This is a genomic window from Hyella patelloides LEGE 07179 (assembly GCF_900659865.1).
In the GTDB taxonomy this organism is placed as follows: Bacteria; Cyanobacteriota; Cyanobacteriia; order Cyanobacteriales; family Xenococcaceae; genus Hyella; species Hyella patelloides.
The window spans coordinates 1-57671 of record NZ_LR213772.1 but is presented as its reverse complement, the minus strand read 5'-3'; the positions used below and the strand labels follow the sequence as shown (position 1 = coordinate 57671).

49 protein-coding genes (1 of these 49 running past the window's edge) are annotated in these 57671 nt (G+C 37.4%); 27 read left to right on the top strand and 22 right to left on the bottom strand.

What is annotated here, in order from left to right; all coding sequences use genetic code 11:
* On the top strand, window positions 1-890 hold the end of the coding sequence (bchD, locus tag H1P_RS02055; protein ID WP_144863643.1) for a magnesium chelatase ATPase subunit D. The gene continues 1141 nt to the left of window position 1, outside the view; 890 of the gene's 2031 nt are visible here — the last part of the coding sequence; its start codon lies off the left edge, out of view; its stop codon occupies window positions 888-890.
* A 154-nt stretch (window positions 891-1044) separates the two neighbouring features.
* Here bchD and H1P_RS02050 read toward each other — a convergent pair whose 3' ends face one another.
* Both H1P_RS02050 and leuB read right to left on the bottom strand, forming a co-directional pair.
* Window positions 1045-1644: a Uma2 family endonuclease gene (locus tag H1P_RS02050; RefSeq protein WP_246141432.1), complete on the bottom strand. Its 600-nt coding sequence runs from the start codon at window positions 1642-1644 to the stop codon at window positions 1045-1047.
* Window positions 1645-1854: 210 nt separating this feature from the next.
* On the bottom strand, window positions 1855-2940 hold the full coding sequence (gene leuB, locus H1P_RS02045; RefSeq protein WP_144863641.1) for a 3-isopropylmalate dehydrogenase: 1086 nt from the start codon (window positions 2938-2940) through the stop codon (window positions 1855-1857).
* A 262-nt stretch (window positions 2941-3202) separates the two neighbouring features.
* On the opposite strand from leuB, the gene H1P_RS02040 reads away from it, so the two are divergent.
* Entirely contained in the window at window positions 3203-4087 is an 885-nt protein-coding gene (locus H1P_RS02040) for a YihY/virulence factor BrkB family protein (protein WP_186375796.1), read from the top strand.
* Between the two features lie 232 nt (window positions 4088-4319).
* Window positions 4320-5504, top strand: a complete 1185-nt coding sequence (locus H1P_RS02035; RefSeq protein WP_144863639.1) for an RNA-guided endonuclease InsQ/TnpB family protein — start codon at window positions 4320-4322, stop codon at window positions 5502-5504.
* Window positions 5505-5760: 256 nt separating this feature from the next.
* On the opposite strand, the gene H1P_RS02030 is transcribed toward H1P_RS02035, so the two are convergent.
* Together H1P_RS02030 and H1P_RS02025 are read right to left on the bottom strand one after the other, a co-directional pair.
* Window positions 5761-9186: a beta strand repeat-containing protein gene (locus H1P_RS02030; protein ID WP_144863636.1), complete on the bottom strand. Its 3426-nt coding sequence runs from the start codon at window positions 9184-9186 to the stop codon at window positions 5761-5763.
* A gap of 42 nt (window positions 9187-9228) precedes the next feature.
* A complete protein-coding gene (locus H1P_RS02025; protein ID WP_144863634.1) occupies window positions 9229-10287 on the bottom strand; it encodes a TIGR03032 family protein in 1059 nt (352 codons plus the stop codon).
* A 402-nt stretch (window positions 10288-10689) separates the two neighbouring features.
* Here H1P_RS02025 and H1P_RS02020 point away from each other — a divergent pair, with 402 nt between their 5' ends.
* The 3 genes from H1P_RS02020 (at window position 10690) to H1P_RS02010 (ending at window position 13938) form a co-directional block, all read left to right on the top strand.
* The gene (locus H1P_RS02020) at window positions 10690-11229 is read left to right on the top strand and encodes a Dps family protein (RefSeq protein WP_144863632.1); all 540 of its coding nucleotides are present in this window, start codon (window positions 10690-10692) and stop codon (window positions 11227-11229) included.
* Window positions 11230-11485: 256 nt separating this feature from the next.
* Window positions 11486-12253 carry a ChaB family protein gene (locus H1P_RS02015; protein ID WP_144863631.1) on the top strand — a complete coding sequence of 256 codons (768 nt, stop codon included), beginning with the start codon at window positions 11486-11488 and terminating at the stop codon, window positions 12251-12253.
* A 179-nt stretch (window positions 12254-12432) separates the two neighbouring features.
* The gene (locus H1P_RS02010) at window positions 12433-13938 is read left to right on the top strand and encodes a cryptochrome/photolyase family protein (RefSeq protein WP_144863629.1); all 1506 of its coding nucleotides are present in this window, start codon (window positions 12433-12435) and stop codon (window positions 13936-13938) included.
* Window positions 13939-14035: 97 nt separating this feature from the next.
* Here H1P_RS02010 and H1P_RS02005 read toward each other — a convergent pair whose 3' ends face one another.
* A complete protein-coding gene (locus tag H1P_RS02005) occupies window positions 14036-15550 on the bottom strand; it encodes a two-partner secretion domain-containing protein (RefSeq protein ID WP_144863627.1) in 1515 nt (504 codons plus the stop codon).
* Window positions 15551-16187: 637 nt separating this feature from the next.
* Here H1P_RS02005 and purB point away from each other — a divergent pair.
* Entirely contained in the window at window positions 16188-17483 is a 1296-nt protein-coding gene (gene purB / locus H1P_RS02000) for an adenylosuccinate lyase (RefSeq protein WP_144863625.1), read from the top strand.
* A gap of 140 nt (window positions 17484-17623) precedes the next feature.
* Here purB and H1P_RS01995 read toward each other — a convergent pair whose 3' ends face one another.
* Complete coding sequence (locus tag H1P_RS01995) at window positions 17624-18124, bottom strand: dual specificity protein phosphatase family protein (RefSeq protein WP_144863623.1); 501 nt, start codon at window positions 18122-18124, stop codon at window positions 17624-17626.
* A 636-nt stretch (window positions 18125-18760) separates the two neighbouring features.
* Between H1P_RS01995 and H1P_RS01990 the strand changes: the two genes are divergently transcribed.
* Complete coding sequence (locus H1P_RS01990; protein WP_144863621.1) at window positions 18761-19456, top strand: cistern family PEP-CTERM protein; 696 nt, start codon at window positions 18761-18763, stop codon at window positions 19454-19456.
* Between the two features lie 348 nt (window positions 19457-19804).
* Here H1P_RS01990 and H1P_RS01985 read toward each other — a convergent pair whose 3' ends face one another.
* The gene (locus H1P_RS01985) at window positions 19805-20830 is read right to left on the bottom strand and encodes a PstS family phosphate ABC transporter substrate-binding protein (RefSeq protein WP_144863619.1); all 1026 of its coding nucleotides are present in this window, start codon (window positions 20828-20830) and stop codon (window positions 19805-19807) included.
* A gap of 220 nt (window positions 20831-21050) precedes the next feature.
* On the bottom strand, window positions 21051-21911 hold the full coding sequence (gene map / locus H1P_RS01980) for a type I methionyl aminopeptidase (RefSeq protein ID WP_144863617.1): 861 nt from the start codon (window positions 21909-21911) through the stop codon (window positions 21051-21053).
* Window positions 21912-22396: 485 nt separating this feature from the next.
* Between map and H1P_RS01975 the strand changes: the two genes are divergently transcribed.
* The 3 genes from H1P_RS01975 to H1P_RS01965 all read left to right on the top strand — a co-directional run bounded on the left by H1P_RS01975 (window position 22397) and on the right by H1P_RS01965 (window position 25877).
* Window positions 22397-22936 (top strand): GIY-YIG nuclease family protein, encoded by a 540-nt coding sequence (locus H1P_RS01975; protein ID WP_144863615.1) that lies wholly within the window; start codon window positions 22397-22399, stop codon window positions 22934-22936.
* A gap of 92 nt (window positions 22937-23028) precedes the next feature.
* Window positions 23029-24771 (top strand): serine/threonine-protein kinase, encoded by a 1743-nt coding sequence (locus H1P_RS01970; RefSeq protein WP_246141429.1) that lies wholly within the window; start codon window positions 23029-23031, stop codon window positions 24769-24771.
* 464 nt (window positions 24772-25235) lie between these two features.
* Complete coding sequence (locus H1P_RS01965) at window positions 25236-25877, top strand: PFE-CTERM domain-containing protein (RefSeq protein WP_144863613.1); 642 nt, start codon at window positions 25236-25238, stop codon at window positions 25875-25877.
* A gap of 269 nt (window positions 25878-26146) precedes the next feature.
* Here H1P_RS01965 and H1P_RS01960 read toward each other — a convergent pair whose 3' ends face one another.
* Both H1P_RS01960 and H1P_RS01955 read right to left on the bottom strand, forming a co-directional pair.
* Complete coding sequence (locus H1P_RS01960) at window positions 26147-26395, bottom strand: hypothetical protein (protein WP_144863611.1); 249 nt, start codon at window positions 26393-26395, stop codon at window positions 26147-26149.
* Between the two features lie 26 nt (window positions 26396-26421).
* On the bottom strand, window positions 26422-26649 hold the full coding sequence (locus H1P_RS01955; protein WP_144863609.1) for a hypothetical protein: 228 nt from the start codon (window positions 26647-26649) through the stop codon (window positions 26422-26424).
* Window positions 26650-26938: 289 nt separating this feature from the next.
* On the opposite strand from H1P_RS01955, the gene H1P_RS01950 reads away from it, so the two are divergent.
* Window positions 26939-28243 carry a matrixin family metalloprotease gene (locus H1P_RS01950; protein WP_144863607.1) on the top strand — a complete coding sequence of 435 codons (1305 nt, stop codon included), beginning with the start codon at window positions 26939-26941 and terminating at the stop codon, window positions 28241-28243.
* A 187-nt stretch (window positions 28244-28430) separates the two neighbouring features.
* Here H1P_RS01950 and mtnA read toward each other — a convergent pair whose 3' ends face one another.
* Window positions 28431-29492: an S-methyl-5-thioribose-1-phosphate isomerase gene (mtnA, locus tag H1P_RS01945; protein ID WP_144863605.1), complete on the bottom strand. Its 1062-nt coding sequence runs from the start codon at window positions 29490-29492 to the stop codon at window positions 28431-28433.
* 161 nt (window positions 29493-29653) lie between these two features.
* Between mtnA and H1P_RS01940 the strand changes: the two genes are divergently transcribed.
* Window positions 29654-30316, top strand: a complete 663-nt coding sequence (locus H1P_RS01940; protein WP_144863603.1) for a HEAT repeat domain-containing protein — start codon at window positions 29654-29656, stop codon at window positions 30314-30316.
* A 93-nt stretch (window positions 30317-30409) separates the two neighbouring features.
* On the opposite strand, the gene H1P_RS01935 is transcribed toward H1P_RS01940, so the two are convergent.
* From H1P_RS01935 to H1P_RS01925, 3 genes are all read right to left on the bottom strand, one after another.
* On the bottom strand, window positions 30410-30628 hold the full coding sequence (locus H1P_RS01935) for a hypothetical protein (protein WP_144863601.1): 219 nt from the start codon (window positions 30626-30628) through the stop codon (window positions 30410-30412).
* A gap of 109 nt (window positions 30629-30737) precedes the next feature.
* Window positions 30738-31028: an RNA recognition motif domain-containing protein gene (locus tag H1P_RS01930; RefSeq protein ID WP_144863599.1), complete on the bottom strand. Its 291-nt coding sequence runs from the start codon at window positions 31026-31028 to the stop codon at window positions 30738-30740.
* 234 nt (window positions 31029-31262) lie between these two features.
* Entirely contained in the window at window positions 31263-32789 is a 1527-nt protein-coding gene (locus H1P_RS01925) for a helicase C-terminal domain-containing protein (protein WP_246141428.1), read from the bottom strand.
* A 290-nt stretch (window positions 32790-33079) separates the two neighbouring features.
* On the opposite strand from H1P_RS01925, the gene H1P_RS01920 reads away from it, so the two are divergent.
* The 5 genes from H1P_RS01920 to H1P_RS01905 all read left to right on the top strand — a co-directional run bounded on the left by H1P_RS01920 (window position 33080) and on the right by H1P_RS01905 (window position 39159).
* Window positions 33080-33376, top strand: a complete 297-nt coding sequence (locus tag H1P_RS01920) for a CU044_2847 family protein (RefSeq protein ID WP_144863596.1) — start codon at window positions 33080-33082, stop codon at window positions 33374-33376.
* A gap of 15 nt (window positions 33377-33391) precedes the next feature.
* Window positions 33392-34660, top strand: coding sequence for a S1 family peptidase (locus H1P_RS01915; RefSeq protein ID WP_144863594.1), 1269 nt, complete (start codon window positions 33392-33394; stop codon window positions 34658-34660).
* The gene (locus H1P_RS37190; RefSeq protein WP_222426897.1) at window positions 34653-35087 is read left to right on the top strand and encodes a hypothetical protein; all 435 of its coding nucleotides are present in this window, start codon (window positions 34653-34655) and stop codon (window positions 35085-35087) included. The genes H1P_RS01915 and H1P_RS37190 overlap by 8 nt, the downstream gene beginning before the upstream one ends.
* Window positions 35033-37159 carry an AAA family ATPase gene (locus tag H1P_RS01910; protein WP_246141427.1) on the top strand — a complete coding sequence of 709 codons (2127 nt, stop codon included), beginning with the start codon at window positions 35033-35035 and terminating at the stop codon, window positions 37157-37159. The genes H1P_RS37190 and H1P_RS01910 overlap by 55 nt, the downstream gene beginning before the upstream one ends.
* 467 nt (window positions 37160-37626) lie before the next feature.
* On the top strand, window positions 37627-39159 hold the full coding sequence (locus H1P_RS01905) for a bifunctional pantoate--beta-alanine ligase/(d)CMP kinase (RefSeq protein WP_144863592.1): 1533 nt from the start codon (window positions 37627-37629) through the stop codon (window positions 39157-39159).
* A gap of 90 nt (window positions 39160-39249) precedes the next feature.
* Here the strand turns inward: H1P_RS01905 and H1P_RS01900 are convergent, their stop codons facing one another.
* From H1P_RS01900 to H1P_RS01890, 3 genes are all read right to left on the bottom strand, one after another.
* Window positions 39250-40692, bottom strand: coding sequence for a phosphoglucomutase/phosphomannomutase family protein (locus tag H1P_RS01900; protein ID WP_144863590.1), 1443 nt, complete (start codon window positions 40690-40692; stop codon window positions 39250-39252).
* A gap of 324 nt (window positions 40693-41016) precedes the next feature.
* On the bottom strand, window positions 41017-41334 hold the full coding sequence (locus H1P_RS01895; RefSeq protein ID WP_144863588.1) for a hypothetical protein: 318 nt from the start codon (window positions 41332-41334) through the stop codon (window positions 41017-41019).
* Window positions 41335-41389: 55 nt separating this feature from the next.
* Window positions 41390-41650, bottom strand: a complete 261-nt coding sequence (locus H1P_RS01890; protein WP_246141426.1) for a hypothetical protein — start codon at window positions 41648-41650, stop codon at window positions 41390-41392.
* Window positions 41651-41912: 262 nt separating this feature from the next.
* Here H1P_RS01890 and H1P_RS01885 point away from each other — a divergent pair, with 262 nt between their 5' ends.
* A complete protein-coding gene (locus tag H1P_RS01885) occupies window positions 41913-43166 on the top strand; it encodes a hypothetical protein (RefSeq protein WP_144863586.1) in 1254 nt (417 codons plus the stop codon).
* A 318-nt stretch (window positions 43167-43484) separates the two neighbouring features.
* Here H1P_RS01885 and psaJ read toward each other — a convergent pair whose 3' ends face one another.
* Window positions 43485-43607 (bottom strand): photosystem I reaction center subunit IX, encoded by a 123-nt coding sequence (gene psaJ / locus H1P_RS01880; protein WP_144863584.1) that lies wholly within the window; start codon window positions 43605-43607, stop codon window positions 43485-43487.
* A gap of 39 nt (window positions 43608-43646) precedes the next feature.
* The gene (locus tag H1P_RS01875) at window positions 43647-44144 is read right to left on the bottom strand and encodes a Photosystem I reaction center subunit III (RefSeq protein ID WP_144863582.1); all 498 of its coding nucleotides are present in this window, start codon (window positions 44142-44144) and stop codon (window positions 43647-43649) included.
* Between the two features lie 247 nt (window positions 44145-44391).
* Here H1P_RS01875 and tsaD point away from each other — a divergent pair, with 247 nt between their 5' ends.
* The 5 genes from tsaD (at window position 44392) to H1P_RS01850 (ending at window position 49317) form a co-directional block, all read left to right on the top strand.
* On the top strand, window positions 44392-45429 hold the full coding sequence (tsaD, locus tag H1P_RS01870) for a tRNA (adenosine(37)-N6)-threonylcarbamoyltransferase complex transferase subunit TsaD (RefSeq protein WP_144863580.1): 1038 nt from the start codon (window positions 44392-44394) through the stop codon (window positions 45427-45429).
* A 262-nt stretch (window positions 45430-45691) separates the two neighbouring features.
* Window positions 45692-46366: a hypothetical protein gene (locus H1P_RS01865; protein WP_144863578.1), complete on the top strand. Its 675-nt coding sequence runs from the start codon at window positions 45692-45694 to the stop codon at window positions 46364-46366.
* 104 nt (window positions 46367-46470) lie between these two features.
* Window positions 46471-47181: a bifunctional demethylmenaquinone methyltransferase/2-methoxy-6-polyprenyl-1,4-benzoquinol methylase UbiE gene (gene ubiE, locus H1P_RS01860; protein WP_144863664.1), complete on the top strand. Its 711-nt coding sequence runs from the start codon at window positions 46471-46473 to the stop codon at window positions 47179-47181.
* A gap of 328 nt (window positions 47182-47509) precedes the next feature.
* The gene (locus H1P_RS01855) at window positions 47510-48748 is read left to right on the top strand and encodes a DUF445 domain-containing protein (protein WP_425461519.1); all 1239 of its coding nucleotides are present in this window, start codon (window positions 47510-47512) and stop codon (window positions 48746-48748) included.
* Window positions 48749-48978: 230 nt separating this feature from the next.
* Window positions 48979-49317 carry a hypothetical protein gene (locus tag H1P_RS01850; protein ID WP_144863574.1) on the top strand — a complete coding sequence of 113 codons (339 nt, stop codon included), beginning with the start codon at window positions 48979-48981 and terminating at the stop codon, window positions 49315-49317.
* 61 nt (window positions 49318-49378) lie between these two features.
* Here the strand turns inward: H1P_RS01850 and H1P_RS01845 are convergent, their stop codons facing one another.
* Window positions 49379-50071, bottom strand: coding sequence for an MBL fold metallo-hydrolase (locus H1P_RS01845; RefSeq protein ID WP_144863572.1), 693 nt, complete (start codon window positions 50069-50071; stop codon window positions 49379-49381).
* 238 nt (window positions 50072-50309) lie between these two features.
* Between H1P_RS01845 and H1P_RS01840 the strand changes: the two genes are divergently transcribed.
* Both H1P_RS01840 and H1P_RS01835 read left to right on the top strand, forming a co-directional pair.
* Entirely contained in the window at window positions 50310-51782 is a 1473-nt protein-coding gene (locus tag H1P_RS01840) for a site-2 protease family protein (RefSeq protein WP_144863570.1), read from the top strand.
* Window positions 51783-52239: 457 nt separating this feature from the next.
* Window positions 52240-54132: a bifunctional serine/threonine-protein kinase/formylglycine-generating enzyme family protein gene (locus H1P_RS01835; RefSeq protein WP_144863568.1), complete on the top strand. Its 1893-nt coding sequence runs from the start codon at window positions 52240-52242 to the stop codon at window positions 54130-54132.
* Between the two features lie 10 nt (window positions 54133-54142).
* Here H1P_RS01835 and H1P_RS35635 read toward each other — a convergent pair whose 3' ends face one another.
* Together H1P_RS35635 and H1P_RS01830 are read right to left on the bottom strand one after the other, a co-directional pair.
* Entirely contained in the window at window positions 54143-54295 is a 153-nt protein-coding gene (locus H1P_RS35635; RefSeq protein ID WP_186375794.1) for a hypothetical protein, read from the bottom strand.
* 116 nt (window positions 54296-54411) lie between these two features.
* Window positions 54412-54798 (bottom strand): DUF4346 domain-containing protein, encoded by a 387-nt coding sequence (locus H1P_RS01830; RefSeq protein WP_144863567.1) that lies wholly within the window; start codon window positions 54796-54798, stop codon window positions 54412-54414.
* Between the two features lie 210 nt (window positions 54799-55008).
* On the opposite strand from H1P_RS01830, the gene H1P_RS01825 reads away from it, so the two are divergent.
* Window positions 55009-57537 (top strand): sigma 54-interacting transcriptional regulator, encoded by a 2529-nt coding sequence (locus H1P_RS01825; RefSeq protein WP_144863565.1) that lies wholly within the window; start codon window positions 55009-55011, stop codon window positions 57535-57537.
* Window positions 57538-57671 lie beyond the last annotated feature (134 nt).

Here is a 57671-nt window from a genome sequence, read left to right as displayed (position 1 = left end):
CCGATGAATTTGTGTTTGACATCGAAGGAGTAGTACTCGATCCTGAAGTACTTACTTTTGCTCAAACTATGCAGCGTCAGGGTAAATCGGGGGCGCGTAACTTGATTTTTTCTGAAGATCGCGGACGCTATATCAAACCCATGATACCTAAAGGGAAAGTTAAACGGATTGCCGTAGATGCTACCCTGCGTAGTGCAGCACCATATCAAAAAGCGAGAAGGAAACGCAATCCAGATCGCAAAGTAATCGTCGAACAAAGCGATTTACGTTCTAAACGCATGGCGCGGAAAGCTGGTTCACTGATTATTTTTGTCGTAGATGCTTCTGGTTCAATGGCTCTCAATAGAATGCAGTCAGCTAAAGGTGCAGTAATGCAACTTCTATCAGAAGCCTATGAAAACCGCGATCAAATCTCTCTAATACCCTTCCGTGGAGAAAGAGCAGATGTGCTGTTACCTCCCACTCGTTCAATTACAATGGCGCGGGGTAGATTAGAAACCTTACCCTGTGGTGGTGGTTCTCCCCTCTCTCATGGTTTAACCCAAGCTGTCAATGTGGGTATCAATGCACAGATGTCAGGAGATATTGGACAAGTAGTAATTGTGGCAATCACTGATGGTAGAGGTAATATACCCTTATCTCGTTCCCTTGGTGAACCGACCGAAGAAGACGCACCAAAACCCAATATAAAAGAGGAATTATTAGATATTGCGGGAAAAATTCGTGCTATGGGCATGAAATTGCTGTTAATTGATACAGAAAGCCGTTTTGTGACTACTGGCTTCGGTAAAGAGCTAGCCAAACAAGCAGGAGGTACATACTACCACTTACCAAAAGCTAACGATAGAGCGATCGCAGATATGGCAAGAGGTGCAATTTCTAATCTTTAATTTAATGAGGTGGGGTAATGCCCACTTTTCATTTTTATTTCAGATCAATTCCCAATTGGTTAGCAACAGCGATCGCTTAATAACTATTGATAAAATAAACAGGGAAAACCAATAATATTTTAATGGTAAGTGTTATGACGAGATAGGTCGATTACTAATTTAATTGCCGATAAAAATCTTCTTCAATGGTCAGGGGTGTTTCTGTTAATCCTCTGTTAATAAAGGCAATCAAAAAACTAGAAGACAGCTTGGGCATTGCCATACTGTTTTTTATTTCTACATATTCTGAATCGACCCAACGGTAAAACGTAATTTCGTTATTTTTCCACAACCAAACTTCTTGCACTCCCAAATACTTATACTTTTCTAAATCTGCAATTCCACCACTGGTATATGTAACCTCTACCGCCAGATCGGGAAGAGATTTATCTGTCTCAAAAGCAAAACTGTGGTCGGGTTCTTTACCAGCCAGAGGAGGATTTTTAAGAGTAGTCGAACCCATTGGAAAATAGACCAAATTATATTTACGGCAATAGGTTTTAATTAAACCATTAATAATTTCCGCTATCCTCTCATGACTTCTACTGGGAGACACGATTGTGATTACTCCATTCAAATAAGATGCTCTATAATCGATATCTGTTTCAACCAATCGTTCGTAATCAGACCAACTCATGTTACTCAAACTCAATATCTGATCCGACTGACTTGCGCGATCTCTATCCAGAGGAAGGTTTAATAAATCTGTAAACACGATTAGTAAAGATTAGAAATTCAACTAACTAATAAAATTATAAAGGAGCGGAGCTTCCGAGCTATAAGCTTGCTTGCCAATCAAACAGGGTAGACGACCCTACTCGATTATAGACAACGCAAAGGATTGGAGTTTTGAACTCAGTAGCTTTTATCTTCTTAAAGCTCCATTGTGCAACAACGCCCATTACTAGCGTAAATTTCCTAATTTTTAATTTTCTAAAACTTGGAGTAATGCTTCACCCATGCCTTGACAACCTACCGCAGTCATTCCTTCAGACATGATATCTCCTGTACGATAGCCAGCATCTAGCACCCTAGTTACAGCTTGTTCGATTTTGGTTGCGGCGGATGACTCATTTAAACCGTAGCGTAACATCATTGCAGCACTTAAAACCTGTGCCAAGGGATTGGCTTTATCCTGTCCTGCAATATCTGGTGCTGAACCATGTACGGGTTCGTAGACTCCAGGGCCATCAGCACTTAAACTGGCGGAGGGTAACATCCCAATACTACCTGTTAACATGGCTGCTGCATCAGAAAGGATATCTCCAAACAGATTGCCCGTAACGATAGTATCAAATTGCTTGGGAGCGCGGACTAGCTGCATTGCTGCATTATCGACATAAAGATGGCTCAATTCTACATTAGGATAATCTGCTGCCATTGCCATAACACGATCGCGCCACATTTGGGAAACATCTAACACATTGGCTTTATCTACAGAGCATAGTTTACCACGGCGTTTTTGAGCAGTTTCAAAACCAAGTTTCACAATGCGATTAATTTCTGCTTCTGTATATGCCATAGTATTAACACCCCGTTTTTCTCCTGTTTCGGTGGCAAAAATACCTTTGGGTTGACCAAAATAGATTCCCCCTGTTAACTCTCTAACTACCATAATATCTACGCCTTCTACTACTTCTCTTTTGAGGGTAGAAGCGTCTATTAACTGAGGAAGAATGGTTGCAGGGCGTAAATTAGCAAATAGTCCTAAACCTGCTCTCAAGCCTAAAAGTCCTGTTTCGGGACGTTGTTTTCTGGGTAAATTATCCCATTTATAACCACCAATAGCAGCTAGCAAAATCGCATCACTTTGACTACAGGTATCGAGAGTTTCTTGGGGTAAGGGTTCGCCAGTATCATCAATTGCAGACCCACCAATTAAAGCTGTGTTAAACTCGAAGCCAATATCGCATTGTTTCCCTACTGAATTGAGGACATCTACCGCTACTGCAATGATTTCAGGGCCGATGCCATCACCAGGAAGCAAGGTAACACGATATTGTTTGGTCATGATGATTATATGGAGAAAAGAGAAGTAATTCTAAACAGCTTTACTAATTTATCATAGTGAGTTCCCAAATATCTCTCCTATTTATAGTGGTATCACGGGTCTATATTACTTTTAAAAATTAACGATGTAGGAACGAAATAAAAACACAACAATTATCTGTTTATGCTATTGAGACAGTAATTTGTCCTACTTGAGGTAGATGTCAATTTTAATCACACACTGCAAAATAGCGGACAATTATTTATACATAAATCTCTATATAATGCGTAAAATAAAAACTATTTTTAGTCTTTTAAAAGAAGCCTTCAAAGAGTGGCAAAACGATAAAGCCTCATTACTAGCTGCTGCATTGGCTTACTACACGGTGTTTTCGATTACTCCTTTATTAGTAATTGCGATCGCCATTGTGGGTGCAGTTTTTGGTCAAGAAACGGCTAGAGGAGAAATTCTCGAACAAATCAATAGTTTAGTGGGAGAACAAGGAGCGCAAGCAATTGAGATGGCTCTTAATAATGCCAATCAGCCTGAAATTAGTAGTGTTGCTTCTATTATTAGCGTTGTAGTTTTACTCATTGGTGCATCGGGGGTATTTGCTCAATTACAAGAAGCTCTCAATACAGTATGGAATGTCAAAGCTAAACCTGAAGGGGGAATTTGGAATTTCATTCGCAAGCGGTTGTTATCTTTTGGTATGGTACTGGCGATCGGTTTTTTGTTGTTAGTGTCTTTAATATTAAGTGCTGTACTATCTGGTATCAGTAAGTTAGAAATCGATCTCCTTCCTGGTTTGACTTCTTTTTGGGAAGCACTTAATTTTGGGGTTTCTTTTGGCTTTATTGCAGTACTATTTGCCTTGATTTACAAATATCTTCCCGATGCTACAATTCGCTGGAAAGATGTCTGGGTAGGAGCAATTACTACAGCATTGCTATTTAGCTTGGGTAAATATCTGATTGGTTTGTATTTAGGTAGAGGTAGTTTAGGCTCTGCTTATGGTGCTGCTGGCTCTTTGATTGTATTTTTAACTTGGGTATTTTATTCAGCACAAATTTTACTGTTTGGCGCAGAATTAACTCAAGTATATGCTCGTCGCTACGGTAGAACAATTCTCCCTAGTAGTCGGGCTAAAACCACAAATTCTTTTTAGTCGGTGGTTGTTAATTAATTTCGCGCATCTAAGTAGTGGTCAATTAATTAATGATGGGTTATTTGAATATAATTTAGGTAAAATACGATTGCCTAAAAATTGATGCCCAAGAAATATATTGTTGACCGAAAATAATGGGTTACAAGCCTCGTCGTGAACGACGACTTTTTAGATAAGTTTTAGATACAAAATCTTTATATAAACAGGCTTTTAATTATTATAAAATAATACCATGAAAGCTAGATTTAAATATCGCATTGATCCAAACTCCAATCAACGAATCCAATTGGCAAAGCAATTCGGATGTAATCGAGTTGTTTGGAACGACGCACTAGCTATTTATAAAAAAGAAGGGATTCATACCAAAGATGTTGATAAACGAGTAATTACTCAAGCTAAAAAAACTGAAGAGAGGCACTGGTTATCTGAAGTTAGCAATATACCTTTACAACAATCTTTTAGAGATTTAAAACAAGCTTATAGCAATTTCTTTAATAGTCTTAAAGGTAAGCGTAAAGGTAAAAAAGTAGGTGAACCTAAGTTTAAATCTAAGCACTCTAGGCAAACAGCTAGATACAGAATTGGTGGTTTTTCAGTACACAGTGAATCAGTCAAACTAGCTAAAATAGGTCACATCAAGATGGTAGTAACTCGTCAGCTACCATCAGAATCTACAAGCGTAACTATTACCCGTGATACGACTAATAGATATTTTGCCTCCTTTGTTGTAGAAATAGAACCTGAAATATTTGCTGCAACAAACTCCTCAGTTGGGATCGATCTAGGATTAAGCCATTTTGCCATTTTAAGTAATGGTGAAAAAATCGAAAATCCTCGACTACATAAGAAGATGCTTAAGCGTATCAAAAAAGCTAATAAAAAGTTATCAAGATGTAAAAAAGATTCTAACCGCAGAAAAAGAGCTAAGTTGAAACTAGCAAAACTTCATGCAAAAATAAAAGACTCAAGAACTGATTTTCTACATAAATTAACAACTCGCTTAGTCAGCGAAAATCAAGCAATAGCGATTGAAGATTTAGCAGTAGGAAATTTAATTAAAAACTGCAAATTATCTAGAGCAATCAGCGATGCTGGATGGTATTCTTTTAGGCAATTACTAATAGCTAAATGTGATAAATATAATCGTCAATTAGTAGTAATTGATAGATGGGAGGCTACTTCTCAAAAATGTAGTAACTGCGGTTTTAATGGTGGCAAGAAAAAGCTTAACGTTCGAGAATGGACGTGCTTAAATTGTGGCGTGCATCATGATAGGGATATTTGCGCTGCAATAAATATAAAAGTCGCGGGTGGGCTATCCGAGACTAAAAACGGACGCGGGAGAGATAATAAGACTACATTAGTAGCTAATCTCTGTGAACCGTCAACTACCTATAAGCAGTTAAGTCTGTTTTAGGAATCTCTGTTCTTTTAGGACAGAGAGGATGTCAATTAACCAAAGCAGAACAAAAATCACTCAAAAAATTAACCACGACGGAAAAACACGCAGCAGACAAAATTAATCATGGTCGTCTTTTGCTGATGGCTGATGTTAATTCTCCTTCGGTGCAAGTGCCAAAAATATCAAGGGGCGAACATTTTTCGGTGTCCGCCCTCGATATTTGGGGTATTAATTTTTATTTGTACGGCTACTGTAATTCCGATTCAAACTGTTAGACAAAGTTGATATTTTGACTGGGATCGAAAGCAGATGAAGCTGAATCTAGTTCGATACTGGCAAATTGAGTACCGTTATAAGATAGAGAACCATCACGACTGTCAAAAGCGAATTGATTGCGAGAAGTTGCACCAAACACAGACAAATTAATTTCTACTACGTCTCCTTCTTGTACGTTGAAGTCATTAATAATATCAATTCCATCATTGCCAACTACAAAAGTGTCTGCACCCCCACCACCTTGGAAAACATTGTTGCCGAATCCGCCAATAAGAGTATCGTTTCCTCTGCCCCCAATGAGGGTATCATCACCTAAGTTACCTTCTAAACTATTGTCGGCACTATTCCCTACTAGTGAATCATTCCCCGAGCCACCAATGAGATTTTCGACATTAGTAATCGTTTCATCGGTAGAGGTTGAATCCCCAGGGAAACTTACCTCACCAGTCCTTAAATTGGCATTAACGTTACCAGAGAAAAAATCATAAGTAACGGTATCATTCCCCAAGCCGCCATCGAGACTATCGAAGCCAAAACGACCATCGAGAAGATCGTCACCTTCTCCGCCAAGAAGACTATCGTTGCCCGAACCACCAAAGAGGAAATCGTTGCCTTCTAAGCCCAGAATAGTATCGTCTCCTTCGCCCCCAATGAGGGTATCATCCTGTGCGCTGCCGACAATAAATTCATTACCTGGTGTTTCATCAACATCGGTGACGGTGACTGTCAACTCTTGAACACCAGTCAAGCCTTCAGAATCGGTAACGGTGACTTGAGCTAGATAATCGTTATCACCATTGGCATCTTCAGGGTTTTCAAAGTCAGGAGCGGTAGCAAAGGTTAATTCTCCCGTATTGGAATCCAAGTTAAACAGTGCTAGATCTTCTCCACCTGTGAGGCTGTAGGTCAAGCCACTTCCTTCGCTGTCGGAGTCATCGGTAGCGTTGATATCGATAACTGCGGTTTGATTTTCTAAGATGCTAGCAGTGTCAGCACTGGTAATGGTAGGTGGGGTGTTGGTCGTGTTGGTAGTGTTGTTGATTAATACCGATACACTGTCATCAAATCGGTTAGCAGTAGCGAGGTCGGAGTTGCCATCCCCATCAAAGTCTCCTACTGCGACTGAATTTGGAGCATCTCCCACAGCGAAGGTAGATTGCTCGGCAAAACCGCCACTGCCATCTCCCAACAATACCGATACATTGTCATCAATAACGTTAGCAGTAGCGAGGTCGGGGTTGCCATCCCCATCAAAGTCCCCTACGGTTACTGAACGTGAACCATCTCCCACAGCGAAGGTAGATTGAGTCGCAAAACTGCCATTGCCATCTCCCAACAACACCGATACATTGTCATCAAAAGCGTTAGCAGTAGCGAGGTCGGAGTTGCCATCCCCATCAAAGTCTCCTACTGCTACTGTATTTGGAGTATCTCCCACAGCGAAGGTAGATTGCTCGGCAAAACTGCCACTGCCATCTCCCAACAACACCGATACATTGTCATCATTAACGTTAGAAGTAGCGAGGTCAGAGTTGCCATCCCCATTAAAGTCCCCTACTGCTACTGACCTTGGACGATCTCCCACATCGAAGGTAGATAGAGGAGCAAAACCACCACTGCCATCTGCCAACAACACCGATACATTATCATTATAATAGTTAGTAGTAGCAAGGTCGGAGTTGCCATCCCCATCAAAGTCCCCTACTGCTACTGAAAATGGAACATTTCCCGCAGCGAAGGTAGATTGCTCGGCAAAACTGCCACTGCCATCTCCCAACAACACCGATACATTGTCATCCAAAGGATTAGCAGTAGCGAGGTCGGAGTTGCCATCCCCATCAAAGTCTCCTACTGCTACTGAAGTTGGATTATTTCCTACAGCGAAATTAGATTGCTCGGCAAAACTGCCACTGCCATCTGCCAACAACACCGATACACTGTCATCAATATCGTTAGCATTAGCGAGGTCGAGGTTGCCATCCCCATCAAAGTCTCCTACTGCTACTGAACTTGGACGAGATCCTACAGCAAAGTCAACCGCATTTTCAAATGTCACCAAGTCATTATCTGGTGTTTCATCAACATCGGTGACGGTGACTGTCAACTCTTGAACACCAGTCAAGCCTTCAGAATCGGTAACGGTGACTTGAGCTAGATAATCGTTATCACCATTGGCATCTTCAGGGTTCTCAAAGTCAGGAGCGGTAGCAAAGGTTAATTCTCCCGTATTGGAATCCAAGTTAAACAGTGCTAGATCCTCTCCACCTGTGAGGCTGTAGGTCAAGCCACTTCCTTCGCTGTCCGAGTCATCGGTAGCGTTGATATCGATAACTGCGGTTTGATTTTCTAAGATGCTAGCAGTGTCAGCACTGGTAATGGTAGGTGGGGTGCTGGTAGTGTTGATCAATACCGATACATTGTCATCTCTACTGTTAGCAATAGCGAGGTCGGGTTTGCCATCCCCATCAAAATCCCCTACGGCTACTGAACGTGGACGATCTCCCACAGCAAAGGTAGATTGAGTCGCAAAACCGCCATTGCCATCTCCCAACAACACCGATATATTGTCATCATACCTGTTACCAGTAGCAAGGTCGGAGTTGCCATCCCCATCAAAATCTCCTACGGCTACTGAATATGGATTATCTCCCACGGCGAAGGTAGATTGAGTCGTAAAACCGCCACTACCATCTCCTAACAAAACCGATAAATTGTCATCAACACCGTTAGCAGTAGCAAGGTCGGAGTTGCCATCCCCATCAAAGTCCCCTATGGCTACTGAATTTGGAAAATCTCCCACAGCAAAGGTAGATTGAGTCGTAAAACCGCCACTGCCATTTCCCAACAACACCGATACACTGGCATTAGTACGGTTAGCATTAGCAAGGTCGGAGTTGCCGTCCCCATCAAAGTCCCCTACGGCTACTGAATTTGGCTCATTTCCTACGGCGAAAGTAGATGGAGTCGTAAAACCGCCACTACCATCTCCTAACAAAACCGATACACTTTTGTCAAAAATATTACCAGTAGCGAGGTCGGAGTTGCCATCTTCATCAAAGTCGCCTACTGCTACTGAACCTGGAGCATTTCCCGCAGCGAAGGTAGATTGCTCGGCAAAACCGCCACTGCCATCTCCCAACAACACCGATAAATTGTCATCACTACGGTTAGCAGTAGCGAGGTCGAAGTTGCCATCTCCATCAAAATCCCCTACGGCTACTGAATTTGGAGTATTTCCCACGGCGAAGGTAGATTGAGTCGTAAAACCGCCACTGCCATCTCCTAACAAAACCGATAAATTGTCATCACTAAGGTTAGCAATAGCAAGGTCGGAGTTGCCATCCCCATCAAAGTCCTCTATGGCTACTGAAACTGGAGTACTTCCTACGGCAAAGTTAACCGCATTTTCAAATGTCACCATGATAATTTTCCTCTCAAAAATAAATGAATAAATTGTTCAAAATTAATCTGCCATCGCTTCCAGGGTTAAAAAACGGCTGATTTCATCGCTTTGGAAACCCAAAGCAGTAGCCTGTTGGACTCCTGGTAAGACCTGTATGTCGTATAACTCCCTCACCTCTCCTGTAAAGTTGAGCCATTCCACCACTGCTCCCGTACTCAAATCGATCGCCATCACTCCACATCGGGGAGAGACCTCTTTTTCGGCTAATCTGGTTTGTAGTTCTAACCCCATAAAAGTTTCATCTCTCGGTTGAGATAAGCCAACAATGGCGTAATTACCAGAGAAACTCAATCCTCTGACATAGCCTGGACAAAAAGTTACGGGTTGAAATTCTCCTTTATTCCTGTCGAGATAACCTAATTCCCCCGTTCCCGAATTGAGCAACCATAGCCGATCTCGATACCATCTCGGAGAATGGGGCATCGATAAACCAGTCGCTATGACCTCATTACTGGCAACATCGATGACACAACCTCCAGTCTTCCTTTTTTCTCGCCAACCACCTACTACATCAGACTGACTACAAGCAGTAACATAAGCTGGTTTTCCCTCCACCATTGCCAACCCATTGAGATGGCAACGGTCTTCATTGATTACTTTGCTAATAAAAGATGGTTTCCATAAAGGAAGACAGCTATGCTGATGACTGACTGTGGCTAAACAGTTCAACACAGTACTGACAAAAATAATCCGCCCTTGACTATCTACCGCGAGATCGTGGAGATCGAGATCTCCTGTGGTGTAACCAATGCGGGGGACATAGAGCTTATCATAATGGTTGTGAAGTTGTCCTGGACTGAGAACATTATTTAATTGCCATAGTTGATAGCGAGAAGCTAGATACAGTCTTTGACTATCTGGAGTCACATAAAGCCCCATAGCGCGGTCAAAGATGCGCTCAAAGCCAGAAAACTGCCCTTGAGGATTGACTCCCACCAACATCAAGCGAGAACTTTGGTAGGTAGTTAAGGCTAAAGAGATTTGTTGGTCGCTCAACCAAGACAAAAAGTTACGGGAATGGCTAACTTGGATTTTTAAGGAGGGGTTGGGATTTGACATCTACTGATTGTTGGCTTAATTTACACGACTTGGCAAAATTCAGTGACCTATAAGGAAATAAATCGCCTTTCAAAGATTACGGATTAAGTTCAAACTACCTTTCTTCGTTATGAAAGAGCTAAAATTGTCAAGTCCCGTGCATAATTAATTTCTCTTAATTAATTTGTGTCTAAATTTACAGGGGAATCGGGAAAAAGTCGGGATGAAATCGAGAAAGTTTTGTGGTCCAAACCTGAAACTAGCTTGTAGTATAATTAAAACTCAAGAAGTTAGTTGATGATTATTTCTTTGTAACTATATCCAAAGTGATAGAAACAAGTAAGAAATTCCTTCTCAATATAGATGTGCGATCGCCTTTGGAATTGTTTTAATGAAGGGGAAGTGAAGCAATCAAAAATTTTTATGTCTACATTAAACATTGGATTAACAGAAGAGCAACGTCATGGTGTAATTGAGTTACTCAATCGTGACCTTGCCGATCTTTATTTACTTTTGATCAAAACTAAAAAGTATCATTGGGATGTAGTAGGCCCTCAATTTCGTACTCTACACACCCTATGGGAAGAACACTACAATACCCTCACTGTCAATATCGACGCAGCAGCAGAGAGAATTCGCTCTTTAGGTGGTTATCCTTTGGGAACAGCAGCAGGATTTATCGAATACAGCACCCTTAAAGAACATCCTAATGATTTACCCTCTGCTAATGAAATGGTGTCTCGTTTAGTGCAAGATCACGAACAAGTTATTCGCAACCTTAGAGAAGATATCGACAAATGTGGTGACGAATTCCACGATGAAGGTACTGCGGACTTTTTAACAGGATTGATGGAACAACATGAAGAAATAGCTTGGATGCTACGTTCCTTTATTGAAGGTGAAAGTCTTAACAGTAGTGGAGATCGCTCAGGTACAGAAACTAAACCTGCGGTTAATGCATAATTAACCTTTTTCTCTTAAAGGGAAACAAAAAAAGGTAAATGGTTAAAGGGAAAAGAGAATGCAATCATAAACCTTTGCTTTTTCCCTCTAACCTTGGTGATTAGTTTAATCAAGATTTTTGGTAATGTTTTTGTCTCTTTGTTGCTCGAATCTTCGACCTTCAGGGAGAACATTACTTTAGCTCGAAGGGCTTGGTAAAACATGGCTAATCGCCGAAATTCAGACAGTAAATACATAAAAATAAGGATTGAAATATATGAGTAAAGAATACAAAGCTGAACGAACTATCACCGCAGTACTTCAAGAAGAAAAACAGGTAGATAATGTTGTGCGTCGCCTTATAGATCGTGGCGTACCTCAAGATCGTATTTCCGTAATGGGTCAAAATTTCCAGTCTCAGACTCGTATTGCAGGTTTTATCTCGAAAAAAGATGTTATTTTGGGTGGCTTGCGTACTGGTGCTGTTTTTGGTTCTCTGTTTGGTTCTCTTCTCAGTCTGTTTACTGGCGTAGGAGTACTATTTATACCTTTTATCGGTTCTGTAGTGGCTGCTGGGCCTATTACCACCGTACTTCTTGGTGCAGCTAGTGGTGCAATTGCGGGTAGTGCTGGTGCAGGTTTAGCGTCGGCTCTAGCTACTTTAGGAATGCCTGACGAAAAAGCAGCAATCTATGAAACTCGCGTCAAAGCAGGAGAATTTTTGTTGATGGCGGAAGTACCTGCCGATAAAACAGGAGAATACCAATTACTAATTGAAAGCGGTGGTGGCGAAGAAATCCACATTAATGAATCTACTTTGCCTCGTCCCTGTCCTGGTAAATGTAACGGAGTAGAAGATTTATCTCCTGAAATTCGTTCTCACCTTTCTGAAGCAGCACAGCAAGATTTTATTACCAGTTACAATACAACTTTTGATGAAACTGATGATGAAACCAAAGCAGAGCAAAAAGCTTGGGCAACCATCAAAGAAAAATACGATGAAGATGAAAATGGTGTATTTTCTAAATCTAAAGTAACAGCATAAAATCAGTATTTACGAAGTCAGAGAAAGCCCCGCCTTCTCTTGGTGTGCGTTCTTTCTGACAATACTTATGAAAGTAGTCTACAGTTAGGAGAGGTTTTAAACTTCTTCTAACTGGCTTATAGCTTACAGCTTATGGCTTATAGCTAGGAGCTTTGCTCCTTTATTAATTTTGATTAATTATGGTTGTTGGCGTTTGGATATTAGGCGATCGCTTAAATAGATTACAGTCTTCTCTAGAAAGTTGTCACGAGCAAAAGGAAAAGACTCCCGTAATTTTTATTGAGTCTAGTAATTATGTAAAACAGCGACCATACCATCAACAAAAGTTAGTGTTAGTTTGGTCAGCAATGCGTCATTTTGCTGAAGAATTAAAAGCGGATAATTGGCAAGTTACTTATGCTATTACAGAGGATTTTGCTACACCGTTACAAGAGTGGATTCAAAAAAATAAAATTACCGAATTGAGAATTACCACTCCTTGCGATCGCACCTTTTTAGCTCGTATTCAAAGCTTAAGTTTAGATTGTAAAATCACTCTTCTTCCCGATAATCATTTCCTCTGGAGTCGCCAAGAGTTTCAAGATTGGGCGAAGTCTCGTAAACGCTTATTAATGGAAGATTTTTATCGAGAAGGCAGAAAAAGATTTAATATTTTAATGTCTGGAAAAGACCCTATAGGGGGTAAATGGAATTACGATAAACAAAATCGTAAGCCACCTAAAAAGAATTTAGAAACACCAGAAAGAATCTGGTTTGAACCAGATAATATAACCCAAGAAGTAATTAACTGGATACAAGAAAAACAGTTTTCTAATTATGGAGAAATAACTCCTTTTCAATGGGGAGTTACTAGAGAACAAGCCCTACAAGTTTTAGAGCATTTTATTACAGAATGTTTACCCAGCTTTGGTACTTATCAAGATGCTATGGTCACGGGAGAATATACTATATGGCATGGGTTAATTTCTCCTTATCTTAACTTGGGTTTACTGCAACCTTTAGAAGTTATCAATGCAGTAGAAAAAGCCTACTATGACAGAGAATTACCCTTAAATAGTGTTGAAGGATTTATCAGACAAGTATTAGGCTGGCGAGAATATATGCATGGACTTTACTATCATTTTGATGCTGATTATAGTCAAAATAACTGGTTTGAACACGATCGCCCTTTACCAGAATTCTTTTGGGATAGTTCTCAAACTAATCTTAATTGTCTCAAACAAACTTTAATTCAAACCGAAAAAACAGGCTACGCTCATCATATTCAAAGATTAATGATACTAGCTAATTTTGCCCTGATTACTGGTATTAATCCCCAAGAAATAGAGTCTTGGTTTCACAGTGTTTTTATTGATGCTTATGATTGGGTAATGCAAACTAATGTGATTGGAATGGGTATCTTTGCCGATGGAGGAATGTTAGCATCTAAACCATACGCAGCCTTAGCAAATTATATCAATAAAATGAGCGATTATTGTAGTAATTGCCAGTATAACAAAAGCGATCGCCTTACAGAAAAAGCCTGTCCTTTTAATTACTTTTATTGGGATTTTATCGCCCGTCATCGAGATAAATTAAAATCTCTTGGTAGAATGAATTTAATTTTAGGTAATCTAAAAAAAATTTCTGAAGAAGATTTGAAAACTATGCAAGAATTAGCCCAGAAATTTGAATTTTCAAAGTAAAGTTCTGATGTTCACTTATCTTTAATTTAATCTAGCCATGCCATCAAGCAAACTAGATGGAAAAACATTAATACAATTAACACAGCACCCTGATAGATTATAAAGCTTCAAAAGCCAGACCTTCTTCGATAAAATTAGGAAGATTAGCTCTAATATTTTCTCTTTCTTCTCCAGTAGTAAACAAGTAAGTGCCTGGTAAATCGCTATTTTGAAAACGAGAAAACTCTGTTCCCAACCCAGAACTAGCACTATACACATAGAAAGCTAATCCTTCTTCAATAAAGCTTTCAGCAAAGTTTTCATTGATATTGACTCTTTCTGATTCCCCTACAAAAACGTAAGTACCTGACACAATTTGACTTTGAAAACGATATAAAGGAATCAAATCATCGCCTGGACTAATAGCTGCATTAAAAGCAACTCCCTCGTTAATAAAGTTAGGAAAATTATCGAGAATAGTATTTTTTTCTTCCGTTCCCACATAAATGTAACTTCCAGGTGTGTTGGAGTTTTGCAAGCGATAAATAGAAGTAGAAACTCTTATATTAGAAACATCAATAGTTATACTTCCCCCTGCACCTTCTCCGATTTCTCCATTTCCGTCAGAAAAAATTTGAGTAATATCTACACCTTCATTATTGCTAGGGATTAACTTAGAATTATCTATTGTTAGAGCTTCAGAAGCAGTAATTTCGATGTTACCACCTCCTACTTCTCCTTCTCCTTCTCCTACACTATTACTAATAATAACGCCTGTATTTCTTAAAGTAAGATTGCCAGTAAAAACATTAAGATTTCCCCCATCAGAAGCAATAGAACTACCGCTATCAACGAGTAATAAATCATCAACCCGAAGATTAAGATCGTTATTAACTCCACCAATAATGCTGCTAGCCTCATCTAGAGTGAAATTTTGAGCATCGAGTTCAAAGCTTCCGCCATCATCACCAGTAACAGTTAATTGAGAATTAGCCGTAATATTAATATCTCCTTTGGCGATTTCTTCAGGAAAACTCAGATTACCCTCTTCAATATTGACTATTCCTGAATCACTTAAAGCACTCAATGTAATTGCTTCTGAAGATAACTTACTATCACTAATATTGATATCTCCACCAATTAAAGCTAGGTTATCGCCAAAAAACTCCGCATCTTCGTCAGAATTAAGACTGCTATTGAGATTCACTTCGATTGCTGTAGGGTTATCCCCAAAACTTAAACCAATGGGAATCTCGCTACTCAATAAAGTTTGAGACTCGTTATCATTAGCATTAAAACTAATATCGTCGGGAAATAAAATACTGTCTGCGGTGCTAGCAACAAAGTCGCCATCAATATCTAAACTAGCCCCTAATTCAAAAAGGATTCCTGCGGGGTTAATTAAGAATAAATTAGTGTCGTTTTCAGTTTTGATGAAACCATTAATTTCAGTGAGCGAATCTCCCGTAACCTTAATAAAAATATTGTTGACATCTTCTGTATCGGTAATAAATACCTCTTCATTAGTAGGAACAGAAAACTCTGTAAAGTTATAAAATAAGTTCGCGCCTTCTCTAGTTCCCCCAGTGAGTGTGCCATCAGGGTTAATACTGCTAGATACGGGTTCATTCATGATATTTTAAAAAGCTAGGACTTAATAAATTAGAGTTGTAGTTTTTCGCTGTCACAAAAATAGTAAGTTGTCGTATTTCCCTGATTTGACTAATAGTGAAAATAATTAATTATTTATTGATTTATTGAAGAGAAAATACTATAAACAATTTAACTCAATCTCAATCCTATTTTCCTCATTGATTTTACTGAGCTTAATTTTAAAAATTTGTTGATTTCAGTATAATTTACCTTTTCAAGAGAGTCAGAAAAATATTTTTTAAGCTTACTTCAAAAACAGGGTTATTTCAGGCTAAAAAGTGTCAACATTTGCTCTAGTTCAAATCCACATTTTTGGAGTAAAACATTTTTTCTCCTAGATTCAATAATTTTTCTCCAAAGTTTAGTCCTATTTTTAACCGAATGCTCTCTTTTGCATTTAAAATAGCTTTTGCATAACATCTAGTTATTAATTTGTTAACTTAGAGATCGCCTAAAAACGTGTTTTTTGAATTCGCCAACAGTATCAGATTCTTGGATTAACGTCTCTGCCAAAAGGAATCTTCCCACAAAGCAATGGACTTTCTTTTGGAGAAAGTGAATGGAGACAATTTAGTGTAGTAGAATGAACGGTTGTTGTACTTGGCTACTCGACGACTGTGATAGAACGCTATACCCTGCCCGAAATGGGCGAAATTTGGACTGATACGTATAAATTAAAAACCTGGCTAGAAGTAGAAATAGCAGTTTGCGAAGCGCAAGCAGAACTGGGTTATACTCCCGCCGAAGCCGTAGAGGAAATTAAAGCCAAAGCTGATTTCGATCCTCAGCGTGTTTTAGAAATTGAAGCGGAAGTACGTCATGATGTAATTGCTTTTCTAACCAACGTTAACGAATATGTAGGGGATGCAGGAAGATATATTCATCTAGGCTTAACCAGTTCTGATGTTTTAGATACTGGGTTAGCTCTGCAAATGGTAGCCAGTGTCAATCTAATTTTAGAAAAACTAGAAGAACTGATCCAAGCCATTCGCTATCAAGCACAGCAACACCGTTATACAGTAATGGTAGGACGTTCCCATGGCATTCATGCCGAACCTATTACCTTTGGTTTTAAACTCGCTGGTTGGCTGGCTGAAGTCTTACGAAATCGCGATCGCCTGGTAAGATTGAGACAAGACATTGCAGTGGGTAAAATTTCAGGTGCAGTGGGTACTTATGCTAACGTCGATCCTAAAATAGAAGCGATCGCTTGTCAAAAGTTAGGTTTAGAACCCGATAACGCCTCCACCCAAGTTATATCCCGCGATCGTCATGCAGAATACGTGCAACAATTAGCCTTATTGAGCGCATCTATTGAAAGATTTGCTGTGGAAATTCGGAATCTACAACGCACTGATGTTTTAGAAGTCGAAGAATTTTTCTCTAAGAAGCAAAAAGGCTCTTCTGCAATGCCTCACAAGCGCAACCCCATCCGTTCGGAAAGACTTACGGGAATGGCAAGGGTAATTCGCGGAAACGCCGTAGCAGCCCTAGAAAATGTCGCTTTATGGCATGAGCGAGATATTTCTCATAGTTCCGTAGAAAGAGTTATCTTACCCGATAGCTGCATCTTAACTCACTTTATGCTTAGAGAAATTACTGGTTTGGTGAAAAACTTGCTGGTGTATCCCGACAACATGAAACGCAATATGAATGTTTACGGTGGGGTAATTTTCTCTCAAAGAGTTTTACTTACTTTAGTAGAAAAAGGCATGAATCGCGAGGAAGCTTATAGTGTAGTGCAAGGTTGCGCTCATACAGCTTGGAATACTCAAGACGGTGACTTCCGCAAATTAATAGAAGCGGATGAGACTATTAATAAAATGCTCTCTGCCGAAGAAATATCGACTTGTTTCGATCCTAATCATCATCTGAAAAATCTTGATGAAATTTATCAGCGTTTGGGAATTTAATTAAAACTGTTAGCTGTTAGTTTTTAAAAGCTTAAAATTAATAATAATTAAAGCGATCTCTTATTTTAATAGGGCGATCGCTATTTTTTATTAATAGTATCAAAAGATGATAGTCTGGTATTTGCTAAGGTAATCAGGAATTAAAAGTGAAAATAAAAAGTTTCTGACACAGAATGATATAGTTCCCCCTGCATATTTAGCATATTATCCGTCAAACGAATTATTTCAAGATTAGGAACAGCTTGTGGTCTTTGATGAGAAACTCTAGCAACTGCATCTTTAGGGTTTTCGTACAGACTAGTATAAATAGCGACCGCCACAGCACTTGAGCGACTAATACCTGAATGACAATGTATTAAAAGGCAAGAATCATCTCCAAATCTCTCAACAAAGCTATGGGCAAAATCAAGCGCACCAGATATTAATTTTGGTGTTGCCATTTTTAATCCTACTTGATGCTGTTTAGCAAGAACGTCCTCAAGTTCAAACCTTAAAACGCTGTAACGATCTTTGTTTTCCTTTGAGGTTATGGATTGAGGTGCGCCAACCGTATCACCAGGATTCATAATAGAAATTACACCATCGACTTCATTGATTATATCGTTGACTTCATCGACTCCACAAACCAAAATATCTAGCATTGGTCACAACTCCTTGTAAATTATTAAGCTGACCAACATCGAGTTCGCCAGAATGTTTCAAGCTCTATATTAGAGATTAAGAGTCAGAATTATGCAAGTTAAATGTGGATCGGCTTACAATTATTTATTAACATCTTTGTAGTTCAAAAGAAAACTAATACAAAATCATACATAGTATAACTGTCAATATTACCAAGTTCTTCAACGTAAATCTTTAATCTTTATGTATTTTTTCTATGTAATCTATTTTACTTAATTGTACCTAGACAAGAAACAACTTACTTTTTCTATTTTCAACTCTGCTTAATTCTCAAACGAGAAGTATTGGAATTAAACTTGATTGCAAATTCATAAGAAACGGTATTACTTTGTAGTTTCTTAGTTTTTATATTAGTTGTTTTACATAAATAATATAAAGCCAAGATATTTGTCTGTAAAGTTTATTGAATAGCATACATTTTCATGAAATTACAACTAAATTAGGCATTTCCCCTGGATAATATTTATCTTTCTCTGTAGCATCGTATAAAAGATTTCAGTTTAATTACTAATAATCAAATTTCATTTAACCTTACTAATTATGTAGATAAATATTTATTCCGAAACACAAATTTAATTTAGATAGTAGTTTCCATAATGAAAAAAAAATTGAGTAACCTAATTAAGACAGTTTTATTAGCCTTTAGCTTTACTGTTGCATCTTCTGAATTATCTGTATCTGCCATTACTTTAACGGCTTCTGATGTCGATAAAACTTTTGATGTAGACTGGCGTTTAACAGCAGGAGAAGAAGATAACGATGGTGGAACGATAGCTCCTATTGATTTGTCGGCAGAAGCTAATTTTACTCTGACAAACTTTGAGAACGATCGCATTACATTAGAAGTAGCATTGAATAACACCACAATACTTAGTAGTGGAGTAACTGAAGCAGGAATTACTAACTTTGGCTTTAGTGTGAGTTCTAATGCAACCAATGTTAACTTTATCGACAATCCAGATAATGGCTTTACTGAGGCGATAATTAACGGAAATGGACAACAAAATTTTCCTGGTGGCTTTAAGCAAATTGATGTCTGTGTTTTTACGAATGGCTGTAGTGGTGGCTCTCAAGGAGATGCTCTAGCAGCAGGAAATTCTGATGATTTCTTCTTAGAACTCTTTGGAGATTTTTCGAGCGGTGCTACCTTGTCTTCATTTCCCGTTAAGTTTCAAACAACTCAAGGCAGTTTTAGCTTTGAAAATCAAGAAATTCCCGAACCTGGAATGATAATTGCTTTGGGTTTATTTACTATTGGCTCTCTAGTAATAACCCGTCATAAAAAATTTTAATCTACAGAAAAATTACAACCCAGGAGTAAGATACTGTTATCGCCAATATTAGTCTGTTAACTTTTAATTGATGGGTTAAGGATGACGGGATAATAGAGAAAGATTTAATTATTGAGTTTATCCATCATCCTAAATCCTATTCGGATACACCATTTAAAAGTTCTGAAAAGACTTTATGAGCAGAAGGTTTTAAGCCAATATTACGCTCTAATTTTAAAGTAGGTTTTGTAAATTGGATTTAGGATCATTTTTCGATTGACACAACAATAGAGAATCAATAAAAAAATAGAGACAGCTTTGATTGCTGTCTTTTTCTTGAATAGCAAATTATTTATTCCATGTTTAATTTTAGAAATTAGCTTGTTTGGTTAATAACTCTGAGATAGTTAAATCAAAGTCAGATTTACCACCAAAAACTGTGCCGACTTTTCCTCTTTCAAAATGGATTTTGGTTAGCTGATAACCTTCTTCTGGAAGGGGTACATATCCTACTTCTTGGACAATATTGGGTGCTTGTTCTAAATAGTATTCGATTAATGCTTGTAACTCTGGATTTTTTTGTGCTGCACTAGAATTAATATAGATAAATAAGGGACGGGATAGAGGTTGATATTCTCCCGCTTCTACTGTTTCACGGGAAGGAAATACTGCACCATCTCCACTATCAACAGCGATCGCTTTTATTTGTTCTTTTTGGGTTTCATAGTAAGCTAAACCAAAGTATCCTATTGCATTTGGGTCTTGTTTAACACCCTCTACTAAAGTATTGTCATCTTCACTATCTAAGTAGTCAGTACGACTTGCGCCAGATTCTCCCACAATGGCTTCGGTAAAATAGTCAAAAGTTCCCGAATCAGGATCGGGAGCATATAAGTTAAGAGGGCGATCTGGTAGGCTGGGGTTAATTTGATTCCAACGAGTAATCGTTTGTTCTGCTTCTGGCGACCAAACTTTTCTTAGCTCTTCAGTGGTGATACTATCTAACCAGTCGTTATCTTTATTGACTACTACTGTCAGGGCATCAAAGGCAATAGGAAGCTCTATATAAGCTACTCCTGCTTCTTTACAAGCATCCATTTCACTAACAGATATGGGGCGAGAAGCATTGCTAATATCGGTTTCTCCACTACAAAATTTTTGGAATCCTCCTCCTGTACCCGACACGTTGAGATTGATATCTGAGCCTTGTGTTTTTTGGGCTTTAAAACTGTCGGTTACTGTCTTGGTGATGGGATAAACTGTACTCGATCCATCAATATTGATTGCAGGATTTTGAATAGAGTTTACATTACCAGAACAAGAAATTAAAGTATTTGCGATCGCTAAAGTTACAAAAAGATTACGCTTTTTAATTAACTGGTGTTTTTTTTTCATAACTAACCCCCATTCATAAGGAGTAAGGATTGAAGATGGAGGAAGGAGGATTTTTCTGATTCAGAAACACCCTAAGTTATCAACAAATCCTGGTTCCTTTTCCTTCACTTGACAGTATTCATTATTCCAAAAAAACCGATCCCTGCGGTTAAGAATAGGTTAATAATCAGTTATCAGTAACCAGTAATTCAGTATTTAGTTAACAACAAACAATTAGCAACTAACTACTAACTAAAGAACGATCTGTTAAGATTTCATAGCCGTTTTTAGTGACTAATACTGTATGTTCAAATTGTGCAGAAAGATTATTATCCACAGTTACCACAGTCCAGCGATCTCGTAGCGTTTTAGTCTTTTTAGAACCTGCGTTTATAATCGGTTCAATTGCTAAAGTCATTCCTGCTTTTAGTCTAACATTATGCATTTTATTAGTGCGAAAATTAAACACAGAAGGGGGTTCATGAAGGTTTTTACCTACTCCGTGTCCTGTATATTCTTCCACAACACTATAACCATTTCCTTTGGCATGATCTTCAATTGCTCCTGCAACATCTAATAAGAAGTTTCCTGCTTTGACTTGTTCTATTCCTTTATACAAACATTCTTCGGCAACTTTAACAAGTTTAGCTGCATCTTTGCCTACTTTACCCACAGCAATTGTAATACAAGAATCACCATGAAAACCTTGATAATATGCTCCTGTATCTACTTTTAAAATGTCTCCTGGACGGATAACTTTCTTTTTATTAGGTATCCCGTGAACTACCTCATGATTAATAGATGAACAAATCGAAGCAGGAAAACCATAATAACCTTTAAAACTGGGTGTAGCACCCATTTCTCTAATTCTTTGTTCTGCATAAGCATCCAAATCTGCGGTAGTTATTCCTGGCTTTACCAGAGATGTAATTTCTTTTAATACGGTTGCTACAATTAGAGAAGATGCCCGCATTTTCTCAATTTCTGGTGCTGATTTAATATGAATTCCTCTGACACTTTTTTTCATGGGAGGTAAAGCATCAGTTGTATTATTGCTGGAGGATTTAGTCTTAGGAAATAGTAGATTAGTTAAAAAATTCATTCTATATACAATGATTGTGTCAAATAGCACTCTTAAATTAGTGTAATAGATTTAGTGAACCTCATTTATTAACTAGGGTCGGCACGAAAAAGTGTTTTGGTTTGAAGCTCGGAGTCACGCCCGTCAGGAGAAATAGTAGCAATCATTTCAAAAATTGGAAAATGCATCTATTTTTCAGGTGAAAACGCTCATTATCTGACACTTTATTTAGTTAAAATAGAGGTTTAAACCTTGATATATATAGGTTTTAGATTTATTCAGCAATCCCTAAACAACTACCAACCATCAATAATGTTTAATTGATAAAGTGGAGCTACTTCTATAGCAGTACTTTAATGGGTTAGGACATTTTAATAGGGAATAGGAAACAGAAAATAGCTTAACTTCTACTGGTATTGCCATAACTTTTAGGAAATAATCAGAAATAAACCAGCAAATCCTTGGTAGCATCGCAACAGAAAACTTGATGCTAAGGATAATCAATCATGACTGCTCAAACAGAATTATCAACTCTTGCTAATTTAGAATTTTTGCCCTATTTGCTGGAAAATGGCGCAATCAATGAAGATTTACACAAAAAAATTGGGGTCTATGCAATTTTTAATCAAAACCAAGAATTACAATTTGTTGGTTACTCGCGGGACATTTATCTCAGCCTTAAACAACATTTAGTACGTCAACCCCAAAGCTGCTATTGGGTGAAGCTACAAACCATCAATCGCCCTAGTCGTGCGTTGCTAGAAGAGACTTGCCAAGCTTGGATTACAGAAAATGGCGTGACACCTGTGGGTAATGGCGAAGCGAAAGCTATTTGGAGTCAACCCATAGATGCCAAACCTGCTATGACAGCAGAAGAAAAGGCACAATACGAAGCCAGTGAAGATTTGCAAAAGACTAAGATATTAAAGAAGATTGCTCGCAGAGTGCAAGCAGAAATAGAGGAACAATTACAACAACGTCATGTCAATATGGATATCCGTTTTAACCCTAAACTAAAAGAACAAGGTTTACTGGATTTAAAGTAAATATTTTTAACAAAACTATGTGTCGATCTGATTAGGCTACGGCAGATTGTGACTCGTAAGTTGTACCCTAATAATTAGTATATCGATTTCTTATGACTGAAATGATGAATGCTGCCCTAATTAATAATCGCTATCGCATTCTAGAAACTTTAGGTAGAGGGGGTTTCGGAGAGACGTATCTGGTACAAGATATGCATATGCCTTCGCGTAGAAAGTGTGTCTTGAAACAATTAAAACCCATCGTACAACAACCCTCAATCCCTTTATGGATGAAAGAACGATTTCAAAGGGAAGCAGCTATTCTAGAAAAGTTAGGTGCAGCCAGTCCTCAAATTCCAGAGCTTTATGCCTATTTTTCAGAGAACGGGCAGTTTTATCTCGTACAAGAGTGGATTGAAGGAGAGACTCTGGCGCAAAAGTGGCAACGACAAGGCAATTTAACCGCAGAAGAAGTTATCAGGATTCTCACTCAAATAATTCCTGTATTAGACTTTATCCACTCCCGAAAAATCGTGCATCGAGACATTAAGCCAGAAAATATTATTCTGCGGAGTGATAATTTTTCCCCTGTATTAATCGATTTTGGGGCGGTTAAAGAGGCAGTGGCAACGACAGTAAAACATAATAGTAATAGTGCTTATTCTGCTGCTATTGGCACTCCTGGTTATATGCCTTCGGAACAAGCTGCTGGTCGCCCATTGTACTCCAGCGATTTGTATAGCTTGGGATTAACAGCGATCTTTTTGCTCACAGGTAAAACGCCTCAAGAGTTAGAAATTGATTCCCAAACAGGAGAAATTATTTGGCAACAATACGCTCAAGATGTCGATCCTCAATTAGTAGAGATTTTAAACCAAACAATTCGTTTTCATCCCCGCGATCGTTTTTCTCAAGCTAGAGAGATGTTAATCGCTTTACAGCCCAACACTAATCATCATAAATCTGGTGTGGTTACTGGCGCAACAGTTAATGTATCTCCTGCTGTTTCTCCTCGTAGTCATAAAAATTTTGGGGGTACAGTAGTTTATAAAGAACCTCAATCTGGTAATCAGAAAAAAGGCAATTGGCTGAGCAAAGTTTTTCTCTTTTTCTTAGTCACAGGAGGGCTAACTGTAAGTTCTTTTGTTGCGGGGTTTTACGCTTTATCTAATTGGTGGCAATCTCGTAATCAGCCTTCTCCTCAAGTTCAAGTAGAACCTAACGTACCCGAACCTGTTTTATTCCCGCCTGAAACAGAAAACACAGAACAAGCAAAAAAAGAAACAGAAGAACCAATTAAAGTAGGAGATTTAGAAAAGCCGAAGAAAGAAGAACCAGAAGCAACTGAAGAACTAGAAGTAACTGAAGAAACAAATACACCAGAAGAAACTGACCCTACTCCAGAGGTAGTAGTTCAGCCAAAACTTAAACCAAAAAACAAACCTCAACCACAAGCTGACGTGCCAATTGTAACTACTGGAACATCAGAAAATCAGCTTGTAAGTACTTTAGGAAAGCCCTCTTCTCGAAGAAACGAACCGCAAAGAAACAGCCAAGTTTTAACTTATAATAACGCAACTTCTAATAATATAAATCTTACATATCATTCCGATAGTAACGGTCGGATTAAACAAGCAAATGCTACTTTAAATCAAGACTTAACTTTGGGTGCAATGCAAGAGACATTGACTGAACTTTTAGGCGGAAATGCCTCAGCAGATGCTAGAAATAAGCTGCGTGATGTCTATAGTCGCCAAGCCAGTCTTCAGTCTTTTAGAGTTGGTGAATTACAAGGCAGAATTCAACGAGACTCTAAAGATCGAGTTAATATTTCTGTTTGGGAATTAGGCTATTAAAAAAAGATAGATAAAAAGCGATCGCTTTTATGGTAGGATAGCAAAAAATAATTACTGATACTTTTATTGAACAAGAACTGAGTAGAAAGTAATCAAAGGGCGATCGCTTTTCGGGTATTCTAGTAGGATGTTCAAAAATAATACTTATTGATAGTTCGATCTGATTTCGCTATAGAAAATACAAAAAAAGAATAAGTTATTCATAGCATCACAACCATCTTATTTTAATGTCTAGTCTTCTTAAGAAGACTTTTTTTATGAGCCAGGAAATTAATTTCCTGGCGGTGACTGATATCAATACAAGATTTGAATAAAATCTGTGTTTACTTAAGTGATTTCTCATAAATTTCCCTTCATCTCAGTAATACTACTAACAGCGCAAACCCTGATGACAGTAGGGGGGGGGTAGGAGGTTAGAACAAATATGTAAATTAATTTACTTAGTTAAAACAAAGGGTAAAATAATGAAGAATTTGCAATCTCTAGTCAAAGTTGCTGCTGTATTTGGTGTCGCTACTGCTACGACTTTTTCTGTTACTCAACCAGCAAAAGCGATATTGGTAAATACTTTTGAATTTACTGATGAAGATGGTCTAGGTACGGGAAGAGTTCCAGGGGAAAAAGTGACAGGTACAATTACTTTTGATAGCCTTAACCCTGGTGATAGTGCAACAGGTGTAGCTGCGGATAGTGTAATAGTAACGGAGATTCCAGACTGGTTGGACAGCTTGGTTACTATTAATGAGGGAGATGAGTTTGTTACCAGTCCTTTTGTTGATAATGCTCAGTATGTGAATAACTTCAATATTGCAAGTGGAACAATAGTTGATGCGGAATTTAGGGCTTGGACTTCAACCTCATCAGCAGATCCTTTATTACAAGTATGCAATACAAGTGTATCAATATGTGGGTTCGATTTTCTCGGTGAGACATCTCCATCTCAATTTGCAAGAGACGAAGATTTTAGCTCATTAACCTTTTCAGTATCTTCATCATCAGTTCCTTTTGAATTTTCTCCCTCTTTAGGATTGCTTTTAATGGGTGGTGTATTTGGTATGGCTCGCTATGCAAAAAGCCGTAAAGCAATTAAGTTAATTGATAGTTAATTATGTAAGATTCGATCCCCCCTAGCCCCCCTTGCAAAAGGGGGAATAGATAATAGTTTTCGTCAACGAATTTTAGTTAACAAAATGATATGAGCTTTCATTAATTTAAAATCTAAATGTTCATTACTAAAGTAAAAAAGTCCCCCTTAATAAGGGGGATTTAGGGGGATTAAACATTCTCTAAATCTAAACTATCTAACTCTGCCAATAACAAGGCTTCTACTTCATTTTCTGAAAGAACTTCAAGATCATTCGTTTCAGATTTATTTTCAATACTTAGATGAATTTTGCTTTTTATTCTCTACAAATAAAATAGAAAGTAAATAATTAGTAATTTCTTTTATATTAGGATAATTATAGGTAACGCTTGCTGATAGTTTGACATCATAATTACACTGACAAACATTAAGCAACTTACTATTGCGATCATAACTTAAATCTATTCCTTTAGGAATAGGTACAAATTCCCCTAGCAGACAAGCCCAAAAACAACCCAATAAATAACGAGGCTGCGACAACTGCAAAATTACCCGATCTTGCGGTTTTAACCCCTGTTGTCGTAAACCAGCAAAATCGTCTCAGCTTCCGCTAATAACTGATTATAAGACTGAAAATCTGTTACTTTATGCTCATTTTGGTAAACAATCCCCCTATATTGAGATGCGGATTGCCGAAGAATCTGTGACCAACTGTTTTTGAATAAAGTATCAGACGGGATAGTCTCACCGAGACTAATTGAAAACTTTAGTTGCTGTTGCTGATAATTCTCCATCAATTAAGGGTCTTTCCCTCACAGCCAATATACTAGAGTAGATTTCAGAATAGCAAATTATGCTGAAAACTCTTACCCTCAATATTTTGTAGTTGAAAAATGATTATTCCAATGTTGATAAATAACTAATAGTGTAAAGCTTACTTATCTACTTTGATACACAATTTATAATTAGATACAAAAAAATAGTAAAGATACGAAGAAATCGCCAAAAAATTCACAACTTTTTGACTTTTTTTTGTTATTTGTTTAAAGTAACGGTGAAGTATAGCAGTTACTTAAAGTATTGATGAATTTGAAAACTTCCCAAAGAACAATCAATCCTTTAGAAAAGCTTAATTCTAATAACCTATTATTAGAATTAGATAGATTTGGAGCATTAAACCTCCAAAATAAGGGTTTTGTTGATACTGAACAGTTGGATAGTAGCAATAGTGAATATTTTTTGTCTCAAAAAAATCACCATAATTTTTCAACTAATTCACTAAATTATTTGTCCGAAGAAACTAAAAATTACTTTTCCAAAGAAGATGAATATTTATCAAATGAAATCCAAGTAAGCGACTTTGAACACGCTGGTGTTTGTGGTTGTTTCTCTTGTTGTGGTAGTCAAAGTGATTTTCAAAACAATGCAACAGAAGATAACTCAACTTTTGAGAATGGAGCCTCTTTTAATGCTAGCAATAGTAAGTGGCCTCAACCAGGTGGATTAGGTAGTCCAGTTGAAATTACTTATAGCTACAGCAATCTTCTTAATGGCGATATTGATGGCATTAACCCTGATGATGTTGAAGTCGCTATGGAAGAAGCTTTCGATGTCTGGTCATCTGTTGCACCTCTAAACTTTACAGAAGTTGAAGATGGTTCAAACTCTCAAATTCGTATTGGTTCTGATTTTATAGATGGCAGAGGCAGTACTCTAGCATTTGCTTTTTTCCCAACCAATGGCGATATTACCTTTGATAATGGCGAAAATTGGAGCGAAAGCCTATTTTTAGAAACTGCCGTTCATGAAATTGGTCATAGCTTGGGTCTCGATCACGAAAGTGGCACAGATGCCATTATGAATCCCAGCATTCAAAACCGCTACAACGGTCTAGGCTCAGCATTTTTATTACAAGACGACATCGACGGTATTCGCAGTATTTATGGCAATGGAAATGGCTCTGTCGATCCTTTGGGCGATGCCTCAGAACCTACTCCAGAAGAACCTACTCCACCTAATTCTGACTTTACTGGCACTAGCGGTAACGATGTCTTAGTTGGCAACAATCAAGACAATTTTATTCAGGGTTTTGCTGGTAATGATGATATTAAAGGCGGTCGTGGTGCTGATACTATTAGAGGCGGTCGTGGTGCCGATACCTTTACCTTTGAATCTTTAGAGGATGGCGTTGATATCATCAAAGATTACTCTTTCTCCGAAGGAGACCGTATTCAAGTCTCTAACTCTGGATTTGGAACAGGCTCTGGAGAGCAGTTTAGTTACGATGCTTCTTCTGGTGATTTGTTCTTTGGCGATGAAAAGTTTGCTGTTCTAGAAAACAAACCTTCTTTCAATTCTGTAGCTTCTGGATTTGTTGCTACCACCTAACTAATTTTCTAGGGGTGTTTTTTTTGAATCCCCGATTCTAGTTTTAAGAGCCTTAATTTTATTTTCTGATCGCGGTCTACAATTAGTGGGACATTAAATCTCCCACTAAATTTTTTAGAAAATGCTTAAAGGCTTCTGGTCTTTGAGAAGCCCGCGCCTAATGCTTACAGTAGGCGATGGTAGTTCATCACTCTTTAATCCTGAGATTAGTGTGATAATCAAGCAAATTTTCTGGTTTGATTACGCCTTTTTCAGTAATAATTCCCGCGATTAGATTAGCTGGTGTGACATCAAAAGCAGGGTTGTAAAATTCTGCTCCCTGTAGTTGAAAGTTAGTGTTACCTAGATGATAAATTTCGGCAGTATCTCTTTCTTCGATCGGAATTTGCTGACCACTGGATAACTCAAAATCAATGGTAGAAAAAGGTGCTGCGACATAAAAAGGAACGTTATGAGCCTGAGCGACAATCGCTAAAGAGTAAGTCCCAATCTTGTTAGCGGTATCTCCATTAGCTGCAATGCGATCTGCACCAACAACTACCAAATCAATTTTATTTTGCTGCATACAATGAGCAGCCATACTATCAGTAATTACTGTCACAGGGATATTTTCTTGTACGCATTCCCAAGCAGTTAATTTTGCTCCTTGTAAACGAGGGCGTGTTTCATCTGCATACACTTTTTGTAAACGATTTTCTCGATGAGCAGAACGAATTACCCCCAAAGCCGTACCGTAGCCTGCGGTAGCTAAAGAGCCAGCATTACAGTGAGTCAGGATATTTACTTTTTCTGAAGTTTTGGGTAATACTGATAAACCATGATCGCCAATCGCCTGACAAGTTTCTAAATCTTCTTGTTGGATTGTTTGAGCAGTTTTTAAAAGAGTTGCTTTAATTTCTTCTACTGTACCTAAAGTCTCGTAAGCAGTTTTTAACATTCGGGAAATCGCCCAAAATAGATTAACTGCTGTAGGACGAGTTTCTCTCAACATTTGAGCTATTCGATCTAATTCTTGAAGTAATTTATGGCGATCGCTAGTTTTAATTTCTCTTGCACCAAGGTACATTCCGTAAGCTGCTGCAATACCAATAGCTGGCGCACCTCGTACAATCATAGTTCTAATGGCTTGTGCCATATCTTCACAACGGCTAATTTCCACTACGTTGTACCGTTGGGGTAAACGCGTTTGATCGATTAGCTTTACTTTATTATCGTGCCAAATTACAGGATAAATAGTTGCCGATGCCATAGGTACTTCTTGAATTTTGCTGACTAATATCTCAATAGTTTACGCTAGGTGGAGGACAAACGCATAGCGATCGCAAAATCTGAGAATTTCCAATCCCGTAAAAAACAATATAAAACAATATAATGGGTCAATAAAATTAGTTCGGCTATCGTACAATAGTAATGAATCAAGATCGCCTTCAACAAATTGAAACCAATCTACGTTCTAAGCGTATTGATGTGAGAAAAGCTACTTTAGATGAGCTGGCAACTATTGATTCAGAGTTAGCTGTGCCTATTTTAAAATTATTAGCTACAGAAAATGACTTTGGGCTTCGTTGTTTGGCAATGATGGGTTTTCGTAACCATCTGACAGACGATTCTTTTAGCTATCTCATGGATGTCTTAGAACAAGAGCAAGATTCCAGTGTGTTAGCAGAAGCAGCCAATTCAATTTTTGATTTTCGAGAAAAAGCGATCGCTCCTTTGCAGGATTTATTCGAGCGTTGCGACCATTGGTTAGTACGTCACACCGTAGTGGCTGTTTTGGTAGAAAGTGACGATCTCCAAGTTGTGTTTGATATTGCCAAAAAAGCCCTGGAAGATGAAGAGTCAATGACCAAAGAAGTGGGTATTTTAGCTCTGAGTAGATTTTTAGATACTCCACTAAAAGATGAAGTTTTTGCTATTTTTACCGAACTAGCGGTTGCAGAAAATTGGCGTACTCGTTGGCGAACAGCGATCGCTTTAACCCCATCCTCAGACCCCAGAGCTAAAAAACTTCTGGCTCAATTACGACAAGATGAAAATCATCAAGTAGTAGCAGCAGCCTTAGAACAACAATAAGTAGGGTACAAGGGTGTGGGGATGTCGGGAAAAAAGGCAACTATCAGAAATATACAAGTAAATGCAGCCTACCTACTGCTCTAAATTAGCACTTTATTCTGGGCTAGCTGTTTTGTTCGCAGCAGAAGTAGATTCAGATGATGTAGATTGAGTAGAGTTAGTTTCTGATGATTTTTCCTCGGTATTCTCATTCTTATAGTTAGACCATCTTCTACCTCTTTTAGAATAACGAGAAGTTTGTTTGCGGAATTTGCGAGCATTAATTCTATTTCTAGCAGCTTTCTCTTTTTTTGCGTTGCGACGTTTAGACATTAATTAGATCGATCTCCATTGAAACAAAAAAAACACCTCTGGGGAAATGTTCGTGGAATTAATCCGCATGATTCCCAGAAGCGTTATTAAATTTAAATAAGTTAAAGGCTTAAAAGCGATTGTTTCGACGACCACCACCACCAAAGGAACTTCGGTTTTCGCGAGGTCTGGCTTTGTTAACCTTAAGACTTCGATTCATCCATTCCGCTCCATCCAGAGCTTCAATAGCTTTATCCTCATCAGCTTCCGATTCCATCTCTACAAAAGCAAAACCACGGACACGCCCAGTTTCACGATCGGTAGGAATATGAACTCGCTTAACAGTTCCATATTCGGTAAAGACTTCATTTAAGTCTTCTTGGTTGACTTCGTAGGATAAATTGCCTACATAAATTGACATAAGATGGATTGTCTCCATGATAAATGTTGCGTTGAGAGAGACGATATGATTAGAATTCTTCTATAAAGAGCTAGACCAAAAAATTTGTAGTTAAACCCAACAATATTGAATGCAAATTCTATATATCTTTGTTCCCAGACCTTATGCTAGCATCTTTAATTGAGATACGGTTAAAAAATTTACCACAGAAATCTAGAATTTTTGTTAAGCAAACTCATAAACTAATTTAGGCTGTTAATTTAAAAACCAAGTGGGGTCGATGTAGTTAAAGCGAGCGCAGGGTTCTAAAACAGATAAAATGGTTTTACCATAACTACGGAAGTTTACTCTACTATCTAAAAGTGCCACAGTGCCTTGAGATTCCCTCAGAGGAATAAGTGCTTGTTGGATCGTCTTTAATGCTGTAGGTAAGAGATAGAGGCGAAACCAGTCTTGACGTTTATATTTATAGTGAGCCACCCTACTAGCCACTAGCGGATGTTCTAAAGATGGTAGCGGTAGAGTAGTCATAATTAGTAGTTGGGGTGTCACAATGCGATCTTGATGTTGTTTCCAAAATTGCCAACCACAGACTAAAATTCCATCTTTAGCTAATTCTGTATTGTCTACACGTACTTTTGTGCCGTATTTGGCTGCTAAAGCCGAAGCTACTTGTCCTCTGAGGGGGACATCTTCGACTAAGATAACGGCAGATTTTCGATTATTGTTGGTAAAACCCACTAGAGTATAAATTTTTGCCATTAAAGCTCGGCTATACTCTGGAGTATTGGCTAAAGGAAAGCGATCTGGCACAAATAAGCGAATAAAATCGTTTTGTTGATTGGGAGAAAATTTAACCGCTAAAATTTCAGGTAAACCCAATTTTTCTCGATAAGTAGGTGCTTTGGGTTCACGATCTAAAAAGCTACCAATCAATACTACAGGCTGCTGTGACCAAATAGATTTTAACGGGGTGGCTACTTCCCCAGGAGCTAAAAAAATCGTAAAAAGACCTTTAACGCGATCGCGAACAACCCAAAATAAGTTTTTGTGGCGGGATTTCAGGTTTGTTGTAGCTAAAGATTGCCATAACTGCTCAAATTTAGCTGTTAGATTACCTTCTATACTAATATCATTACAAAGCTCAATAATCAGCCTGATTTCTGTTTTCTCTAACCTGTAACATTCATAGCGATTGGGGGGATGCTCGAAGATTGATTTGGTCAGTTTTACTCTGACATTACGAATTAACTCGGCAAGCTCTTGGTTGTGGTGTAATAATTCATGCCAATCAGAGATTTCTACCCTATTAGTCAATTGTTGTCTCGTCCACTCTTCCAAATCATCAGCGCGATCGATAATCGTCGGTATGTTGTCGGGAAAGCTGTTTTTCTGGTATAAGCGATCGCTCAACCAAGTTTCAGGGGTAGTTAAGAGGATACGATCTTCGGGTTGCCATTGTGAACCTATTCTGACAGATTTATCAATTCCCAGCCAATTTTGTAGTAAGGGAATTTCTTGCTTTATTAGCTGTTGCTGGACTTCTTGGGGAGTAACAATAATAACAGACCAATCTCCCATTAAAGCTGGCATTAAATAACTAAGACAATAGCGATGGATACTACTTTCCGTTTGCATCAAAGCAGGATTACCCAACCGTAACGCTCTCGCTACTAAACGAGCCATCGTTAAATGGTGGGGCCATCCTCGATTTCCCTGTTGTCGGATAAAATCTCTTAGGGAAGTATGAACTTCTACTTCGATCGCATTTTTGCTAGTCAAGTTTACCAGAATTGATTTTATTGATTGCTTTCTTTTCAGGATAATCTCTAGAGAGCATTCAGTGAATGTCTGATTAATGTAGCAACATCGTCTTGTTGATGAGATTTTAGATTCGCAAAATAGGATTGAAATTTTGCGGATGTGGTGGCACTATGGTGAGTCAAGAGAGAAATGCGATCGCGCAGCGCCTCGGCTCTGCCGAGTCCGCAATTTTAAAATTTGTGTTCTGAATCGGGAAAGTTTCGATAAGATAAGTTAGATTCTACTAATTTTAATTTCTTAAATCAAATATGGAATCTCGCACTCGCACTATTCCTGTCAAAGTTGGTGACGATCTCACTGTACTTGTTCAAGCTAGAGATTTAGGCGGAGAACAAGATGTCTCTACTCTCTCTTTTCAAGGAGTAACTGACACCATCGAAGCTGTTACTCAAGCTCTGGCGACTAGCATCAATAAGGTTAAACCAGATAAAGCAACAGTGGAAATTGGCTTTGATATTGTGGTAAAGTCAGGCAAATTAACTACTTTAATTGTTGATGGTTCTAATAAAGCCAATCTGAAGCTTACTCTCCAGTGGGGTAAGTAATTTTAGTTATCTGAGATGCAATCAGAAGAGTTGAGGGATTATACAGTAAGAATAAAAGCTGGAAGCCAATCTGGAACTGGTTTTTTTGTTGCATCTGGATTAATTTTGACTTGCGCTCATGTTGTTACTGAAGGTGATGGGCGTAAACCGATTACAGTCATTAAGGTTTATTGGCAGAATGTAGAACATAACGTCAATATTTATAAGTTACGCACAAATCCCCAAGTAGATTTAGCCTTGCTAAAGTTTGAGCAGCCTATTACCGAACATCCCTGTGTTGTTCTAGATGCTTCTGTGAATAACGGAGATAAATTATATTCTTTTGGTTACACCGATGATTATCCTAACGGCGATCCTAGAGATTTTATTTATACCGATCTGACTGGAGACGAGCCACCGTTAATGACATTTCGAGGGGAACAAGTACAGCCAGGATTTAGCGGTGCGCCTTTATTAAACAAAGAAACAGGTAAGATTTGTGGCTTAATTAAAAGAAGTCGGGATATTTACACCGATCTAGGTGGTAGAGGTGTTTCGACTGCGCTTATTTTTGATCATTTTTTTGAGTTAAAACCAAAAATTATCTTGGATAACCCTTTTAATCATTTAGGAGGAAGAATTGATAATTATAAGTTAGTTTTTGGCAGAGAAAAAGAAGTCAAGCAAATATTTGAACTTTTAAATAATAATAATAGTGTTGCCATAATTGGCGAAGCAGAGATTGGTAAATCTTCTGTACTAAGAGTTATTGAACAGCAAGCAGTTAGTCAATTAAAGTCTCTTCGTAAACCTATTTATCTTGATTTAGGTAATATTTGTGATGAAGAAGATTTTTATGTTGCTTTGTGCGATCTTGTAGGTATTACTTTAAGTAAAGGCTATAGACTATCCCGCGAACTAAAAAAACACAAATTATTATTAATTTTAGATAATGTAGAAAAAATGACATGGTCAGGATTTACTAATCAAATCCGTAGTCAAATTCGCGCCTTAGCCGAGGGAGTGGATGCTTCTTTACGGTTAGTGATTGCAGTAAATAAGCCTTTGAATCGTTTATTTTCTGATAGTAGTATGGTATCTCCTTTTGAAAATATCTGTGTTGAAGAAATAATCTCTTATTGGAATGAAATAACTACTAATAATTTTATTAATTTCTGTTTGCAAAATAACTCCATTCGCTTCACTACAGATGAGATAGCTACAATTATTGCTAATAGTAAAGGTCATCCTAAACAAGTAATGCGATTGTGTCATCAGCTTTATCGCCAAAAATGCCATGAGTAAAGATAATTCTGTACCCAAATTAGATTTAGCCCCTAAACTGAAACGTCCTTTATCTCTAAGGAATCCTTTAGACTATTTACGTTTACTGTATTGGGTGTTTTATTTTCCCCAAGCTTTGCGGTGGTATTTAGATACTTTTGGTGGTGGCTATATTCCTGATACAGAAATGAGTGCGCGTAAAGGATGGCAAATATTAGGTCAAAATTCTGTTCAGCGTAATTTACTATTGCAAGGCGTAATCTTAACCGTCATTATCCCACCTCTACTATGTCAATTCCTAGAACAGATAGGTATTGAGGTTGATTGGTTCGGCGTGGCAGGGGGCGTGGCATTAGGCGGGCGGCATGCGTGGCAGGGGGCGTGGCAGGGGGCGTGGCATCTCGCGTGGCAGGGGGCGTGGCAACAATTCGTCCTGAAAATTGGTTAATCAGCACCCCAGTAAATTCACTTTCAATTCAAAATAAAAACAGACTATTTCCCCGTGTAACATTATTACCCTTACCCAAGCTAAACATTTGTTTTCAGAATTGGCTAATAAAAGATTGGGAAACTGGTTTATATAATCTCAATCAAGTTTTGCAATATTCTTTGCAATTTATTCCAGTAATGTCTGCTGTCAATCAGGTATTGGCGAAAATTCCTACTGAACAAATTATTTTTCGCGTGACTCAACTAGCTCAAAATCCTTATGATTGGAACTTACTGCGTTTCGCTTCAGCTTCTATCGAAGCCGAACTAAAATCAAATTTTATGGAAACTTTGGTAAATTTTCCGTTGTTCTTTTTTATTCCTAAAAATTGTAAACAAAGAGTCAAAGATAAATTCATTGCAGATATTCGATTAGACACTTCTGCTCGTTCTACTGCTGCTGGTTTTTGGTATCTTCACGAAAAAAAACCAGACAAGGCAACAGAAGCTTTTGCCGTCGTGCGTGATTTGCTTTACGGAGAAGAAGTCTTTATTTTGGCACAAACTTTAGCTGTGTTTCAGGAAGCTAAAACACCAAATAATATTGCTCATCTCACCATTCCCAATTTTCCCACAGAAAACTTATTACGCCCCACCACTTGGCAAACCATGAATAGCCTCAGAAGAGTAGTAGAAGATATTAAACTAATTCAGCACAGTGTTTCCCGTAATACCAAGTCTTTTGCCTACAGTCGCGCTATTGGGGAGCTAACAGAGGTAATTGATAACCAAGATACTATTCTCGAAGCAGAAAGAGCTTTAATTGTTGATATTGCGGAAACTTGGAAACAATCTTTAGAGAGAATTGGTAAGGAGATTGGTAATGTTACCATCACTCAACCAGTGCGTAATCCCTATGTTATTGGGAATCCCGTTACAGGTGGTTTATTTGTGGGTAGAGAAGATATCCTGCGTCAACTAGAAGCATTATGGATTACTGGTAATCAATTACAATCTGTGGTTTTGTATGGACATCGTAGGATGGGAAAAACATCTATCCTGGTGAATATGGCTAATTGCACTGGCGCAGGAGTCAAAGTTATTTATATTAATTTGCAGCGTTTAGGCGCAGTTTCTCAGGGTGTGGCAGAAGTGTTGATGGCAATTAGTGATGAAATTGCCACAGCTTTTAATATTCTTGCTCCTGATGATGATACATTTTTGAAACTCCCTCAACGCACTTTTGAACGTTACCTGAAACAAGTCATTGCAAATATGTCTTATAAAGGTTTAGTTATTGCCCTAGATGAATTTGAAACTATCGAAGAATTAATCCAACGGGGACAAATTGAACCATCTTTTATGAGTTCCTTAAGGGGTTTAGTGCAAATGAATCCCGAAAAAATCGCCTTTGCTTTCGCTGGTTTACATACCCTAGAAGAAATGACAGCAGATTACTTTCAACCCTTCTTTGCTAGTGTGATTAATATTCATGTAAGCTTCCTCAACAAAGGTGCAACTAAAACTATTCTCGCCAATCCCATTCCTGATATTCCCTCCTTATCAACAACCTCCGACACCCCCTCCTTAATAAGGGGAGCTAGGGGGGATCGAAATCCAGAAAATCAAGAATTCCTTCTCGACTATACAGGAGAAGCACTAGACTTAATCTATTTCCTAACTTCAGGACAACCCTATCTAGTGCAGTTAATTGGTTTTCAGTTAGTCCGCAACTACAACGATCGAGTATTTGAACAAAACATTTCCCACAGTAACACCTTTACTGTAGAAGATGTCGAAGCAGTAATCAATCAAAACTTCTTCCAGCAAGGACGTTATTATTTTGAAGGAGTTTGGGGACAAGCAGCCCAAGATGCACCAGGACAAAGAGATATTATTAGAGCTTTAGCTCCTAATTCCGAAGGGTTGAGTTTAGATCATCTAGAATCTGTAACTGGTTTAGAGAGAAAAACTTTAGAAACTGCGATCTCAGTTCTAATTCGTCATGATGTAATTACAGAAACAGAACAAGAGGGAAACTATCGCATCATTGTGGAATTATTTAGACGTTGGGTTTTAGATTTTGCTTAACGGTACTTATATCTTGTAAAGAATCATTCAATATCAAATTACGTCAGATTAAATCTCGTCTTACCCATAAATATCTAATACCAAATCCGTTTTAGAAAATCCCCAATAAATATTGATTGTAGAGACGCGATATATCGCGTCTCTACAGAGTTTAACGGTTCGATATTACAGTTGTTTTATATCCTCCAACAAATGATTTGGAGATTGATGATAAATTAGGTGAATTGTAGGGTGGGCGACGCAAAGCTAGTACTTTAGTGCAATGCCCACCCTACCTTTAGATTGAATTTATGTGTAGCTTTCCATTTATCAAATTGGTATTATTCATAAATATCTAGCTTGTAATTAAGCGATCTTATTGATATTACAGTTATCTTAGAACCGCCAGAAAAAATTTTGATATCGATCGCGTATCAGTTTTCTAATTACCAATTACTAATTATTTGATATTTTAAGTTCCTACAAAAATGCTTATTATTTATAATCTCCTTGAACTACGAACAGCCCTTAATAATATTAAATTAAAGGAAAAACAAGTAGGTTTAGTGCCTACTATGGGAGCATTACATCAAGGTCATATTAGTTTAATTAAAAGAGCAATTAGTGAATGCGATGCTGTAGTAGTAAGCATTTTTGTAAATCCCCTACAGTTTGCTCCTCATGAAGATTTAGCACAATATCCCCGTAATGTAGAAGCTGATTGTCAATTATGTGAAAAATTGGGGGTGAAGATTGTTTTTGCTCCTTCCGTAGAAGAAATTGGCGTTACAGGAGACACCGAAACTCAAACTAACACCACCACAGTAATTCCTCCTGAGTCGATGACTTCTGGTTTATGCGGTAAATATCGCCCTGGACATTTTATAGGAGTAGCCACCATAGTTACAAAACTATTAAATATTGTACAGCCCGATCGCGCTTATTTTGGTCAAAAAGATGCTCAACAGTTAGCTATTATTCGTCGTTTAGTTATTGACTTCAATCTTCCTGTAAACATTGTGGGTTGTCAGATTGTTAGGGAAGAATCGGGACTCGCTTTAAGCTCCCGCAATCAGTATTTAACCCCAGAAGAGAAAACCCAAGCGACTATTTTACATCGTAGTTTACAACAAGCAGCGATCGCTTTTAGAAAAGGCATCAAGGAAACTGCTAGTTTAATAAAAACGGTGAAAAACCAGTTAGCTACTATCCCAGAAGTTAAGATGCAGTATGTGGAATTAGTCGATCCCGCAACCTTACAGCCTTTAACGATAGTGGAAAAAACAGGATTATTGGCGATCGCTGCTCATTTGGGAAAGACTCGTTTAATTGATAATATAATATTGCGTCAGCCTATTGTGGCTATTGATGGCCCAGCAGGAGCAGGAAAGTCTACGGTTACCCGTCGCGTGGCAAAAGAGTTGGGTTTACTTTATTTAGATACGGGTGCAATGTACCGTGCAGTAACTTGGCTGGTAATGAATTCTCAGATTGTTGTAGATGATGAATCAGCAGTAGCTAAGATCGTTAAAGGAGTCAAAATAGATTTAATTCCTGGTAATACACCTCATCTTCCTGTAGAAGTTTATATTAATCAACAAGAAGTTACCCAAGCAATTCGCACACCAGAAGTTACGGCTAATGTATCGGCAATTTCCGCTCAAGCTGCTGTCAGAAAAGAGTTAGTCCAAGCACAACAAAATTATGGTGTGGAAGGGGGAATTATTGCCGAAGGTAGAGATATTGGTACTAACGTTTTTCCTGATGCTGAGTTGAAAATTTTCTTAACCGCTTCTCCTCAAGAAAGAGCTAAAAGAAGACTCTCAGATTTACAAAATCAAGGCTATAAAGATATTAATTTAAAACAGTTAGAACAAGAAATTATTGAGCGAGATAATAAAGATAGTAATAGAGCGATCGCACCATTAAAAAAAGCTGATGATGCTATAGAAATTATTACCGATCGTCTATCAATAGAAGAAGTAATTAACAAAATCAAGGAATTGTATTCTAATCTCTAAGCGAACATCTCAATCTGATACTAAATCACAAAATGTTGGCGGTAGGGTGGGCATTGCACTAAAGTACTTCCTTCGGTCGCCCACACTACTTTAAACAGAATTTGCCCAATCTCTAGCCCATTCTAAAGTCTTACGAACTTCTGTCATATTGTCAGCTTGACAGTATAGTCTTAATACTGGCTCTGTACCGCTAAAGCGAATTAATAACCAGCTATCGTCTTCTAAACGGAATTTGTAACCATCAATAGAAAGACAATCTTTAACTGTTTTTCCTGCTACTTCTGTAGGAGCATCTTTCGCTAAACGAGCCAATAATTTGGCTCTCACATCCATGCTAGCTAGGGGTAAATCAATACGGTCATATTGAGCAGAAAAACCTGTTGCTGCTTCTAATTCGCCGTAAATTGCCCCTAAATCTTTACCAGACTCCACCACCGCTTCTAAGACATATAAAGCAGAAAGTAAAGCATCTCTTTCAGGAATATGTGTACCGTAACCAATACCACCAGATTCTTCACCACCAATCATCACCTCAGCATTCAGCATCCGATCGCCGATATACTTGTAACCGATAGGAGTTTGATAAACATCACGCTCGTACAGTTTAGCGATACGGGGAATCAAATCAGAGCCACTCACCGTTTTAACAATCTCTCCTGTAAAGCCTTTACTCTGAGCCAAATGTTTAATCAAAATAGGGATTAACACCTGAGAGCTTAAAAAATTACCTTCCCCATCTGCTCCTGCAATGCGATCGCTATCCCCATCAAAAACTAAGCCAACGCGAATACTATCAGGATATTTTTTGACACCTTCTTTAATAGCGCGGAAGAAATCGGGTAAATATTTAGGTAAAGGCTCAGGCGCACCACCGTTAAATAAGGGATCGCGATCGCTGTTAATCTCTTCTACAGAACAGCCTAATAGTCTTTCTAAACCCGTAGCTGCTGCACCATGCATAACATCTACATAAACTTTTACCTTTCCAGAGGTAATAGCCGATCTAATTTTGCCAATATCTACTTTTTCCTGTAAACCAGCAACATAACTAGGCCAGGGGTCGAATGATTCTATTTTTCCTGATTTTTCGGGAGTAGGTAACTTTTTATCTAAAATTGATTCAATTTGCTGGGTAATTTCTGGTGCAACGGATCCCCCCATCGCACTTTTTACTTTTAATCCCAAATAGTTTGCGGGGTTATGGGATGCCGTCATTACAATTGCGCCGAGGGCATTTTTAGCCTTTGCAGCCCAACTAAAAGCGGGTGTGGGGGCATAGCCTTCAGATAGCAAGACATCAAAACCTGCTTCTTGAACTGCTTCGGCTGCTAGTTTAGCGAAATTTTCTGCCATAAATCGGCGATCGTAGCCCACAATAACTGTATTACTATCAGTAAGTTCCCCATAGTTATCTTTTAAAACTTTAGCAGCTAAGGGGGCTAACATTGCTACTCTTTCAAAGGTAAAATCAGCAGCAATTACTCCTCGCCACCCGTCAGTACCAAATTTAATAGGTTTAATAGTAAAAGCCATAAAATCAATATTTAGTAACTTAAAATAACTATCTTTTAGATTAACCGTTTCCCTTACGTTTGCAAAGCTATTATCAATTGTTTAAAGATGGCATATTTCGACCAACAGATTGATATTGTGTCTTATTTAACTAATAAGCAGACTAAACTATCTAAAATAATCTAGACTTATTGCATGAGTGCCAAAAATTTGGATGTGTAAAATAGCAACTAGCAATTGTGATTGTTAATTTATTTTTGCAGCGTAGTTTTAGATAAAAAACTACTGACTCTTGACTCGGTAACTCCATTCACAGGCAGCTTTAAATTAATTCTAATCACTTAGTTACTTTTTAGAAGAATTTGGGATAAAATCTGAATCCATATTTTTCAATAATTTTCGCAATCTCATTCTTTCAATATAGGGCCAGCCTCCTTGTTCTTCAATATCTTTAACCAAGTTATACAGATCGTTACGAGTTTTAGGTAAAGAGTTTTCAAACATTGTAGTGCGTATTTGACGGTGAGTTTTTTCCAGATCACGTAACAAAGCTAATAAAAACAAAATATCATCTTGATTTTGTTCGGCTAATTGGTTAATCTCTGTCGAGATTTGTTGAAGTTTGGCAGCCAACTCATTGCTTTTTGCTGATTCTCGATCCATTTTTGCTATATTTATTAATTGATTTAGTCGTAATCCTTTGATTTGTTCTACCTTATCATCGCGATCTGTAAAATAGCTTGTTCTTGATTTCCCCTTTTTTGTATGACATCGAACTGACGTTAAACAAAAGATTTCCCGTAGGCAAAACCAAACCCATCAAACCCAAAACTACCAAAATCGAAATATGTTGAACGGGAATTAAATGACCTTGCCAAGCTTCAACTATAGCAAGCGAACCACAGCTAGCCAGCATTACCCATTCAGTAATGAGTAAAAAGCGAAATGGGTTAGGGAGAAATTTTACAGAAGAAATCATAAAAACAGTTATAAAAAGAATCTTTCTTTAATTAAAATGCGAAGCTTCTCTCAATCGCCACTGTTGAGACTTAATTTATCACTTTGGTGACAAGTTACGGGTTATGGTAAGAGACTTTAGTCTTAGGAAAATATACTTAGTCTATCAGCTTAAGTAAGAACTGCTTTATTGCTTTAGTTTAAGAGCAATTCGAGACGTTTTTCAGATGATTCTTTTGCTGGCAATTTTTACTATGGGGTTAGTTCACTTAGGAGAAATCATTATGGCTAATTCCAATAGATTGATGATAGGTATTTATCGACGGATTTACAAAAGTATTCTAGAAGCAATTCCCAAACCACAAAAGCCAAATATTAGTTATATCAATGAATCTACCGATTCAGAAGATTGTGTAAGAAAAATACGTAAGGCAATCACTGAATACGAAGAATATTTAATGCAGTTGAATGAAGCTAGAAATCTAAAGATATTATTTATATTTTTATTTTTAGCCTTTTTTCTGATTTTTCCTATTTTTCCTATTTTTCTAGTTGTAGAACCTTACACAGTTATATCTGATTATATTTTTATTTTGTTAGGGTTTTTCTTACCTTTTTTATTAACTTGTATATATAGCTCTTATTACTGGCAAAGCCAAAGATACATCAAAGAAGCAAAGGTAAGATTAAAAAATTTAAGGATAGAACTATTAGACAGAAATTTGGAAACTTATGAAGGCAAAAAACGGTTAATAGTCAAAAGGTTTAATGATTCTAAATCGTTTATTAAACATATTCATCCAAATCCACAAAGATTAGAAAGTGTTCAAGAATGCATCGATCTAGTACAAAATAGTATTGATTCGTGTAAAGACAAAACAGAAGAAATAGAAAAGATAAATTGTCTTAATGAAGCCGATATCTATTTGTCAGAAATAGAAAGATTACTTAACTTGGAAATAAAAGATAAAAGACAGCAAAAAGGATTAAAAATATTTAATATTGTTTTGATTTTTATTTATACTATAGGTTTGATTTTAGTTATGGTTCATAGCTATCACAATCCAGATATTCAAGATAAAGATATTCCTTTTTTTGACACTCCTATTTGGGCATTAGTTTCAGGAGCTTTGGGGAGTTTGGCAGCTATTCTTTATAAGTTTTATACAGAAAAGAGAAAAGCTGCTTTTGGGCAAGAACTTCGATGGTTACTTGCTAGACCCGCTATCGGTATTGTCATGAGTATTATTGCATATCATTTCTTTTATGCTGGTGCAATATTTTTTGGTGATTTTTCAGGAGCAAATTCAGCAAATTCACCAAATTCAGATGAAATAAATAAAGGTGCTGCATTGATGTTTTGTTTTATTGTTAGTTTCAGCGATCGCGCTTTGGAAGCCATTATCGAAAAGCTAATAGATACAACCACTCGTCAAGATGATAGTACTGATGAGGAGCAAATAAAACTACCAGTAGCAGATGATAATAGTACTCATGAAAAGAAAGAAAAACTACCAATACATAGCGATCGCATTTAGGCTTATTGGTTAATTTGACGTTTAAAACTAATAGCTACCAGAACAAATACCTGGGAATAAGTCTTATTTTAATTACACAAAAAACCCGCGATTCTCAAAAGTTATACAGCAAAGCATTTACTCTTGGTTATCGCGAGCTTATTTTATTTGTTTAATCTACCTCTATCAATGAACCTTAAACACCTTAATCAAGATGCCAAACTTCTTTCTTGAAGAAAAAATAATTAAATCATTGATAATTTTTAGGTAGAAAATTCAAATTGCACTTACTAGGTAAAATCTGAGGATACTGAAGATTGTATTCCTAAATTTTTGAACTTAAGGGTGGAAAAGTAAATCGGGGTAAAAACGATTAAACTCGATTAAAATACCTGCGGTAACAGTTAAGAGAGCCATAATCATTACCGGAGCAGTAGAAAGAAACTTTTGTAAGTCTGCCATAAATTTTTCTCCATTAAAACAGTAAACTAAACCAAATTTCTAGCGGGGAGAAATCGGGATGTCAGAATTATTAGCGATAAAGTTACCACTGGTAAATTCACCGAAAGCTAGCAAGGGCCAAGTAGCAGCAGCTAACATTTTGCTAATTGCTAAAGGCACATCGATAATAATTTCCTTCATTTCAGCGTTTTTCTCATCACGCACAGCAATCAGATAAGAACGTCCAGCCCAGCCAATCCAGCCAGCTATGTAAAGGAAAAGAACGCTAGGGATAAAGAAATCACCGATGTGTGACCAACGACCATCTACAATCAAGTGGGGATATCCTTCAGGGCCACAAAGAGCTTGAGCATAGCGTTCTGCTCGAATTGCTCCAGAATTGGGATCGTCAGTAGTGTTTAAGTAGTTTTGAGATTTTTGTTGAAATGCAGGAGTGTCTGCACAGGGGGTTAATCCTGCTACGCCTTCTGCGGATGCCGAAGGAGCAAAGTTGAACCACAAGGTTACAACGAGGATTAAAGCAAACAATCTTTTCATGGATTTGTTTCCTTATTATTACAGGGGATAATGGTGTTTAAACAAAAGCGTCAAGATATCTCTTGTGCGCCGAAAAACTTTACTTTTGTTTTTTATTGTAAAGTAAAGCGTCATGACAAGATCGTTACTTAGTGGATAAAACATCCACAAGGTTGCTCTCGTCGATTTGTGCTTTCCTGGGCTGAGATTTATTTCCTCAGTAGGATTGCTCAAGAATTATTATTCTTCTAGATAAACTTATCAAAGGATGGCAACAATTTTAGCAATCGAAACAAGTTGTGACGAAACAGCCGTGGCTATTGTAAAGAATCGTCAAGTTTTGAGTAGTATTGTAGCTTCACAGATCGATTTACATCAAAAATATGGTGGGGTTGTTCCTGAATTAGCATCACGAAAACACTTAGAAAGTATTAACTTTTGTTTAAGTGAAGCGATCGCAGAATCGGGACTATCATGGCAAGATCTAGATGGTATTGCTAGTACCTGTGCGCCTGGATTGGTAGGGGCATTATTAGTAGGTGTTACCGCAGCTAAAACCTTAGCAATGGTGCATAATAAGCCTTTTTTGGGAGTACATCATCTAGAAGGACATATTTACGCTTCTTATCTGTCGCAACCAGAGTTAAAACCGCCTTTTCTCTGTCTTTTGGTTTCGGGGGGACACACCAGCATGATTTACGTTAAAGATTGCGGTCACTATGAGATGCTGGGTACTACGAGGGATGATGCAGCAGGAGAAGCTTTTGATAAGGTAGCCAGGCTACTAAATCTGGGTTATCCAGGGGGACCTATTATTGATAAATTAGCAAAATCGGGCAATCCCCAAGCGTTTCCCTTACCAGAAGGCAGAATTTCTTTACCAGAAGGAGGTTATCATCCTTATGACACTAGCTTTAGTGGTTTAAAAACTGCGGTACTTAGGTTAACCCAAAAGTTGGCAGAAAAAGGAGAAATTCCCGTCGCCGATCTTGCTGCTAGTTTCCAAAATACGGTAGCGCGAGTATTAACCAAAAGAACTATCCGATGTGCTTTAGACTATGGCTTAAAAACGATTACTGTCGGGGGTGGAGTCGCAGCCAATAGCGAATTACGAGAACATCTGTTAGCAGCAGCCCAAAAACACGATATTCAGGTTTATTTCCCCCCTTTAAAGCTTTGTACGGATAATGCAGCGATGATTGCTTGTGCAGCAGTCGAACATTACACTAGGGGGGATATTTCCAGTATCGACTTAAAAGTGCGATCGCGGATGCCTATTATGAATGTAAGAGAACTTTATCAGTAAGCAGTTATCAGACCAAATCCGAATTTTTGGAAATTACTGAACGTCTCTTGTGACGATCGAGATACAGCACACCAAGACAAAAAAATTTGTTCTACGATGAGTTTAATTGTTTTATGTGTAACCCGTCTTTTTTTTGCTTATTTTACGTAAACAGGCTCGATATTTGCTCTTAAATTTATTTCATTACCAATGCAGCGTAAGTAGTTCAGAATCTAATCCCAAATTTAATTGCAACTCAACTGTGATGTAGAAAAAATTATCTATGAAACCAGAAATTGCCAGTATTAAAGCTCTAAAATCTTTTATTGTTTTAGGCAAGCAACATCTAAGTCGCCTTCCTTTGTTAATCTTCCTCAATATTTTGGCTATTATCGTTTTAAGTACTTTAGGTATTTATGCCAGAATCCAAGGGAAAGAACAAGGTTTGGCTAATTTATTTAGCGATCCTTTTTCCAGCCACTATTTTTATTTTGGTTGGTTAACGGGTATTTCTGAGATTATTTGGTGTATCGCGATCGCAATTTGTCTATTTACCTGTACTTTATTACCACGTATCCATCGCCGTCAAATCTTTTTTCTTTCTAGTGGTTTATTAATGACTCTTCTATACATTGATGACCGCTTTCGTATGACTCTAATATTATCAGCTTTTTTTAATTCTTATCTCAAAGTCAAAGCTGCAATTTACCTAACCTATGGTGTATTGTTAGTTGCTTATGGCAAAAGATTTTGGTCTATTATTTCTCAGACACCTTACTTTCCTTTGCTGTTAGCTTTCTTTTTATTTGGTTTTTCCAGTGCTGCGGATATTGCACCCATCCAAAATCGAGGACTTCATGCCATGCTAGAAGATGGCACTAAATTAATTGGTTTAATTAATCTCACTGTTTACTTTTGGTATGTCTGTTACAGCGAAATCAAGAAACTTTATCGTTAATTACTGTATCTAGTGGCAATCAAGGCATTTTTTAGGTGATGTTTCGGGGGATCGATCGCTGATGACTGATAATTGATAATTGATAACTGATTACTGATAAGGTGATGAAGCAAAACCTCAATCCTGAAGCTACCGAAATTAAAGCCATATTCGATCGCATCGCTACAGAATACGACAATCTTAACGATCGCTTGAGCTTTGGTCAACATCGTATTTGGAAGATGATGGCAGTAAAATGGATTCATCCTCGCCCTGGAGACACTGCCTTAGATATTTGTTGCGGTAGTGGTGATTTAGCCTTTATGTTGGCGAAAAAAGTAGGTAAGCAAGGTAAAGTAATTGGTTTAGACTTTGCTTGTCAACAGCTACAAATCGCAGCAGAAAGACAACAAAAGAAGTTTGTAAATTTTCCTTTGCAATGGTTGGAAGGAGATGCGCTCAATTTACCTTTTGCTGATAACTATTTTCACTGTGCTACTATGGGCTATGGTTTGCGTAATGTAACCGATATTCCTCTATGTTTACGAGAGATTTATCGAGTACTTAAGCCTGGAGCATATATTGCTATTTTGGACTTTCATCGTCCCGACTCTGCTTTTATGGATACTTTTCAGCAATGGTATCTCAATAATATTGTCATTCCTACAGCGCAAAGTCTTAACATGACAGAAGAATATGCTTATTTAATTCCCAGCTTGGCAAAATTTCCCACAGGAAAAGAACAAGTAAAATTAGCTGATAATGCGGGATTTACTAAAGCAGTTCATTATCCTCTGGTTGGTGGCATGATGGGAGTATTAGTGCTAAAAAAATAAAGATGAGTCATACAATACGCCTGATGTGAATTAGCGGTGAGACCCCGCGTCGGCGACAGACGCAAGGGAATGCTCACCAAGACCCTTCGCTTGAGACTTATTAGTTCGTAGCTATAAGCTGTAAGCTGTAAGCTATAAGCTAAAGATCAATTCACCCATTTTAGTCTATAGGTATTATTCTCGCTATTCTTGCAGGGCAGAAAAGCTTTCTTTTACGACGATTTAGGCTATATCAAAAGTAATTTCAATTCACATTAGACGTACAATATAACTAATTAAGGCATTAATCACTAACAATTAGAAGTAAGAACTAATTACAGACAACTTTATTATCGCTTTGGAACTCACTAATCTCTGGATATTTGTAATTCCCCCCATCGCTGGAGGAATTATTGGCTACTTTACTAACGATTTAGCCATAAAAATGCTCTTTCGCCCTTATAGAGCTATTTATATTGGTAAAAGAAAGTTACCCTTTACTCCTGGGTTAATTCCTAGTAATCAAAAACGATTAGCACAAAAAGTTTCTGATACGATTATGGGGTCTTTATTGACTCCTACAGAATTACAAAAGTTAGCACAAAGATTACTACAATTAGATAGAGTACAGGGTGCAATTCAGTGGTTATTACAACTGGCGTTAGAGCAGATTCAATCAGATAAAGAACAGAAAACAGCTAAGTTAGTTGCTAATATTCTGAGAGATTTATTTGGGCAATCCTTACCGAGAATGTTACGTTTGTTAGCTCGTAAAGAAGATTTTTTAGAAGCTCAAATTAATCAAGTATTCGATCAAATACTCCTAGATTTTCAACTCACAGAAGCCCAAGCCAAACAATTTTCTGATTGGATCTTAGAGGTAGTAATTCCTCCTGATATGTTACGTCGTTTGATGATTGACTTTTTGACTGAGCGAAATATTCAAATTATTGATGAAGGTTTTCGGGAAAAAACTAGCGGTACATATTGGGTAGTCGCTAATCTATTTGGTGTTAGAAATAGTTTATTACGTTTACGTTCTTTTTGTTTGGAAGAACCAGCGATCGCAAATGCTCGACTCAAAGAATTGACTTTTTCTTTAGAAATTCGTAATCGAATTCGGAACTGGTTATTAAGTCTTTCCCTGCAAAACTTACCAGTAGCAACTGTCAGACAATTAAGAAAAACTACTAGAGACGCAGTTAGAAATTATTTACAAAACCGTGGAGCAGACTTTATTCATGGTGTTGGAGAATCCGTTGATTGGGAAAACTTATCAGCGATCGCACTTAAGAAATTTCGTTCTTCCACAGTGGTTAATAGTTCTTTGAATGTAGTTTCTCAAGAATTAGCTTTGATTTTAGACCGCTATTTAGAGAGAGATTTAGAACAATTAGTAACCCAAGTTATTCCTATTTTATCTATCGATCGAGTAATTATAGATCGAGTAATGGCAACCACTCCTGAAGATTTAGAATTAGCAGTTCAAGGTATTGTGAAAAATGAACTACAAGCGATCGTTAATTTAGGTGGTGTTTTAGGTTTTACAGTAGGTATTTTACAAACGTTTATTCTGTTGTTTAATTAGTAGTAGGCTGAGCAATGCCCACTCGACAATTATTGAAATTCTTACATAAGATAAGTTATTAAGTTATGTGAGTTATGAATGTGAGCTTTAGAATAGTTGAATCAAGTGTATTGTAAGTTTGTAAAATACCAATTGTCGCAAGATTAGCAGATCATTATTTTCTTAGTGAAGTCAATGATTTTAGTAATTCTGTCGGATGGGGAGTTAAGGGATTACAAGTAAGAGGATCAGTGAAAATCACTCTACAAGAAAAAGAGAGAATTGAAAAATTCATGACTGCTGCAAAATACAGTATTGCACTCCATAATTGCGAACATTTTGCTAACTATGTCCTTTATGGATTAAATTTATCTTCTCAACACAATCTATGGTGGAAAAGTTTAGGAGCTAATGTAATTTATTATTTACAGCCTACTCAAAGTACAAAAGAAAATTGCCAAAATTATATGCGTCAGCAAATTGCAGATATTTTAAACGATAATTTGAGAAAAGCCAAAATAGAAAAAGCGAACCGCAAACATCTTGAGTTTTGGTCAGCTAGAGGAGTTAGATTTAAACAAGATGATTAACTTTAGTTATTATTTTGGTCAATCTAATTGAATACTCGATCGCATTCAATTTAGAAAAGATTTAATTACTAACCTTCTTTAAAGCATCCAAATCTAAACTTTGTAACTTACTATAAGCATCATCAATATAACCTTGTCCTCGTAAGTATCCAGTATTCGCACCAGAAATAATATATTTAAGATTTTCTGCCGAAAAGCGATCGCGTATCTGGGCTACACTATTAAGCTGTCGCCACCAATGAAAAGTTTTAGCAGTATGGATAGGTGCAATTTCCGTAACAGACTTGGGTAATAAATGCCTTCCTGTAAACAAAATGCCTCCTTGCTGTTTCCAATAGATACAGGATGAGCCAGGAGAATGACCAGGAGTCCAGATAAGTTCTAGTTCGGCACTAATAAAACGATCTCTAAAAGAAGTGACTTTAACCTCTGGTAGTAAATAAGCCTCTTGCTCTTGAATAATTACTTCACAATCCAAGTCTACTTGAAGTTTTTTAACTTCTTTACCTATACTACCTCGATGGGTAATGATTAGCTTTGTAACCCCTCCTTGAGAGAGAATAAAATCACGATGGCTATCATGCCATAATGGACAATCGATCAGAATATTTTGGCTTTTATCTACAATAAGATAAGCAGTAGCACCTAAAGTATCCTTATTAGGAGCAAAGGCAAAAATCCCTGGCAATATAAAACGAGGTATTTTACTCTTGTTCGACTCTTTAGCAGCAATTCCTGGGGAGTTCTGGGGCATACTTAGTACAACTGGGTTTATCAACAAAATCTAGTTGCATTTTATACCTAAAAAATGAGTGCTGCTCAAAAACATAAAACATAGTGGTAAACCTGTCCCAGACAGATTGTCTGCTTTAAAAGGTAGAAGCTTTTTGAGGGTGATATATTCTTTATCCCAGAAATATCCTTCTTTTTTCTTTCTTCTTCCTTCTTCCTTATTCTTTACAGCGAAGCTGTGTCAACTTTTGATATTTGAGATGAAACTTTGGTTAGTTTTAATTTTACTTAGTATAGTCACTTACCCCATCGTACAGCGTAGCGTTAGTAACATTACCAAAACTCCTGTGTGGTTATGTTGGTTAGTAATGATGTTTCCTGCATTTTTATGGACTGCTTGGACTTCCTATTTTGGCGATGAAAGACCGATTCCCCTTCTTTTACTCTTAATTCCTCTGTTTGCTTGTCCCTTAATTTATGGTTGGCTAATTCAAATGGGAAAATCAACTCCAGAAAAATCCCAAGTATCAAAAGAAGATTCTCCTGCATCCAAACCAAATACTGCTGCTTCTCCTCCTTTGCGCCCGATTAATAATGAGGAAGAAACTACTTTAAGAAATTGTTTTCCTTGGAATATCTATTACCTACAGCATATTGATTATCGACCTCAAGCAATTTTGTGTCGGGGAAAGTTAAAAACTATCCCCGAAGAAGCCTATGACAAAATCAAAGATAATGTTGAAGGAGCTTTTGGCGATCGCTTTTTTCTGATTTTTCAAGAGAGTTTTAAAGGTCAACCATTTTTTGCTTTAGTCCCTAATCCCCAAGCTAAAGGGGAAGAAAATAAGCGTGATTTTGACCCCGTAACCCGTCCTGTTGTTGCTCTGTCTTTACTCTTGATGACGGCTCTTACTACCACAATTGCAGGGATTGAAATGGAGGGGTTCACTTTGGAACAAGTCCAGTCTCAACCAGATATCTTGACCCAAGGTCTATTTTATAGTATTCCTTTACTAATTATTATCTTAATTCACGAATTTGGACATTACTTCACCACATTGTCTTACCAAATTCGTTGTACTCTACCTTATGTAATCCCAATACCTTTCTTTTTGGGAACATTAGGTGCATTTGTGCAAAGGCGATCGCCAATTCCCCATCGTCGAGCATTATTTGATATTGCCATAGCAGGGCCTATTGCAGGATTTATAGTTACCCTACCAGTCTTATTTTGGGGTTTAACTCAGTCTCAAATAGTGTCCCTAGAAGAAAGTAATTTGTTTAATTTTGAGGCTATCGATCCTCGTTTATCTTTTTTCTTTGCTTTGATGGCTAAATTGGCTTTAGGCACTACATTAGAGCCAGGAAGGGCAATTGACTTACATCCTGTTGCGATCGCTGGGTACATTGGTTTATTAATCACAGCTTTGAATTTAATGCCTGTGGGACAATTAGATGGTGGGCATATTGTTCATGCTGTATTTGGTCAAAAAATGGGGGTAGCTATCGGACAAATTGCCCGTATTGTAGCTATTTTATTTGCTTTAGTTCACCCTTCTTTTTGGTTGTGGACGATTATTTTATGGTTTATGCCATTACTAGATCAGCCAGCTTTAAATGATATTACAGAACTCGATAATTGGCGAGATTTTTGTGGTTTACTCGTTTTAGGATTGTTGCTATTAATTTTGTTACCTTTACCCATGCCTGTAGCTAATTTGTTGAATATTTAGTAATAATTCAGTTACCAGTAATTTAGTTATCGGTTATCAAGTTGATAAGCTGACCAACATCGAGTTTGCCAGAACATTTCAAGCTATATATAGGGGTTGAGCGTCAGAATTATGCAAGTTAAATGTGGATCAGCTTAACTAATAGATATTTTTCAGATTTTTTTGAGTTGAATTTCAAACTGTCAAACTCGTGCGTGCTTAGGGCGAGGTTTCCTCAAGAATGTACTTGTCCTCGAATGGGGATAAGCTCCGTCGCCTAGTTAGCTCGTCAAACAAATATTACAGTCAAATATAGTTAAAAACACGGATATTTTTCTTCAAATGTAATCAATGATTTTACTATATTGCAGATAGTAGTTAATTGTTGTTATAAAAGTCTCATATCAGGTTCAGTTCCTAATTTATTCACTGATTCCTAATTACTAACAAAGTTAGTTGCTGTTTAATTATTACTGTTATGAGTCAGTGTCTTAATCCAGATTGTTTGGTAAAAAATTCAGAAAAGACACAATTTTGTCGAGAATGTGGAGCAAAACTCTTACTTAGCGATCGCTATCGGGCTTTAAACATTTTAGGCAAAGGCGGTTTTGGTCGTACCTTTTTGGCAATAGATGAACAAAAACCATCGAAACCTCGCTGTGTTATTAAACAGTTTTTACCTCAAGTAAAAAGTAAAAAAGGATTAGCTAAGGCTGCGGAACTCTTTGAAAGAGAAGCAATGCGTCTTGATGAATTAGGTCAACATAGTCAAATACCTTCATTGTTAGCTTTTTTTAATCAAGAAGAGCAACTCTATCTAATTCAAGAATTTATCGATGGGAATGATTTACAAAAAGAATTAACAATACAAGGAGTTTTTCACGAACAACAAATCAAAGAACTCCTCAATGATATGTTAGCAGTGCTAAATTTTGTTCACTCTAACAATGTAATTCATCGAGATATTAAACCTGAGAACATTATTAGAAGAAAAGAAGATAATAAGCTAGTATTAGTAGATTTTGGTGCAGCCAAAAGTACAGGAGGTTTAGATACTTCTAAGACGGGAACAATTATCGGTTCTGCTGCCTATATCTCTCCCGAACAAGCAGCAGGAAAACCTAAATTTGCTAGCGATCTTTATAGTTTAGGGGCAACTTGCCTACATCTTTTAACTAATACTGAACCCACAGAATTATTTGATTTAGCAGAAGGAGAATGGATGTGGCGAGAATATCTCGAAGATAATGATATTAGCTACGAACTAAGCCGAGTTTTAGATAAATTAGTTGAAGGCGCAACGAAAAGACGTTTTCAAACTGTTGAAGAAGTATTAGAAGCTTTGTCAAGAACGAGTGGTGCTTCTCACATTAAACCTACCAAACCCTTTATTAGCGATCGCTATCGTGTTTCCAAAACAGCACAGTATGGTGTAGTAGCCCGTCACAAAAGCTCTACAGTTTCCGCAACTAAACGTAGAAAACCGCCCTCAGTTCAGAATCTAAAACTTCAAGTAACCGAATATAGTTTTGTTACTGTGGCAAAAAATGATTCTGTGATTGTCGGGAGACATTCAAAGCTCAAAACTATTGAACATCAAGGAAAAGCTAAATACACGACTTTCGATTTAGGTCAAGAAGTCACCATTGATTTGGTAGGAATTCCTAGCGGTCAGTTTATCATGGGTTCTCCTGAAAATGAAGCAGAAAGAGGAGATAATGAAAGTCCTCAACATCCTGTAAAAGTACGTCCTTTTTTGATAGGAAAATATCCCGTAACTCAGGCACAATGGTCAGCTATTATGAAACAAAATCCGTCTCGTTTTACAGAAAATAGCGATCTTCCAGTAGAAAAAGTATCTTGGTTTGATTGTGTAGAATTTTGTCAAAAATTATCAGATCGTGTTGGTCGTGAGATTCGTCTTCCCACAGAGGCAGAATGGGAGTATGCTTGTCGTGGCAAACTAAAAACTCCTTTTCATTTTGGCAGTACTATCACTACTGAGTTAGCTAACTATAACGGCGAATTTACTTATGGTATGGGAGAAGAAGGAGAAAACCGCAATCAAACCACTAAGGTAGGTAGCTTTTCCCCCAATAGTTTTGGTTTATACGATCTCCACGGTAATGTAGCAGAGTGGTGTCAAGATACTTGGCATGATAGCTATCAAGGCGCACCTAATAATGGTAGTAGTTGGCAAGAAAACAGCGATCTCGCCGTTGGCGAGGCGCGTTGCGATCGCAATCCTCGCGTCTTAAGGGGTGGTTCATGGTTACATCTTCCTGGTTGTTGTCGTTCTGCTTATCGTTTAAAAGCCGAACCTAATAGTAAATCAGATGCTTTTGGTTTTCGGATCGCTATGGGTATTTAGTTGTTAGCTTTTATTTAGTTGCAGATATTCGATAGATAATAGCGATCGCTTTCTGTATTATAGGTTTACTAAAAAGTAAATTAGCTGTAAGCCATAAGCCATAAGCTATAAGCAGGGCTATTTCAACTGAAGCTCTCACTCCTTTAGGTACGCTTGCTTCCATAATTTGGGAGAGGCATTAACCCAAATATAGCTATAAGCGCGATTGCTATGGAAGGCTTATAGCTTATAGCTAAAGCCGTAGGCTTTGTAAATTTATGATTCAACTTACTCCTTTCTTTAATCCTGTATATATTCTTCACCAGTAACGAGAGCATATTCAGCACGGGTGAACTCTCTTCCCAAGTATGCAGCATGATCGAACATCGTAATCAAGCTGGGGTTAGGTTCTTCGATCGCTTTGACACATAGTTCTTTGGCTGTTCTAGCGGAAAAAACGGTTTCTGCGATGCGTTGTACTGTTTTACCCCTAGCTGCAATTACTTCTCCTGTATCGGGGTCTACAGCTAAGCCTCTTTCATTGATAATATTTGTGTAGTGTTTAGCATAAATCAATTGTGCTTTGCGGTCTATATAAATAATGAAATAACCGCCAGGATCGAGTTTAATCGGTCTTTTTGAGAGTTTATCGTCGATTTTTTTGATTTCTAATGTAAGCTGTGTCATTGGTCAAGCCTTGTTTATTTATATTTGCTCAAGAAGAATATTGTAATATTAACTACACTGATTATTATCAATAAAGCAAGAAAAAATTCGATCGACCAACCACCTAACACAGACAAACCTCTATCTTAACTGACAACTTCATCTGTGTTTATCTGTGGTCTCTACACCAACATTAAACAAAAGCGGAAAAACCATAATTAGGTACAGATTATGTCTGAACTTGAACTTCTTCCCTTCTTAAAAACAAAAACAGCTTTGGGTATATTATCCGAAACCGTTTTACAACCATTAACTGCTTTACTTTCTAAAATAACTATTGCAGCCAATGAAACTTTTATTGCAGAAGGTACTCAGCCAACAGGTTTATATATTTTAGCTTCAGGAAAAGCAATTAGTAAGAACAATCAAGAAAATCAAGAAGTTAGCTTGCTGAGTGGTTGTGCTTTAAATCTCTATTCTTTATTATTAGATCGTAATACCCAATACACAGTTACAACTTTAGAATCAACCGAGTTTTGGTATGTTTCAAAAGAAGATTTTCAACAGTTAGTTAAACAATACCCCCAAATCAATAAAGTCTATTCCCAACAGTTAGCACAACAAGTACAAAGTCTCACCGAACAATTAGAATTTGAACAAGAAAGACAGACTATTGTTAGACCCTATTTAGTTAGTAAAGCTAAACGGGGAGTTATTGGAAAATCTCGTTATGCTCAAAGATTAAGAGCGCAAATAAAAGCAGCAGCTACTAATAGAAAGCCTGTAATTCTTTTTGGTGAACAAGGTTTAGAAAAAGATAACCTGGCTGCATTAATTCATTTTGGCTCTAATGCTCGTCGAGAATTAATTATTAAAGTTGATTGTGCCACATTACAGGTTAGTGGTGCCGATTTATTTGGTAGAGACAAAGGTAAATTTGGCTTATTAGAAGCAGTGGGGAAAGGAACAGTAATTCTTAATAATATCCAACAATTACCAAAAGAGTTAATATCTGCGATCGCAGATTTAATTGAAACTAATCAATATCGTCCTATAACCAGAGAAGGTGAAGCTTTAGCAGAGCCAAAAACATCTCAAGCCAGGATAATCATTATTTCAGAACAAAAAGTACTTGCTATAGATTCTGTAGTCGAAACTATTATTAAAGTTCCTCCATTACGAGTTAGAAAAACAGATATTGAAGAACAAATAAAATACTTAATCAATCTCATTAGTAAAGAAAAGAGTCTTACCAAGCCTATTGTTACTCCTGAAGCTTTACGAAAACTACAGGCGTATGATTTTCCCAACAATTTAAGAGAATTAGAAACCATAGTAGAAAGAGCCTTAACTCAATTAGAAAGCTGTAAAGACATTACAGAAGAAATTGTTTGGCAATCCCAAAGTAAGAAAAAAAAATATCGCCTCAATCTTTTGAATAAATATCCTGATTTACGGCGTTTTTTGCGTAGTGATTGGTATCCAGATCGAATTAATTACTGGTTTACTTTTCCCTTTTTTGCTTTTATTGTTGCTGTCTTATTTATTGCTCCCCAAAATAGACAAGAAAATTTTGCCCTTAACTTCTTTTGGGCTTGGTGGTGGCCCTTAGTTTTAATTGGTTTTCCCTTTGTTGGTAGAATATGGTGTGCTTTTTGTCCTTTTATGATTTATGGAGAAATCACTCAAAAATTATCTCTCTGGCTATTTCCGCGACAACTTAAAAAATGGCCTCGTCAAACAGCCGAAAAATATGGCGGATGGCTTTTATTTGGTTCATTCGCTTTAATTTTACTCTGGGAAGAACTGTGGAATTTAGAAAATACAGCTTATCTTTCAGCTTGGCTACTATTGCTAATTACCGCAGGTGCTATGATTTGCTCTGCTATTTTTGAAAGACGTTTCTGGTGTCGCTATTTATGTCCTATTGGGGGGATGAATGGGATGTTTGCTAAACTTTCAATTACTGAATTAAGAGCGCAGCAGGGTACTTGTTCGGCAGAATGTACCACTTATCAATGTTATAAAGGAGGCGCAGCTAAAGGAGAAGGATTAGAAACTGCTGGTTGTCCTTTATATTCCCATCCCGCACAACTTGAAGACAATAAAGATTGTGTTTTATGTATGACTTGTTTAAAAGCTTGTCCCCATCGTTCGGTAGAATTTAATTTACGTCCTCCTGGTATCGAATTATGGACAAGTCACGTCCCAAAAAGTTATGAAGTAGCCCTGTTATTCTTATTATTAAATGTGGTATTTCTACATCGTTTACCAGAAATTGCTACTAGATTTAATTTAGATTGGCATTTAGATATCTTCACCGAACATAGTATAATTGCGATCGCGGTTCTATTTTTACCTGTTATCTTGCCGATAATTGGTCATCAAGTAGTTAAATTACTAGCAAAATTAAACCAACAAAAATCGAAAACATTTATCGAACTTGCTTACGGTTACTTACCATTGGTATTGGCAGGAAATCTCGCTCACTATTTAACATTAGGGCTTAATGAAGGTGGTCGTATCTTACCCGTTACTTTAGCAACTTTTGGTATTAGTAGTATTAATCTTCCTGTATTAGTAGCTCATCCTGCTGTAATTGCTTTTTTGCAAGGAACAACTTTAATTGTTGGTGTTTTATGGTCAATATTATTAACTCAGAAAATAGCCCGTAAACCAATTAAATTTTTGCTTCCTCAACATTTAGTTACTATTGCTTTGGCGATTATGATGGGACAGATAATAATTGGTATTGCCTAAAATAAATAATCTAAAAATTAAAATTAATTTACAGTTAATAGAATATTTGTGCCATTTGTCTTGATTTCATACTTTAGTTTGTCAAAGTCATAGAAAATATCATTAATAATATTTTCTACTGTTTTTATTTTTTT

Excerpts from the sequence above, each read along its gene's own strand:
- leuB (WP_144863641.1), bottom strand. The coding sequence starts at position 2,940 with ATGACCAAACAATATCGTGTTACCTTGCTTCCTGGTGATGGCATCGGC.
- H1P_RS02040 (WP_186375796.1), top strand. The coding sequence starts at position 3,203 with ATGCGTAAAATAAAAACTATTTTTAGTCTTTTAAAAGAAGCCTTCAAA.
- H1P_RS02035 (WP_144863639.1), top strand. The coding sequence starts at position 4,320 with ATGAAAGCTAGATTTAAATATCGCATTGATCCAAACTCCAATCAACGA.
- H1P_RS02030 (WP_144863636.1), bottom strand. The coding sequence starts at position 9,186 with ATGGTGACATTTGAAAATGCGGTTAACTTTGCCGTAGGAAGTACTCCA.
- H1P_RS02025 (WP_144863634.1), bottom strand. The coding sequence starts at position 10,287 with ATGTCAAATCCCAACCCCTCCTTAAAAATCCAAGTTAGCCATTCCCGT.
- H1P_RS02020 (WP_144863632.1), top strand. The coding sequence starts at position 10,690 with ATGTCTACATTAAACATTGGATTAACAGAAGAGCAACGTCATGGTGTA.
- H1P_RS02015 (WP_144863631.1), top strand. The coding sequence starts at position 11,486 with ATGAGTAAAGAATACAAAGCTGAACGAACTATCACCGCAGTACTTCAA.
- H1P_RS02010 (WP_144863629.1), top strand. The coding sequence starts at position 12,433 with ATGGTTGTTGGCGTTTGGATATTAGGCGATCGCTTAAATAGATTACAG.
- H1P_RS02005 (WP_144863627.1), bottom strand. The coding sequence starts at position 15,550 with ATGAATGAACCCGTATCTAGCAGTATTAACCCTGATGGCACACTCACT.
- H1P_RS01995 (WP_144863623.1), bottom strand. The coding sequence starts at position 18,124 with ATGCTAGATATTTTGGTTTGTGGAGTCGATGAAGTCAACGATATAATC.
- H1P_RS01990 (WP_144863621.1), top strand. The coding sequence starts at position 18,761 with ATGAAAAAAAAATTGAGTAACCTAATTAAGACAGTTTTATTAGCCTTT.
- H1P_RS01985 (WP_144863619.1), bottom strand. The coding sequence starts at position 20,830 with ATGAAAAAAAAACACCAGTTAATTAAAAAGCGTAATCTTTTTGTAACT.
- map (WP_144863617.1), bottom strand. The coding sequence starts at position 21,911 with ATGAATTTTTTAACTAATCTACTATTTCCTAAGACTAAATCCTCCAGC.
- H1P_RS01975 (WP_144863615.1), top strand. The coding sequence starts at position 22,397 with ATGACTGCTCAAACAGAATTATCAACTCTTGCTAATTTAGAATTTTTG.
- H1P_RS01970 (WP_246141429.1), top strand. The coding sequence starts at position 23,029 with ATGACTGAAATGATGAATGCTGCCCTAATTAATAATCGCTATCGCATT.
- H1P_RS01965 (WP_144863613.1), top strand. The coding sequence starts at position 25,236 with ATGAAGAATTTGCAATCTCTAGTCAAAGTTGCTGCTGTATTTGGTGTC.
- H1P_RS01955 (WP_144863609.1), bottom strand. The coding sequence starts at position 26,649 with ATGGAGAATTATCAGCAACAGCAACTAAAGTTTTCAATTAGTCTCGGT.
- H1P_RS01950 (WP_144863607.1), top strand. The coding sequence starts at position 26,939 with ATGAATTTGAAAACTTCCCAAAGAACAATCAATCCTTTAGAAAAGCTT.
- mtnA (WP_144863605.1), bottom strand. The coding sequence starts at position 29,492 with ATGGCATCGGCAACTATTTATCCTGTAATTTGGCACGATAATAAAGTA.
- H1P_RS01940 (WP_144863603.1), top strand. The coding sequence starts at position 29,654 with ATGAATCAAGATCGCCTTCAACAAATTGAAACCAATCTACGTTCTAAG.
- H1P_RS01935 (WP_144863601.1), bottom strand. The coding sequence starts at position 30,628 with ATGTCTAAACGTCGCAACGCAAAAAAAGAGAAAGCTGCTAGAAATAGA.
- H1P_RS01930 (WP_144863599.1), bottom strand. The coding sequence starts at position 31,028 with ATGTCAATTTATGTAGGCAATTTATCCTACGAAGTCAACCAAGAAGAC.
- H1P_RS01920 (WP_144863596.1), top strand. The coding sequence starts at position 33,080 with ATGGAATCTCGCACTCGCACTATTCCTGTCAAAGTTGGTGACGATCTC.
- H1P_RS01915 (WP_144863594.1), top strand. The coding sequence starts at position 33,392 with ATGCAATCAGAAGAGTTGAGGGATTATACAGTAAGAATAAAAGCTGGA.
- H1P_RS37190 (WP_222426897.1), top strand. The coding sequence starts at position 34,653 with ATGAGTAAAGATAATTCTGTACCCAAATTAGATTTAGCCCCTAAACTG.
- H1P_RS01905 (WP_144863592.1), top strand. The coding sequence starts at position 37,627 with ATGCTTATTATTTATAATCTCCTTGAACTACGAACAGCCCTTAATAAT.
- H1P_RS01900 (WP_144863590.1), bottom strand. The coding sequence starts at position 40,692 with ATGGCTTTTACTATTAAACCTATTAAATTTGGTACTGACGGGTGGCGA.
- H1P_RS01895 (WP_144863588.1), bottom strand. The coding sequence starts at position 41,334 with ATGGATCGAGAATCAGCAAAAAGCAATGAGTTGGCTGCCAAACTTCAA.
- H1P_RS01890 (WP_246141426.1), bottom strand. The coding sequence starts at position 41,650 with ATGATTTCTTCTGTAAAATTTCTCCCTAACCCATTTCGCTTTTTACTC.
- H1P_RS01885 (WP_144863586.1), top strand. The coding sequence starts at position 41,913 with ATGGCTAATTCCAATAGATTGATGATAGGTATTTATCGACGGATTTAC.
- psaJ (WP_144863584.1), bottom strand. The coding sequence starts at position 43,607 with ATGGCAGACTTACAAAAGTTTCTTTCTACTGCTCCGGTAATGATTATG.
- H1P_RS01875 (WP_144863582.1), bottom strand. The coding sequence starts at position 44,144 with ATGAAAAGATTGTTTGCTTTAATCCTCGTTGTAACCTTGTGGTTCAAC.
- tsaD (WP_144863580.1), top strand. The coding sequence starts at position 44,392 with ATGGCAACAATTTTAGCAATCGAAACAAGTTGTGACGAAACAGCCGTG.
- H1P_RS01865 (WP_144863578.1), top strand. The coding sequence starts at position 45,692 with ATGAAACCAGAAATTGCCAGTATTAAAGCTCTAAAATCTTTTATTGTT.
- ubiE (WP_144863664.1), top strand. The coding sequence starts at position 46,471 with ATGAAGCAAAACCTCAATCCTGAAGCTACCGAAATTAAAGCCATATTC.
- H1P_RS01845 (WP_144863572.1), bottom strand. The coding sequence starts at position 50,071 with ATGCCCCAGAACTCCCCAGGAATTGCTGCTAAAGAGTCGAACAAGAGT.
- H1P_RS01840 (WP_144863570.1), top strand. The coding sequence starts at position 50,310 with ATGAAACTTTGGTTAGTTTTAATTTTACTTAGTATAGTCACTTACCCC.
- H1P_RS01835 (WP_144863568.1), top strand. The coding sequence starts at position 52,240 with ATGAGTCAGTGTCTTAATCCAGATTGTTTGGTAAAAAATTCAGAAAAG.
- H1P_RS35635 (WP_186375794.1), bottom strand. The coding sequence starts at position 54,295 with ATGGAAGCAAGCGTACCTAAAGGAGTGAGAGCTTCAGTTGAAATAGCC.
- H1P_RS01830 (WP_144863567.1), bottom strand. The coding sequence starts at position 54,798 with ATGACACAGCTTACATTAGAAATCAAAAAAATCGACGATAAACTCTCA.
- H1P_RS01825 (WP_144863565.1), top strand. The coding sequence starts at position 55,009 with ATGTCTGAACTTGAACTTCTTCCCTTCTTAAAAACAAAAACAGCTTTG.